We start from the raw sequence: 57,671 nt of genomic DNA, 5'->3' as shown, positions 1-57,671 counted from the left end.
TCTACGCCTGCAAGATTATATTCCTTTATCATATCTGAGATTATCTGTTCTGACTCTCTTGAAGCAGTACCATTTCCACAAGATATAAGTGTAACACCATATTTCTTAATAAGGTCTGCTACTATTTTCTTAGTCTCCTCAACCTTGTTAAATGGCTCTGTTGGATATACAACCTTAGTTGCAAGCACCTTTCCTGTGGCATCAACTATAGCAAGTTTACAGCCATTTCTAAAGCCCGGATCCCAGCCTAACACAACCCTGCCTGCTATTGGTGGCTGCAATAAAAGCTGCTCTAAGTTCTTTCCGAACACCTTGATAGCCCCGTCCTGTGCATTATCTGTCAATGTGCTTCTTATCTCTCTTTCTATTGCTGGTGCAATAAGTCTGTCGTAAGAGTCTTCTATACATGCTGTAAGATATGGTGTTGTAAATTCATTATCTGCTGTTATCTCCTGCTTAGCAAGATATCTTAATATTCTGTCCTTAGGTGCTTCGACCTTTACTGTTAAGAACTTCTCGCTCTCTCCTCTGTTGATAGCAAGTATTCTGTGTCCTGGAATAGAGGCTATAGCTTCATTGTAATCATAGTAATTCTCATATACCGAGTCTGCATTTTCGTCCTTGGCAGTTACTACAAGCTTGCCCTCTTTAAATGTTATATCTCTTATATATGTCCTGTAATCAGCGACATCTGATATCTGCTCTGCAATTATATCAAGTGCTCCTGCAACAGCTTCATCTGCCGAATTTACTTCCTTACCTTCTTCATCAGATATATACTTAGCAGCTTCTGTTAATATATCTTTAACAGCATTCTGTTCTTTAATATAAGCTGCTAATGGCTCAAGACCTTTTTCCTTGGCAATAGTTGCTCTTGTTCTTCTCTTCTGCTTATATGGTCTATATAAATCCTCGACTAAAACCATAGTTTCAGCCTTTATAATCTGTTCCTTTAACTCCTCCGTGAGCTTTCCTTGCTCCTCTATACTTGCTATAACCTGTGTCTTTCTATCCTCAAGATTACGAAGATATTTAAGTCTGTCATCAAGAGCACGGAGCTGTTCATCGTTCAATGCACCCGTAACTTCCTTTCGGTATCTTGCAATAAATGGTATTGTGCAGCCCTCATCAATAAGCTTGACTGCTGCATCTACCTGTGATGTCTTAACTTCAAGTTCTTCCGCAATTTTCTTAATAATATCCATTATTAAACTCCATTCAACTATATATTTATAATAATTATCTAACGATTAATTATACCAATTGAGCAATCTATTATCAAGCCACATTAAATTGTAAGCCTTAAATGAAAAAGCACCATATAAGCAATATCTTATTATACCGTGTATACAGTATGATTTAAGATACAGCTTATATGGTGCTGTTTTATGCCGTTTGAGGCATTTTTTATTGTAAATATATTATCCCTTAATAAATATTTATCATTCCACCAATATTGGTTGTGAGCCTGTATTTACTTTATGTTCTTTTTTAACTGCTCAAGCTCATCATCAATATTCTTTACGCTTGATGAAACATCATCAGCTTTCTTATTTCCGCCTTTTCTGCCTTTGTCATCTGAGAAATTGCCAGCAAAAAGCACTTTTCCAACAAGTCCGGCACCGCCGAATATAAGAACAAGTATAAGTATCCAGTCATAGAGTGTCATTGCACTTAAATGTATATTAGTTGTCATAACAACTGATGCAATTATTATAATCGCCGCTAATACTGTAAATACCTTTGAGGCGAAATTCGCACCGCTGACAAACATCCATACTATGCCTATTATCAATGGCACAACTATTAAACCGGAAGAAAATCTTCCTCCACCGAATGAGAAAAAGCCTGAAAATACAATTACCTTCTGAGAGAATATATACAAGCCTACAACAAGCATTATTATGCCTGCAACAAACTGCATTAATTCATTCTTTGCTTCCTTCATATGTAAAACCCCCTTATATTATGTTTTATTTATTATTTGTTATTAGGAACAAATACATCATAAATAGTCTTAATAGCATCTTCAAAGTATCTGTTTCTTACACCAATAATAATATTAAGTTCACTAGAACCCTGATCAATCATCTTAATGTTAATCTTTGCCTTTGCAAGAGCCGAGAATATATTAGCTGCAAGACCTGAGTTATTTCTCATACCACGTCCAACAACAGCAATAAGTGAAAGATCTGATTCAAGTTCAATGCTATCTGGATTAACTGCTCTGTGTAGCTGTGCAAGAACCTTCTGTTCCTTCTCAACAAATTCATCCTGATGTACAAATACAGTCATTGTATCAATTCCTGATGGCATATGCTCAAATGATATTCCATTGTCCTCGAACACCTGAAGCACCTTACGTCCAAATCCTATCTCCGAGTTCATCATATCCTTATCAATTGTGATTGATACAAAACCTTTCTTACCTGCAATACCTGTAATTATGCAGTCTGGCTTGTTACAAGTTGTCTCAACAATCATTGTACCCTTATCCTGTGGTGCATTAGTATTACGGATATTGATTGGAATTCCTTCCTTTCTTACCGGGAATATTGCTGATTCGTGAAGAACTGTAGCACCCATATAAGAAAGTTCTCTTAATTCCTTGTATGTAATAACTTCAATTGATCTTGGATTGTCCACTATTCTTGGGTCTGCTGCAAGAAATCCTGATACATCTGTCCAGTTCTCGTATACATCAGCCTTTATTGCCCTTGCAACAATAGAACCTGTAACATCTGAACCACCTCTTGAGAATGTCTTAACTTCTCCGTTAGGCATAGCACCATAGAAGCCTGGAATTACAGCTTTCTCAACATTAGCTAATCTGTCAGCCATAACTTTGTTAGTCTTCTCACCATCAAATTCTCCTTCTGGGTCAAAGCAGATAACACTTGCTGCATCTATAAACTCATAACCAAGATAATTAGCCATTATTATACCATTGAGGTATTCACCCCTTGAAGCCGCATAGTCCTTGCCCGCCTTACTTTCAAAGTTCTTCTTGATAGTTTCAAACTGTTCCTTTAATGAAAGTTTTAAGCCAAGTCCTTTAATAATCTCATTGTATCTTTCTTCAATAGCCTTTAACTGCTTGTCAAAATTCTTTCCGGCTTCTGCCTCTGCATAACACTTATAGAGCATATCTGTTACTTTGGTGTCCTCTGAAAATCTCTTTCCTGGTGCAGATGGAACTACATATCTTCTGCTTTCCTCAGCTCTTATTATGTTACCAACCTTCTTAAACTGATCTGCACTTGCAAGTGAACTTCCACCGAATTTAACTACTTTAACCATTACTAATTCTCCCTTATAATTATATCTTAATTGTTTAGTATTTATACTCTAAATATCTCGGCATTCTTATATATTCAGCACTCTCATACTTTTAGCACTCTTATATATTCAGCACTTTCATATATCTATCATCTGACTATATTAACACCCATTGATATCACTGAAGCTTTGTATCGTCTATTCTTATTCTTGAAATCATATCTACATTAGCTGCTGCTTTATCAAATGCTTCTTCTGTCATCTTGTCGGTTATAAAGCCGAATTCATTATCAAGACCATCAACTGTGATAATCTCTACATCACCGAACTGTTCTTTAACCATAGCTGTATCAGAAGCATTACCTTTAACTCTTACAAAGAAGCTTCTGACTTCATCTCTGGTAGGTGCAAGTTCGAGCTTTTCATCATCCCAGATTACACAGACATTAGTTCCCTTATGTTTAACACAATCTATTATATCTCCAACTACAGCACTTGCTGTTGGAAGCTTTCCTGCACCAGCACCAAAGAACATAACATCGCCTACCATATTACCATTAACATATATTCCGTTAAGAACTCCATTTACATTGTAGAGCGGATGTGTTGTATCAATAAGGAATGGTGCTGTAATAGCATATACCTTTCCGTCTTTTCTGTAACTTGTTGCCAAAAGCTTTATAACGCTATTAAGTTTTCTGGCATATGCAAAATCTTCATTGGAAATCTTAGTAATTCCCTCTGTTGTTATCTCCTCAAAATTAACCGTCCTGCCATCTGCTAAAGAAGTAAGAATAGCTATCTTTCTACAGGCATCATATCCTTCAACGTCTGCCTCCGGATTTCTTTCAGCATAACCTAATGCCTGTGCTTCCTTTAACACTTCTTCATAAGAACTTCCATCATTACTCATCTTTGTAAGAATGTAATTAGTTGTTCCATTCATAATACCTGTAATCTTAGTTATCTCATCTGCTGTAAGTGCCTGATTAAGTGGTCTGATAATAGGAATTCCACCGCCTACTGATGCCTCGAACATAAAGTTAAGGCTGCGTTCCTTAGCCATAGCAAGAAGCTCTGCTCCGTGTGCCGCAACAAGCGCCTTGTTAGATGTACAGACACTCTTCCCAGCTTCAAGTGCTCTCTTAACAAATGTAAATGCCGGTTCAACACCACCCATAACTTCTACTACTACATCTATCTCATCATCATTAATAACAAGGTCTATATCGTGTACAATCTTTTCCTGAATTGGATCACCAGGGAAATCTCTTAAATCTAATACACTCTTTACCTCAATAGGCTGGCCTGCCTTTTTTGATATCGACTCTGCGTTCGCATCAAGTATCTCTACAACACCTGATCCAACAGTACCATAACCTAAAACTGCTATCTTCGCCATATTATCCTCCATTTAATCTTATTGTTCTTCATTATGCAGGTTCAAGAAACTAATATGTTCACTAATATATCAGTTCCCCACCAATATATTAAAGTGACGCATCACTGCTTAATATCTTTAAATATCTTACTCCGTTAAGCTGTTCAATCTCTTCTATCATCATAGAAGCATCACCTGTCGTTGGAAGTATCTCAACACTAAGCGTAAGAGAAGCAATGCCATTAACAGGAATCGTCTGGTGAATTGTAAGTATATTTGCCTTAAATTCTGCAACTTTCTTAAGCACAACTGATAAAAGCCCCGGTTCATCTTCCATTGATAATACAAATGTTATTGTCTTACCTTTAGAATTGTCCCTGAATGGAAATATATCATCTTTATACTTATAATAAGAGCTTCTGCTTATTCCCACTTTTTCTGTCGCATCTGCTATGGAGATATTCTGATTTTCTATAAGTCTGTTAGCTTCTGCTACCTTCAACAGTACCTCTGGAAGAGCTTTCTGCTTAACAACATAATACTTAATATTCTCTTTCATACTTCTCCTTATATATATAGTCCTGCTGCAGCAAATTGTTCATCTCAGAAAGACAATTGTGCTACGCACAAAGAATGGTATCATAAATTACACTTAATTGCAAGAGATTTTCTATTACAAAAAAGAATGTGCTTTGCACATTCCCGCGCCGAGCGTGGTCGCTTGCGCCAAATTGCATCTTCACGCGAGTGTGCATCACCAGCACATAGTGCCTTTATTGTAACAGGAAATTCTATAAGAATTTCCTGTTACAATAAAAATAACCCTCGCACAACGGGAGAGGAATGCGAGGGTTAGTATATAAAAATAATGCTTATGCATCATCTTTACCAGATATTAAACGCAAAACAAAAAGCACCCGTTACCGGATGCTTTAAATGTATACTTCATAATATATCAAACAGACCTTACTAACATCAGCCACGCTAATAATATTACAGGCAAATGTTAATTAAACCATTATAATAACTCAATGAATAAACAGTGCAACCGGCTGTCTTTCCTTAACATAAGCAATATTAATATTCCTGCTGGTGTTACCAGGCTGCCATATAAATACTGCTATAAAGGTGAGGACCCTTTGGCTTTGCGTCACAGCTTTTCAACTGCTTTGCTAAAATATTAACTTATGAAGTAGACTATATACATTTTACTTTTAATTGTAAATAGTACCTTAGTACCACATCATTTTCTTTCTCTGTCGAATACACTTGCCAGATATCTCATTGCATTAAGATGATCCCAGTTAAGCTGCCCTTTCTGCATACGCCATTTCCAGTTATTACCAAAGCTTGATGGGAAGTTCATTCTTGCTGAATTATCAAGCTTTAATATATCTTGAACAGCAAATATTGTAAGCACAGCAACACTTGAATATGCAGCTCTGAACACCATATCTACCATTCTGTACTTATCCCTTGTATCAAGATAATCAAATGCATAACCTAACTCGCCATCATTTCTGTCATTAAAAAATCCAAGAAGTGTTTCATTGTCGTGTGTTCCACCGTAGCATACACAATTATTAGTGTAATTATATGGAAGATGTGGATTCTTTCTGTCGCCACCAAATGCGAATTCAAGCACCTTCATTCCCGGATAATTATTATCCTTTAATATCTGGTCAACCTCCGGCATACATACTCCAAGATCCTCTGCTATTATCTTCTTATCGCCGATTGATTCATTAATAGCATCAAGAAGCTTCTGCCCTGGTCCCTGCTCATATGATCCCTGTCTTGCATCAGGCATTTCATATGGAATAGTATAATATTTAATAATACCAAGAAAATGGTCTATTCTTATAATATCATACAGGCGTGCAGAATTAGCCATTCTCATTCTCCACCATTCAAAATCACTGTTCTCCATCTTAGCCCAGTCATATAATGGATTGCCCCACTTCTGACCCATATCTGAAAATGCATCTGGTGGAACTCCTGCTACCTTTACCGGTGTGAGATTCTCATCAAGTTGGAATTCTGCCTGATTGGCCCATACATCAACACTGTCGTAGCCCATATATATAGGTATATCGCCAATTATCTCAATTCCGTTAGAATTAGCATATGCCTTTAACTTACCCCACTGTGTATAGAACTCATACTGGATAAAATTCCAAAATCCTATATCATCAGAAAGTTCGTCCTCATATCTTTGCATAGCCTCTGGTTCTCTGAACTTAATATCCCTGTCCCATTCTCCCCATGCTTTCTGGTTAAAATACTCTTTCAAAGACATAAACATTGCGTAATCCTTAAGCCAATATGCATTATCCTTAACAAAATTATCAAAACGCTTGTAAAGTGGAAGTCCCTTATCAAGGGTAAGCTTTGCTGAAACACATTTTCCCTTAAAACGCTCATATGCTTTTCTAAGTACATTAAATCTTTCATTATACATTTTCTCATAACTTACATATCGGTCATCACCAAGATAGCCGTCATGGTTGACTGGATATCGGTTATTGACCGCATCATCTTCTGACACCTCAACCGGTATTATTCCATCTCCCCAGTCAACTGCTATAACCTCTGATTTAAGAAGAAGTCCTTCTTCTATCAGCATATCCAGATCGACAAAATAAGGATTACCCGCAAACGCCGAATATGGCTGATAAGGACTGTCACCGTATGTTGTTGGTCCTACCGGAAGTACCTGCCAGTATTTATGATTGCTGTCCCTTACAAAATCCACAAACTCATAGGCATCTTTTCCTAATGTTCCTATTCCATAAGGTGATGGAAGCGAACTGATTGCCATAAGAATACCTGCATTTCTTTTAAATACATTGCTATTACCCATATACACTCCTTCTCGCTATACACTTAATTAACAGTTACTGTATTAGTCGTTCCTGCTCATCTGTTCAGCAAATTCCCTAACGCCCTGTGCTTCATCCTCTGATAATATCTTGTTAATATCAAGAAGAATAACTAAATCACCATCTACACTTGCAACTCTGTCAAGGTATTCTGTTTCCTCATTCTTAGCAAGTCTTGGCATATCAACAATCTTCTCTGCGTTAAGTTCACCAATTTCAAGAACCTCATCAACCTCAAGTGCTATCTTCATATCCGGAAGATTAACGATAACTGTATTATTACCCTTAGATTCAGCGGTATCATCCATAGAGAACTTCTTCTTAAGACTCATTACTGGTATTACTTCTCCTCTAAGATTAACAATTCCACTTATGTACTTCATAGCATTAGGAACTGGAACAACATCTACCTGTCTTTCAATTGACTGAACGAGGTTAATATCCACTCCAAACTTCTGACCTCCAAGTGTAAATACTACCGGTCTGATATAATCTGCCATAATTACTCCTTTCTTAATGCCACTGCATTTTATAGTTATTATAAATTAATTATCTCATTATTCTTCATCAGCTTTCTTTCCTGTCGATATCCAGTTAAGATATGCGTTAATAAATGGATCTATATTGCCATCTAACACACTTGCTGCATTACCAATATCTTTATTAGTTCTATGATCTTTTACCATTGTGTATGGCTGTAATACATAACTTCTTATCTGATTGCCAAAATTAATATCTTTAACATCACCTCTTATATCTGATGACTTCTGTGCATTTTCTTCCTGCTTCATCATATAAAGCTTTGCCTTTAACATCTGCATTGCCTTATCTTTATTCTGGTGCTGTGATCTCTCATTCTGGCACTGTACAACTATTCCTGTTGGAAGATGTGTAATTCTGATTGCTGATGATGTCTTGTTGATATGCTGTCCACCCGCTCCACTTGAACGATATGTATCAATTCTTAAATCATCATCATTAATCTGTATATCAATATCCTCATCTATATCAGGCATTACATCACACGATACGAAAGATGTCTGTCTCTTTCCGGCCGCATTAAATGGAGATATTCTTACAAGCCTGTGAACCCCATGTTCTGACTTAAGATGTCCATATGCATTATCTCCTGAAATCTCTATAGTAACAGACTTTATTCCAGCCTCATCGCCTTCAAGATAATCAATTGTCTGCGTTGAATAGCCGTGCTTTTCTGCCCATCGCGTATACATTCTAAAAAGCATCTGACACCAGTCACAGCTCTCTGTTCCGCCTGCTCCGGCATGTAATGTAAGTATTGCATTACATTTATCATATTCTCCTGAAAGAAGTGTCTCTGTCCTTATTGAGTCCATTTTCTCCTCGAATACAGTTATCTCATCTTCTATCTCAGAAATTAATGAGTCGTCCTGCATTTCATCTGCCATCTCAATAAGTGTATTAATATCCTCAAGCCCTGACTTTAAGCTGTTATAACCTTCAAATGAGTCCTTTAAAGTCTTAAGCTCTTTCATAGCCTTATTGGATTTATCTGGATCGTCCCAAAATCCGGGTGCTTCCATATCTGCTTCCAGTTCTTCTATTCTTTTCTTCTTACTGTCAAGGTCGAGCGACTGTTTTATATTCTCAATCTGTGCATCATACCCTGAAATCCTATATTTAAACTGATCTAATTCTACCACTATATACCTCTTTTATTAACTTACTTATTCTCTTATTAACGCTCTTGTTCACAGGCTCATTGCTATCCGTATATAATTACAAATCACCATTCTATATTAAGGTCCTATATTAAAAAAGGAGCTGCACACTATGTTAAACATTCCAAGTATTATGATTAAGTGTCAAAGCCTTAACTCTTTTAATATATTAACATAATATATTAACACTTACATCATATTATAATACCACAAAATGTCATATTCGCATAGTGTGACAGCCCCAATCCGTCAAATATTATAATCTATAAATTACTATATCACTTCCCGGACATTATGCCTGACGTCCACAACAATTCTTATACTTCTTCCCACTTCCACAAGGGCAGAGGTCATTAGGATAAATCTTCTTATCTGTACGTCTTACAGGTCCTTTTACAGAAGATCCTTCGTCTTTGTTAGTGCCTGTAACTTTAGCTACCTGCTCTCTTTCAACCTTTTCTTCTACCTGAATGTGCATAAGAAGTCTTACAGTATCTTCTGTAATAGCTCTTGTCATCTCATCAAACATATCATATCCCATCATCTTATACTGTACAACAGGATCTTTCTGTCCATATGCCTGAAGTCCAATTCCCTGCTTAAGCTGATCCATATCATCAATATGATCCATCCATTTTCTATCAATAACCTTAAGAAGAACAACTCGTTCAATCTCTCTTATTGTCTCTGGTTCTGGGAATAAAGCTTCCTTATCTTCATAGAATTTAACAGCTTTCTCTTTCAATGCATGAATAAGTTCATTCTTGTTCTTTATATTCTCATCATACGCAACTGGTGCTATAGGTATAGTTGGAAGTAAAAGCTCGTTAATCTCATCATAATTCCACTCATCAGCACTCTTATCTTCGCTGACACTTCTATTAACAACGCCCTCAACGAAATCAGTTATCATCTTCATAATTGAGTTACGCATACTCTCGCCATTAAGAACTCTCTTTCTCTCGGCGTACATAATCTCTCTCTGTTCATTCATTACCTGATCATATTCAAGCAAATGTAATCTTATTCCGTAGTTGTTAGTCTCAATCTTCTTCTGTGCTGTCTCAATAGCATTACTTAACAACTTATGCTCAATCTGGTCATTCTCACCAACACCTAATCTGTTAAATGTATTCATAAGAGTCTCCTGAGCGAATAATCTCATAAGATTATCTTCAAGAGATATATAAAATCTTGATTCACCTGGGTCACCCTGACGACCTGCACGACCTCTTAACTGATTATCAATTCGTCTTGACTCGTGTCTTTCTGTACCAATAATCTTAAGTCCTCCTGCCGCTCTTGCTTCCTCATCAAGCTTAATATCAGTACCACGTCCTGCCATATTAGTAGCTATTGTTACAGCTCCGTGCTTACCTGCATCGGCTACAATCTGAGCCTCAAGCTCGTGATACTTGGCATTAAGTACATTATGAGGTATTCCTCTTTTTCTAAGCATTTCACTTAAAAGTTCTGATGTATCAATTGTTATTGTACCAACAAGTACAGGCTGTCCTTTTTCGTGTGCCGCAATAACTTCTTCTACAACAGCATTGAACTTGCCCTTCATAGTCTTAAATACAGCATCATTATGGTCAATTCTTGCTATTGGCTTATTAGTAGGGACTTCTACAACGTCCATATTGTATATTCCCCTGAATTCCTTCTCTTCTGTAAGAGCAGTACCTGTCATACCGGCTTTCTTATCAAACTTATTAAAGAAATTCTGGAATGTAATAGTTGCAAGTGTCTTACTCTCTCTCTTAACCTTAACGTGTTCCTTAGCTTCAATAGCCTGATGAAGACCATCTGAATAACGGCGTCCTGGCATAATACGTCCTGTAAATTCATCTACAATAAGAACTTCATCATCTTTGACAACATAATCCTTATCCCTGAACATAAGATAATGTGCTCTTAATGCAAGTGTTACATTGTGCTGTATTTCAAGGTTCTCAATATCAGCATAGTTATCAATATGGAAGAACTGTTCAACCTTATGGACACCCTGTTCTGTAAGATTAACAACCTTATCCTTCTCATTAACGATAAAGTCACCATCTTCCTCTATCTCTTCCTGCATCATAACCTGCATCTTAGTACGTTCACCATGGTAAGTACCCTTTACAAGCTGTCTTGCAAGTACATCACAAAGTTCATATAACTTAGTTGACTTGCCGCTCTGTCCTGAAATAATAAGAGGTGTACGTGCCTCATCAATAAGTACTGAATCGACCTCATCGATAATACAGTAATGAAGGTCACGGAGTACAAGCTGCTCCTTATATATAGCCATATTATCCCTAAGATAATCAAATCCAAGTTCATTATTAGTAACATATGTAATATCACTTGCATATGCCGCTCTTCTTTCATCATCTTTCATATCGTGAAGAACTATACCTACTGAAAGTCCAAGGAAATTGTGTACCTGTCCCATCCATTCAGCATCACGCTTAGCAAGATAATCATTAACTGTAACTACTAATACTCCCTTTTCTTCAAGTGCATTAAGATATGCCGGAAGTGTACATACAAGTGTCTTACCTTCACCTGTACGCATCTCTGCAATACGTCCCTGATGAAGAATAATACCACCGATAATCTGTACTCTGTAATGTTCCATCCCAAGAACTCTCTTGGCAGCTTCTCTTACAGTTGCATATGCTTCCGGAAGCAAATCATTCAAAGTCTCGCCTTTAGATAATCTTTCCTTGAATTCTTTAGTCTTTCCTTTAAGCTGTTCATCGCTTAACTTACCATATTCTTCCCTATAGCTTTCTACTTTATCAGCAATAGGATAAATTCTCTTTAACTCATGTTGACTATGTGTTCCGAATATTTTCTGAACTAAACCCATTACATACTCTCCTTACTTTACCTTTTCCACACTACGAAAAGCTGAAATTATTGTAATTGTATCACCATTTATATAATTAGGCAAGCATCACCCATAACAAGAAAGAAGTGCAGATATACTAAGATACTGCACTTCTTTTAGATAATCTTTAATTAATTAAATTACTATAAACATATACCTTATAATTAATGTAAATTCATCAACTATATCTAATATAGTACATTACATATAATTCATTAATCACACCATAAAGACTTGAATATAATTATATAAATCAACTATAATTCATAATCAGCTGCATTATAATTAGTCAAGTTCTGGCTCTATAAGACCATATGTATTGCCTTTTCTCTTGTATACAACATTAACTTCTTCTGTCTCTGAGTTGAAGAATACATAGAAATTATGACCTAATAATTCCATCTGGACACATGCCTCTTCAGGATCCATTGGTTTGATACCAAATCTCTTAGTTCTTATAATCTTAACCTCATCTGTTGGCTCATATTCATTCTCTACATATTCCTTGGCAAATGCGGCTTCATTATGATGCTTATCTACAATCTTGTTCTTATACTTCTTTAACTGTCTCTCAATTACTTCCTCAACAAGATCTATAGACACATACATATCACTGCTTACCTGTTCACTTCTTATAATGTTACCTTTAACAGGTATTGTAACTTCTATCTTCTGCCTTTCTTTCTCAACACTTAATGTTACATTGACTTCTGTCTCTGGTGCAAAAAATCTATCCAGCTTACCTAACTTTTCCTCCACTGCTGATCTTAAACCATCTGTTACATCAATATTTCTTCCTGTAATAATAAAACGCATGATGTCCAACTCCTTCTATCACTTTATTATCGTGTTGCCTGATCAAGGAATGTTGCCAATTCAATTGTGCTTCATTGTGCTTCACGACTTTTGATAATGTTATTATAACACAATTTCACATTTAGACAAGTAAGTTCACACAATTTACAGATATTTTATTAATTTAGTAGTCAAAGAGCCGTGAACCCCCTGTAATACTGGCATTTCAAATGTCAAGCACTAATACTGGTATTTTTTTAACAATTTAAAATTTTGTATAATTGAACAAAACATTTATTCTATTATCCACGATATAATCCACAGTGTTTATCCCCATATCAAATTGTGGATAATGTGGATAACTCGGTGTATAACTATTTTTCTAAGCAATTCCACACTTTTTATCTGTGGATAACTTCTTGATTATCTGTCAATTTGTGTCGAATAACTTTCTGAGTTTTTTGTAAGCATTTACAAATTTAGTAAGTATGCACAAATCATTAAATGTCAAGCTTGCCCAATGTATTTTTTTGATATAGAATGATAAATATAGTATATGCTCACATTTGCATTATTATGTTTAAATATCAGATTATTCTGACACAATAAGTGCTGATGTGTGCAAAAATCATTCATAGAAATGAGGATTTATTATGGAAACTAATGTATCCACTGTCATAGTGGTAACCGGTGCTTCACGCGGAATTGGCAAAGCTATTGCTTTAAGCCTAGCAGCACCTGATACAGCACTTATTATCAATTGTTCCAAAAGTGCTGGCAGGCTTGAACTTGTCAAAAAAGAAATTATTAAAAAGGGAGCATTGTGTGAAACCTTTGTCGGGGACGTCAGCAATTATTCAACAGTTAATGAAATGTTTGACCTCGCCATAAGCATTTATGGAAAAGTAAATGTTCTTATTAATAATGCAGGAATTGCATCTATAGGGCTATTTCAGGATATGACACCTGATATGTGGAATAATATAATGTCTGTCAATCTAAATTCTGTATACAACTGCTGCCATTTTGCAGTGCAGGATATGTTAAGACGTCATTGCGGAAAAATCATCAACATATCATCAGTGTGGGGCTTGTATGGTGCAAGCTGTGAAGTCGCCTACTCTGCTACCAAGGGGGCAATCAATTCTTTTACCAAAGCTTTAGCTAAAGAACTTGCGCCAAGTAACATACAGGTTAATGCAATAGCCTGTGGAGCTATAGACACTGAGATGAATGGACATTTAAGCCCTGAGGAGCTTCAAGAATTAGCAGAAGAAATTCCTTGTGGAACACTTGGCTCACCTTATGGGGTTGCCAATCTTGCAAAGCTTATTTTAAACTCCGACAACTACCTTACCGGACAGATAATACAATATGATGGAGGCTGGATATAATCCCAGTCTCCATCATTAATTTCAGAACATTTTCTTATCAACCTGTATTACTGCTCTCCAGTTCTCGTGCTTATCGCGGAGTGCATCTTTTATCCTGCTAACTATCTCATCGTCTTTCATATCAAATCCAAATGGAACTAACACATCAAATATAAGATTAGTTATATGTGGTCCTTTTATTGTTCTGAAATCATGCATGCTTATATCCGGTGATATATCATCAATTATCTCCTGAACAACCGCTTTCTGTTCATTAATAACCTCATCATCTGTTATTACAGGATCCATATGTATGCTTATAAAACAACCCATTCGTTTTTCTATGCGGCGTTCTGCCATATCCACACAGTCGTGTGCCACAAGAATATCCATATCTGCCGGAACTTCTGCGTGTACTGATACGAATACTCTTCCCGGTCCATAATTATGAACGATTAAATCGTGGACACCTATGATATGTTCGTCCTCTAATATTAATCTTTCCAGCTCCTTTACAAATTCCTTTGATGGCGGCTGGCCAAGAAGTGGCGAAAGCGTTTCTTTAGCTGCTTTAAATCCTGCTATTATTACAAATAATGCGACAAACGCTCCTGCATAGCCATCGATATCTACATTGGAAAACTGTGTAATAAGCACGCCGAACAATACAACGGTAGTGCTTATGCAATCTGATAAGCTGTCTGTTGCTGTGGCTTTCATTGCCGCAGAATCTACTTTATCTCCAAGCCGTTTGTTAAATTTAGCCATCCACATTTTTAAAAGAATAGAAAAAATCAGTATTATAATTGAAATAAAGCTGAATTCCAGAGGCTGTGGATTGAATATTTTCTCAACTGAGCTTCTTAACAGCTCAACACCCATTACAATAATGAGCATTGATACAATAAAGCCTGATATATACTCTATTCTTCCGTGCCCATATGGATGTTCCGAGTCCGCCGGCTTGGATGCAAGCTTAAAGCCCGCAAGTGTTACTATTGATGAACCTGCATCTGATAAGTTATTAATTGCATCTGCCATAATTGACAATGATGATGTAAGAAATCCAGCCGTAAGCTTTGTAAGAAACAGTACAATATTACATATAATTCCAACAATTCCTGCAAATATTCCATACTCCAGCCTTACTTTGGGATTTTTCGTATCTTTATAATTCTTAACAAATATTCTGCATAATACGTTAATCAACTCTGTTCCCCCTTTTTTATAAATCCACATAATAACTTGAATAACAATTTAAACAATAATAATCCGTATACTATTACATTTTCTTAATATTACTATCCTTCCTGTGAATTTATACTACATTCTATACCTCAATAATTCCTTACATTATATATGATTTGAATACATTTTTGAAGTTTAATTTTAAAAAATTATATTATCATATAGACAGCTGATACATTTTGACACTCTCATATTTGTATTGTAATATATATTATATTAAGCTTATTAATGAACGAACACTTGTAAAATAATTAACCAACGGAGGATTTAATTATGCAGACTAAATTTAATTATGTTAAACCAAGCGAATGTAATATCGACTACCACAATCTTATTAATTATGCAAAACGTCTTGAAAATCAGGATATTCCTATGCACAGCCTTATAATTATGCGTGGAAACAATATATGTATGGAAAGCTATTACAAGCCTTACGACAACAATTCACTTCACCGTATGTTTTCTATGACAAAGTCTTTAGTATCTTTGGGCATTGGCTGTCTGTATGGCGAACACAAGTTATCATTAGATGACCATATTGTTGATTATTTTAAAGATAAACTTCCCCAAAATGGAGCTTATGATTATATGAAAATGCTTACTATAAGGGATATGCTTACTATGAGAACGTGCCACGACAGCACCACTTATAAAACTGCTGGCATAACCGACTGGGTGGGCTCATTCTTTACAGTCAAGCCTGTTCACGCACCTGGCACACAATTCTCTTATGACACTTCATCAACTCACGTTCTTGGTGCTCTTATCGAAAGACTATCTGGAATGAGACTTATTGACTATCTTAAAGAAAAGTTCCTTAATGAACTGGGATTTTCTGAAGATACATTTATTCTTCCTGACCCTTGTGGAATTCCTATGGGCGGTTCTGGAATATGTGCAAGACCTGTTGATATGCTTAAAATAATCTATCTTATATCTAAAGATGGTGTATACAACGACAAGCAGCTTATTCCAGCAGATTACATCAAAGCCGCACGAATGAAGCAGAGCGACCCTTATGGAAAGAGCGGTACATTGGAGGAAATGCAGGGTTATGGTTATCAGATATGGATCACACGCAACGGCGGATATGCCCTCTATGGTATGGCGGGACAGCTTGCGCTTTATGTTCCTGATAAGGACATCTATATGGTAACAACCGCTGATACCCTTGGACGTCAAGGCGGCGTACAGTGCATATATGATGCCTTCTGGGAAGAAATCTATAATAAAATCGATGACGAAACATCTGTTAATAACGAAACTGATGCACAGCTTGCAGAATACAATACCTTTATTAACAGCCGTGAATTGTTCTGCCTTAAGGACAGCACTGCTTCCTCATATGAGAATTTAATCAATAATGTTACATATGTATGTGATGAAAATGTATGCAAAATGACCGCTGTAAAAGTTACAATTCATAATGCAGACAATGCCTGCACGGACACTAATAACACTACCAGAAAATGGGGAACAATAACCTATACTAACGAAACAGGCACACATAGCATTGACTTTGGATTTGGTTATAACATCGTATCTGAATTTCCTATATACAATTTCAGATGTGCTGCTTCTGCTGTTTGGAAATGTGACAATAACCTTCTTATTAAAATACAGATTATAGACTCTGCAATTGGCAACCTCTATATATCTTTATCTTATAAGGATAATTATGCTTCTGTATTCTTAAAAAAATATGAAGAAACATTTTTCAATGAATTCAATGGTGTGTTTGGTGCAATTAGCAGCTTACAGCAAACTGATTGAATATTATTACAATAACATAACTAACAAATCATATAATAAAATGACATAGCGGCAGTGATTTATTAGTTCACTGCTTCTATGTCATTCTTATTACAATCTTTAATTATTATAATACCAGTGGCGGTATTTCTTTTTAACTATCACATCATATTATAATGATAATACTCACGCCTTACCGCAATCGTGATAATCACATTTTATTAATAATTTACTATATCAAGAATTGTGGCAATTCTCTGTATATAACTGTGCTTTTGTTTAACTATGTTATAGCCGTTGAGTGCAATCAGTCTGCGCTCATCTTCGTGTGCCAGATAATATTCCGCTTTACGGCAGCAGTCATTAATGTCCTCATAATACACAATATCTTTTCCATTTTCAAAATAATCCGGGAGTTCCACCTGAAAATTCGTAAGCAGAAAACCTCCTGCTCCTAATATATCCCACACTCTTAATGGTATGCCCGTCCTTATATTTCTTATTGTCATATTAAGATTAATTCTCGAATTGTTAAATACGAGAGGCATATGTGTCATATAAGCTACTGCACCCCTATAGTCAACGCCTTCCAGCTTACTGTCAATCGTGTCTGTATACAAGGCAGTATTATGACCCCTTAACGTCTTTGACAACCTGTTAAGCGTACTTACACGTTCTATATTAGCAAGCTTAAAGCCCAGAAATGTAGACTCAAACACAAGCCGTATATCAGAAAATGCCCTGTCCCCCTGCCTGAAATCTATTATCTCCGACAATTCCTTTAATATATCTACTGTCAGCAAATCGTCTATTATGTTATCCCCAAATATATTAAGCTGTGCAAGCATTGCCGCATCAAAATACCCCTTCATATATGGCGGCAGTTTATCTTTAATATCATCATAGGAATTCTTATGATACATACTTCCAACGAATGAAACATCAGCCGCAAACCTCTGCCGATCTTCTTTGCTCTGCCGACCAATCAGCTTATCAAGCCTTTCTGTATTAACAGCAAGCGGAAGATAGTATACATTTCGGACACCCATCTGCTTTAATTCATAATAAAAGAACTTATCAAATATAAATATATAATTACACGAATTAAATACAGACTGGTGATAAAGAGATATAAGTGGACTGTCTACTGTCCATGCAATATACTTCTTTCCAAGCTTTTCACATACATCTGATATATGCGGAAAGTAGTTAAGAGAAAATACTATATCATATTCTGAAATCACATCTGATATCTCTTTCATATCGTGTTCTTTATAGCCTGTGATACTGTTACTGTTGACAGGCTTTTCTTCATACATATCAACGGTATGTCCGAAATATTCAAACGCTTCAGCTACATCGCTTTGATTGTATACTTTCCATTTGTACATTAGGATTTTCAAATTGGGGGTCACCTGCTTTTCTTTTAATTTGTGGGAGTACTTTACAAAACTTTTGTGGTGGCGGTGGTGGACGGACGTTGTGCGGCATTAATATATTACCGCTGGGCACGCTCCCGCTACTTGAAGCCGCAGCGGACACTAAGCGGCTAAAGGACAGCCGCTAAGTGCCGGCGGCTTCAACAGTACCCAGCTTGCAATATATTAATGCCACACAACTGCGATTGCCAGCCGGAAGTTTTGTAAGTGCTTGCCGTAATTTATTTCGTGGAGTGGGGCTGTTGTTCTCTCGGCTAAGTAGGACTTATCAACGTGTGTAAATTAAGCAGTACCCAGATATAAGGAACGAAAAAAATCAAGGGAGGGTGGCTGGGGTGAGGAGATGGTCCTTTAAACATATTGTGATATTTCTTAGGCTTTCCCTCTACGTCCAACAGCACTCGTACAAGGATGTACGAGTGAGCGAATACGAAACACGGATGTTTCGTCTGAGCGGCTGTGTCCCTATCAACAACCTTCACGGAAAGTCTTAGAAATATCCAATCTGTTTACCTGACCATCACCTTATCCCAGCAGCCCTCCCTTTTTTCGAGCCTTATATAGTCCGGCTAATCCATAACCTCCAGCTTAACACCTTAATATCGTGCCTTATATCGTCCGAAATCCGACTAACCAAAAGCTGCCCCCTCTCGCATTACTCTCGTGTAGCCCTGTCAAGCACCTGAAAATAATCCTCAAAGGTCTTCGCACAACACTCATAATCATCAATTATAATGCCATCCACTCTGAGCCCGATAAGTGCAAATGCCATAGCCATTCTATGATCGGAGTATGTCTTTACAACGCCTGGTTTAATATGTCCTGGAAGAATTTCTATTCTGTCTCTTCCCTTCTTAATATCTATGCAGAGGCTGTTAAGTTCATTAGCAATAGCCTCTATTCTATCTGACTCCTGAAGTCTTATATGTTCAATATTTCTTATAATTGTTGGTGTCTTTGCAAATGGAGCAATTGCCGCAAGTGTCATTGTCTGGTCTGAGAAGTCATTCATATCTACGTCTACGCCATTGTATTCACCATTAGCAGGACCTGTAACACTTATTCCTTCATGCTCTTCCTCAACTTTACAGCCTAACTGCTTTAACACCTCAAGGAACTTCATATCTCCCTGCATTGAAGTATATCTTACATTCTTAACAAGGGCATAACCACCTGTAAGTGCTGCTGCCGCATAGAAATAGCAGGCTGCTGACACATCAGGTTCAATCTGATATGTACCTGCAACATAATTGTCATCAGCAGGTATCTGATATACAGCCCCTTCGTGTACAACCTCACAGCCGAACTGCTTCATCATATTAGATGTTATTCTTATATATGAGCCATCTGTCTTCTTGCTTGTAATATTAATCTTAAGACCACTGTCAAGCATTGGTGCTGTCATCATAAGTGCACTTAAGAACTGTGTACTCTCACTTATGTCAATTGATACCTCTGCCTTAGGCTTATTACCGCCAAAAGCTGCACCTGTTACCTTTACTGGAAGATGTCCGTTTTTTTCAAGGAACTCAAAATGTGCTCCCATATCTTCAAGTGCATTAAATAAAGGAAGCATTGGTCTTTTCTTCATCTGCTCAGAACTTTCTATTGTATACTGTCCATCAGAAAAAGCTAACATTGCCGTAAGAAATCTTGCTGCTGTTCCTGCACTGCCTACATTGATAACGCCCTCTTTCTTAGGAATATTGCCACCATGTCCTTCTATGATTGCATATTTGTCAACTTCATTTACCTGTATAACATAACCTAATGCTATAAGACTTGAAAGAAAATGTCTTGAATCATCGCTGAATAACACTCCATTAAGTCTGCACTCTCCATCTGATAACGCTGCCATAAGAAGTGCTCTGTTCGTAATACTCTTAGAACCCGGCACTTCAACAACACAGTTAATTGGCTTATTTAACTTTCTTACCTTATATTGTGACATTTTGATTAATACCTCTTTAATTGCTAATTATTATTTGCGTTCTTCCATCTTAGGATAATCCCTATGCCAGCCTACATACTTATAAGCAGGACGAATAATCTTTCCTGCATTGACAAGCTCTTCAAGACGATGAGCACACCAGCCTGAAATACGAGCTGTTGCGAACATAGGAGTAAACATTTCTTCTGGAATACCAAGCATTGAATATACAAATCCACTGTAGAAATCGACATTGGCACATACCGGCTTGAACATTTTTCTTTTGTTCATAATAAGCTGTCCTGCTTCTTTTTCTACTGTCTCATAAAGAGCATACTCCTTCTCCATTCCCTTTTCAACAGAAAGATTTTTCGCAAAGCTCTTAAGTATAACTTCTCTTGGGTCAGAATTAGTGTATACAGCATGACCCATACCATATATAAGACCTGCACCATCAAATGCTTGTTTATCAAGAATTTTATTAAGATATGCACAGATTTCTTCTTTATTATCCCAATCCTTGCAGTTAGCTTTTATATCAGCGAACATTTCCTGAACCTTAAGGTTAGCACCACCATGCTTAGGACCTTTAAGGGAAGCGATTGAAGCTGCCATAGCTGAATATGTATCAGTTCCTGATGATGTTACAACGTGGTTAGTAAATGTTGAGTTATTACCACCACCATGCTCTGCGTGGAGTACAAGACAGATATCAAGAACCTTAGCTTCAAGCTCTGTGAACTGTCCATCATCTCTTAACATATAAAGAATATTCTCTGCCGTTGAATATCCCTTCCTAGGATTCTTAATCATAAGCGTTCCGTCTAATTTAAAATGTCTGTATGACTGATACGCATATACTGTAAGCAAAGGCATCTTAGCTATAAGCTGTAACGACTGCCTTAATACATTAGGAATTGATATGTCATCCGGATTTTCATCATATGAATAAAGGCTTAAGATACTTTTCATAAGTGAATTCATAAGATTAGTACTTGTTGCCTTCATAATTACATCTCTGATAAATGCACCTGAAAGTTCCTGTAAATCAGCAAGTATTCTAAGGAAACTGTCAAGCTGTTTCTCTGTAGGAAGATTACCAAATAAAAGAAGGTAAGTTGCTTCTTCAAAACGGAATCTATCTCTTGTAGAGCCTTTAATAATATCCTGGACATTATATCCCTGAAAATATAACTGTCCATCGACAGGTATCTTTCTACCATGAACATTCTCATTACCGCATACATCAGATATTTCTGTAAGTCCTGTAAGAACACCATTACCATTGCTATCACGAAGACCCCTCTTAACATCATATTCGATATATAAATTCTGGTCAATGGAGCCTGATCTTGTACACTCTTTAACGAGTTCTTCAAATTCACTTTTATCAACCGTTGTTAGTTCCATCATTTCCTGATTGTTCATTGTAATCCTCTTTTCTGCGCAATCTTTAGTACCTGCCTGATAAATGCCTGATGCGCTAGACATATACCTGCCAGAATATGAATAATTATACATATTCATACGTCATATTATGCGATAACTAATCATATTTTGTCAATTAGTACACTTATTATTTTTAAGGTGTTATTACATTTTCAAAAGATTATTAACTCAATCAGAGCTTTTACTTATTATTATTAATGAAATCTTACATTCATATCCACGAATTCATCTCCGAAGAAATCTCTGTATACAGTATCTGTTATCTCATCCATATAGTCATCTTCTACTTCATCGCCTGCATACAATATTCTATATTCATTACCAAGGAAATAACAGCTTGTATTGCTTAATTTCATTCCATTCTTCTTATAAAAGCCTATTCTCTTAATCATATAATCCTTAGCTGCACCCTCATCTGCATAGTCAGGGTTTTCAACCTCAAGCATTAAGAGCCTGTCATCATTTACTGCAATATTCTTTAACTCCTGTAAAAATGTTGAACCTAAATGCTTTGAACGCTTATTCTTAACTATCGCAAGATAATCAAGAAGATATACATCTTTATTACTGCATTTTATAAAATACGCATATCCTGCAAGCTCTCCATTATCCTCAAACATTCCATATACAAAATACTGTCCTTGCTCTCTCTTTCTTAACATCTGACTAAGAGGCTTAACCTCTGATGCCGGAAAGTCTGTTACTATATGTTCATTATATATGTCTGTAATCTCGTCAGCCTCTAATATTCTTATGTAAAGACCATTTGCATTATCCTGTGTATCTGTGTTATTAATTCTAACGCTTATATTATTCATTAATATTCTCCTCATCATCCCTAAGTCCCATAACTGCTGTTGCAAGTTCGATTAAATCTTTATATGTCCCTTCAACAAAGCCTTCCTTATTAATTACAAGGCAGTCATCAGCAGACACAAAAAGATATATATTTTCCGTATCCTGATTCCATTTAATTATATCGTCCCAGCTGAATGTGTCCTTGTCGTCTTCCTCATCGGTTACAACAATATATTCTGCGTCGATATCATATGTAAATGTAATTCCAACCATTCTTGAATATATATTATGGTACTTTCTTTTATTGCTTCTGTCCATTCCAATCATTCCTATATAAAGGAATACAACCGCAGCACACGCATAAAATATTACCATAAACCAGTCGGCTTCCTCGCTCCCCATAATCTGGAATATAAGATATCTTATACAGCCCATTCCAAATAAAAGTCCGAAGATGTTGTATATCATTTTAAATATTTTGTACTTATTATTATCAAAATTGCTGGCTCTCATTGCCGCATCAATGTACTCTTGTTTAAATAAGGTTCGATTTTTCATACTTCTCTCCTATTGTTTTATGTTATAATGTTTCTATTGTAATGCAGTCCATTTAATTTTACAAGTGGAGTAATCGTGTCTGTGTGCACATGACACTAAACTGTTATTCTTTAATCTGTGCGCAGAAATGAGGTTTAATATGAATAATATTAATAATTCCAATAAATCCAGCCGTGCCGTTGCCTGCATAACTGGTGCAAGCTCTGGTATCGGCCGTGAAATGGCAAAGCTTTTAAGCAAGAAAGGCTATGACCTTATCCTTGTATCTAGAAATACTAAAGAAATGCTTCTTCTCTCACAGCAGTTATCTACAAGATGTGAAATAATAACCTGTGATCTATCTGATGAAAATGCCTGCATTAAGCTTGGCAGGACATTGGCAAAGAAGGATATATATATCTTCATTAATAACGCTGGATTTGGCGACCTTGGAAGCTTTGATAAAACAAGCCTTAATAAAGAATTATCTATGATTAATGTAAATATCAAGGCAACCCATATTCTTACCAAATATATGGTTAAGACTTTCAAGAAAAGAAACCGTGGTTACATTATGAATGTGGCTTCTAGTGCAGGACTTCTTCCGGGAGGTCCATATATGTCTACTTATTATGCTACTAAAAGCTATGTGACAAGTCTTACAAGTGCCATTAATGAGGAACTCCGTGAGGCTAAGAGCAGGGTTCACATATGTATGTTATGTCCCGGCCCTGTTAACACCAACTTTAATAATGTAGCTAATGTAACCTTTGCACTTCCGGGAATATCAGCCACTTACTGCGCTTCTTATGCATTAAGACAGATGTTTCGGGGCAAAGTCACAATTGTTCCTACTCTAATGATGAAGCTTGGCACAACTGTGGCAAAATGTGTACCTAGACAAATGGTTACTGCCATAACTGCAAGACAGCAGAAAAAGAAAATTATGTAATGTACAGGAAATGAGGAAATATGTCTAACACCAAAGTATATCTTGCCCCTATGGAGGGACTTACGGATTATATGTTCCGTAATGCCTTCGATGAATTCTTCGGAAACGGCAAAATTGACAAATATTTTATGCCATTTATATCACCTAACCAGACAGAAAAATTTCTAGCAAAGGAAATGCGTGATATTGACAGAAATAATAATTTAATCAATTCAATACCACAGATAATGACTAATAATTCAGAGGATTTCATATGGACAGCCCATATGCTTTTTGATAACTTCGGATATAATGAAATTAACCTTAATGCAGGCTGTCCCTCTGGAACAGTCGTTTCCAAATCAAAAGGCTCAGGAATGCTTGCAGATACTGACAGGCTTGAACGCATACTTTATGAAATAATGTCCGATAATTACATTCAGGACAACAATATAAAAGTATCTGTAAAGACACGTATCGGAATTGAATCACCTGATGAATGGTACAATATTCTTGAAGTATATAATAAGTTCAGCCTTGAGGAATTAATTATCCACCCAAGAGTAAGAACTGATTATTACCGTGGTGATGTTAATAAGGAAGCTTTCAGGCTGGCAATTAAAGAAAGCCGCAACCCTGTATGTTACAATGGTGACATATTTACTCGAAATGATTATATTGCATTTCTTAAAGATTATGCTTATACAGATGAAAATAGCAAATCACCACTGCCACACTGCATAATGCTTGGTCGCGGACTTGTCGCTGACCCAGGACTTATCAATGTACTTATAAGTGATAATCCTTATGAATATGCAAGAAACCTTAAAGAGGATAAAGATAATATGCGAAAGCTCCATAACTATGTGTATGAAGAACGCCTTAAGATAATGTCAGGTGATAAGCACGCTATCCACCGTATGAAAGAAATGTGGTGCTATATGGAATACGCATTTGGTGACTGCAAAAAAGAAGCCAAGGCTATTAAAAAGGCTCAGAAAATGAGCGATTATAAAGATGCTGTAAATGTATTCTTTACTAACTGCCATTTATCTGAGCCTGCACATATTCTATTTTCCAAAAAATTCTAACATTAAAATATATATTATATTCTGTATGATTAATATATATTTACATATATCAGTTATTAAACTATTAAATTACTATCTTAAAAATACGCCTGTCAGTGCCTCTATCATATAAGTTGTATCTTTCACACCTGCTGTTTCATATGCTGAGTGCATTGCAAGCTGTGCAAGCCCTATATCGACAGTATTAACTGATACGTGTGAATTAGATATATTGCCAAGTGTTGAGCCGCCGGCTATATCCGACCTGTTAGCATATGTCTGGTATGGGACATTTCTTTTGTCACATATGTCCTTGAATATGGCATAAGATACACTGTCAGTCGTATATTTCTGATTGCCATTAAATTTAATAACAATTCCTTCATTCATATATGGTCTGTTTGTCAGGTCTGCCTTATCTGTGTGGTTAGGGTGTACAGCGTGTGCATTATCAGCAGATACCATATATGATGAAGCTATTGCCATCATATACTTTTCCCTGTCCAGACCATAAGCTATGCTTATTCGTTCTAACACATCTGATAAAAATGTAGAGTCTGCTCCCTGCATAGTTGTGCTTCCGACTTCTTCATTATTAAATACACAGCATACATTTACTTTATCATAATCATCTGAAATCTCACCCAATGCCTTAATATAAGCCATTAAAGATGAATACGCACATTGTATGTCATCTAATCTTGGTGCTGATATATATTCATCGTTGCAGCCCCATATTCTGCCTTTTTCCCTGTTATATAAGAAAAGTTCTGTTGTAAGGCTTTCATCTGCAACGCTTTCTTTATCCTTGTCTTCAGATTGTATACAAGACTTTATATACTCATCAAAGTTATCCTTGGCATTAATATCACCAAATAAAGGAAGCATATCCTTCTGTGGGTTAAGACTTGTGTTATCATTGACACTACGATTCATATGTATTGCAAGGTTAGGTATTACAAGCAGGTCCTTATCTGCATTTACAAGATATTCTTTAATGCCTGACCTGCCAATTGCTACTGCATATCCTGCAACTGACAATGGTCTGTCAAGCCACGTTGACATTATCATTCCGCCGTATTTCTCTACATTAAGGCTTATGTAATGTTTATCTGTTGTTATCTCTGGATTTTCTTTTATCTTAAAAGATGGAGAATCACTGTGGCTGGCTGTTATATTATAACCCTTATAGCTTTCTGCCTTTGGCATATTAAAAGCTATAATTGAAGAACCACCTCTTATTACATAATAACGTCCTGACGGATTAATCTTCCAGGCTTTACCCTCACTTAAGCGTATAAATCCGTTTTCATTAAGAACTGCCGCTATATTATTAACAACGTGGTATGGACTTGGACTTTTATATATAAAGTCTATCAACTGTTCAGAGTCTTTCTTAAACTGTTCATCTGTAAACTGCATTTTTTACATCTCCATTCCAACTATACATTTTTATTCAGTGCCTGTTTTTTATTTATTTCTTCTGAATTTCCCTGTACTGTTTCTTTGTGCTATTTTTTTACTTCTTTAATGATATTTTTATTTCTTTCTGCCTTTCCTTATCTTTCCTGCTATATAATAATAGATACCAACCGCTGCTGCTATCATTACTACAATAACAATAACCCTTACTGGCATGCTCATATTTAATACATTGCTATGCGAAGCATTATTAGTGCTTCCTGTCTTAATAAGTCCATTATCACTGCTCTCTGTACTGTTATCCTCTGAACTGACAAGCTTCTGCTCATTCTCATATGGATTATCTACAGAATATGTCTTTCTTACATAATTGTCAGGCTTTAAATCTACTGTATAATCATACACCTCATTTCTTACAAAATTATCTGTATTAGCAGCAGAAGTTGAATAAAGATTCATTCTTTCACCGGCAACAGCCTTGCAATATGCACGTCTGTCTGTATTATCCTCAAAAAATGTTATCTTTCCATTGATTGTATTGCCTGCAATATCAGCAACATAACTTCCCGTAACTGGATATAATATATAAAGTCCTGTGATTCCGCCTGAATGAACATATCCATGTTCTGATATATAGCCGTCAATATTAACTATGCAGTCATTTACATTGATATAGCCATCGGCATATATACCACCCATAAACTGCTCATCTCTGTCAGCAGAATTCTTATCTGCATCTGTACATACAAGTGTAACATCTGCCTCACAACCACTTATATTTCCGTTACCAAAGCCTGCAATACCCGCAGTTCCCCACATAGCTGCTGTTGATTTGAGGGATACATAACCTTCCACTTTACAGCCTGTGATTGTCGTATTATCCATATAACCTGCCAATATAGCAGCTAATATGCTCTTATTACGATTACCATCCTCATTCTCGCTTATATTTACATATGCACCTTTTATATTAAGATCCTTAATAACCGCATTCTTCGTTATCCCAAAAAGTCCGGCATAATAAGTATCATATTCTTTAAGGTTGCCATCATAAGCCTTTTCTGTAACATCTGTAACAGTATTAATGTCCATATTGTAAAGTGTATGTCCATTGCCATCAAATGTTCCACTAAAATTCCAAGGCTTCCAGCCGTCCACCCCAAATACTGACATATCAATATCAGCCATAAGGACATAACTGCCATCACTATTCTTAGAGGCTTCCAACAAATCCTTTGAGGTTCTTATCTCTATAGCCGATGTGTCATTATCTGCTGCGTAACACACAGCATTTTCTGGCTGATATACTGCCAGTACGCCTATTACTGCTGCAAGAACTGTAATTAACATTTTCCAATTCTTCTTTATTGTGCCTGTTATCATATATATCCTCATTTCTACGCACATTTTGGCTTATATAACGCTTGTATCAAGTGCGCCGTGACACTTACGCCTATCATTATATTAGGCTGCCACAAAATGCAGCAGCCCAGAATACAATTTACTTATTACTTAATGTTATACTTCTTCTCAAACTCATCAACCGGTATTGGTTTAGAGAAATAATATCCCTGATACATATCACACCCCATCTCTACTAACATATAGAGCTGTTTTTTTGTTTCAACACCTTCTGTTATAACTTTCATTCCAAGCTTTCCAGCAAGTGTTATTATACTTTCAAGAATATCAAGCCCTTTCGCCTCATTTTCTGAGGCTCTTAAGAAGCCCATATCAATCTTTAATACATCTGCACTTATGTCCTTTAACATATTAAGTGATGAGTATCCACTTCCAAAATCATCAATCTCTATATTAAATCCGTAGTTCTGCAAAAGCCTGATTATACCCATATTCTTGTCAAAATCGGACATTAATGTTGTTTCTGTAATCTCTATATTAAGATTAACAGGGTCAATGTCATATTTATCAACAAGCCCGACAAATGTTTCGTATACATCCACAAGATAGAAATCCTTAGTCGATATATTAACCGATATGTGATACTGGTCTTTTCCCTCTTTCTTCCATTCTCCAAGCTTCTTAGCTGCTTTATCCCACATATATCTGTCAAGCTTATATATAAAGCCTGTCTTTTCAAGAACATCAATAAATATTGCCGGAGATAACAGTCCTCTTTCAGGGTGCTGCCAACGCACAAGTGCTTCTGCTCCGTATAAATTACCGCTAGAGTCTACCTGTGGCTGTAAGTACATTTCAAACTCATTATTACTTATTGCCCTCTCGAATTCTCCTATAATTCTTCTTTCTTCAATAGAGCTTTCAAAAAGTCTTTCTGTATAATAAGCTATATTGCTCTTATATTCATTCTTAATAGTTTCACTTGCAAGATTAGCCTTATCACACATAATACTTACAGGCTCTTCCAAATCACTTATATCATAAACACCTGTAAAAATGTGCAGATGAAATGAACTATCTTTAAAATAATCCTGCATCCTGTGAATTATAGATAATATCATATCAACACTGAAACTCTTCTTAGGAATAAGCATAGCAAAACGGTCACTGTTAATTCTTGCTGCTATGACATCATCACTGGCATATTCTTTCATTATCTCTGCCTGCTTTACAAGAACTTCGTTACCTTTTTCTATTCCAAATAATTCATTAACGAACTTAAAGTCCCTTATATTACTGCATAACATACAATATGGCACATCTGCATTTCTATGAAGGATCTTGTATGTTTCTACATAGAACTGATCCTTGTTATAAAGTCCCGTAAGCCTGTCGTGGGTTGCTTTATACTTTTCTTTCTCAAGTGACTGTATGTCTTCTGTCTTATCATTAAATATAAAATAATCGCATACAAAATTATTCTTATCATCAAATATTCTCTTATATACAACCTCATAATATTTCTTAATATCGTGAAAAGATACTGTTGTTTCAGTCTTCATCGTATCTTTTCTGTCACTTCCACGCTCATTAAGCCATTCTGAATATTTTCTCTCAACATCAATATATTCTGTTCCAATATTATAAATATTCTTTAATATGTCATTACAGTATATACATCTTCCTCTGTTATCAAAGCACACAATTCCACTATTCATATCTTTAATAATAAGGGACAGCGTATTCTCTATAAGCTCATTAGGTATATATCTTAACGTGAAATAGTATATAAGCATACACATAATTCCGTATGCCGGCATAGACACATCATATATTGACTGTGACCTTATTGTCACAATGTCAAGAATAAATCCAATCAGAAGTGCTATAAATATTATCTCGTATCTGAAACTGTAGAACTTAGACGAGTTCGCTATCATAAACATAAAGGATAAAAGCAATAATAAGATAACAAGATAATTATATATAAAATGTGCCTTATAAAAGAAATTGGTCTTCACAAATTCTGTTACAATCTCATAATCATTAATCTCTGTTATAGTAAATATCTGATGATTCCATACATTGGCAATAAGCATAACGCTGTCTATTGCTGAAAAGGCAATCATTGCCTCTTTAATAATCTTAACTCCATGAAACAATCCTGTATAATATTGTGTGTAGTACATAAGAAGAATAAGAATCCAGTCAAAGCATATCAATGTAAGGCTCTTGCAAAACGTTGTGATAGTTATTCCTGGAACATATATATACACAAGAAATACTATGCCACAAAATGCTGCAACAGCTTCATATATAAATACTATCTTTGCCAGTCTGCCTTTCTTATTCATTGCTTTATATGAACATATTCCCATAAGAATAATCTCAATAGCAATTAACAATCCATACATTATTCTCATCTGTAATCTGCACTTCCTCACCGTCAGTATAAATATACCTCTTCACTACCATTATTATACATTTATATGCTTTAATTTGTAAATATAAAATCACATAAAATTATATTTCATATAGTCATTTATATATGTGTTTCTTTTCTTCTCATCAACACATTAGTTCCTGACATTATAAGCATACCAGCAGCGTTGAACGCTAATACAAGTATTGCCGCTGTCATTCCTATTCTGTCAGCAAGGAAACCTACTATCTGTGGTGTAACAATTCCGCCTAACGCAGCAATAGCCAGGAATAATGACATTCCTGTTGTTGAACCTTTAATTATATTGCCAACACTTGATACTGTTGTTGGATATATTCCCGCAAAGAAGAAGCCAAGTCCTGCAATAGCTACAGTAATAACTGCAAGATTATGGGTTGCTGTAAGTAATATAAAGAATACTGTTGTAGCAACGCAGTATCCAGATATAAGCTTATTCTTATCAACCTTTGATGATATCTTAGCTGTGAGAAGTCTTCCAAGCATAACCATTATCCAGGTAACCGATACAAGGTTGGTTGCATATGTACTGCTCATTATATCCATACTCTTAAAATATGTTACAAACCATCCATTTACGCAATTCTCAAGTCCAAGATATAAGAATAATAAAAAGCCCATTATATAAAAAATACTATTTTTATAAAACGGCTTTGCATTGCTGTCAGAAGCATTTTCTTTAGCCTTCTTAGACTCTAGCGGCCAATTATAGTCTATTCTCATCCACACATATAATATAACTGATAATGTTGAACCTATAATTATTGTATATGCAGCTGCTCTCCAGCCCAGACCAAAGGTTGTGTAAAGCGAAGTAATGAATGGAGCAATCAATGCACCTGCCGCAAATGTCATATGTAAAAGGTTAAGTGCGGCTGGTCTGCCGTTAGAATTATCATTAACAACTGCATTATTGATTATGCTTACTGAGCCTCTGCCTATTCCAATAAGTATAAATGCTGCATATATAACCGGCACTGGTGGAAGAAATGTTATAACAAGCAGCATTACTGGTATAAATGCTGAAAATATAACAATTGTTGCTTTTCTTCCTATTCGTGAAGCCATCGGCGGATTGACAAAGCTCGCAAGAAGATTGCCTATTGCAAATGCCGATAAAAAACCTCCTGCTACGCTGTAATTAATTCCTGCTTCTTCTATAATATATGGAAGTATTGCTCCAACTAACAATACCATTGCTCCATTTACAAAAAATGAGAAGTAGCACGGAAATAATAATCTGAATTGTGATTTTGCTTTAGTATCCATATTTTCTCCATTCTATTTTGTATTAAACTTCTTTTAACCACTATTAGCTGCTATGAGTCTTTCTTATTTCTAGTAAACTATCTGATTCATCCTAATTCTATCTAACTTTTCTTAAGCAGCTTTCTATAGGTCATATCAATGGCAAATGCACCAAGCGGTGCTGTTATTATTATTGCTAATACTGCTACTGTAAGCACTGTATTGCCACACGCAAGTCCCATTGATAATGGAACTCCGCCTATCGCCGCCTGAACGGTTGCCTTAGGTGTGTATGCAAGCATACAGAATGCCCTTTCTTTCAGCTTCAACTTAGTTCCTGCCATACACAAAGCGACTCCTGCCATTCTGAAAATTAACGGTCCTAATATAATACCTGTAAATAACATTCCAAGCAGTCCCGGCAGCTTTACCTTGCGGCATACCCAGCCTGCAGACATTCCAATTAACATTATCAGCGCTATACTTTTTAACATAACAATCCTCTTTTCTAAATAAATATTAGCGCAAAAAGAGCTGATAGCTCCTGCACTTTGCAGAAGTCATCAGCTTTATAATCAAGCGGTTATGAACGAAAAATTTGGCTATTTCTATCTCGTTCCTGGGAGAACCTCATTCCCAGTAATATTTCATCAACTTGTTAAGTATACAATATTGTTGGAATACTGTCAATATTCGTAGTAATATATAGGCTTTGAAAGGTAAATTTATTCTATAGTCTGCCCATTTTTTAAAACTGGCAGATGAAAATTGTAAATATTTATTATATGATGATGTCGGGGGCAAAAGCCCACGACTTTGATACCTACGAATTGTTCCGTGCTACGCACTCCCACAATTCTCCCCAATATTCAAAATCAGAACTTTGCAAATATGTTAGTACTATTCTTAAGATTCTGGGCAATACCCTTGTTTTCTATCATTTTATTGCTGATATTGACTATATCCTCAACAAGATCCTGTGTGCTTATAGCCGCATTATTAACTCCAGCAGCACCATCATCAACTACTGTTGTTATCGTATTGATGGAATGAGCTATTTCATCCATATTTTTCTTCAGGACATCTGTTTTCTCAACGAATTCATCCATTGCATTCTCTATATATGAAGCATTTTCTTTATATTTCACGCCGCCATCAACAAATGTCTGAAATTCAGGAAGAATAGTCTGCTGAAGATACGAAACCAGATTATTAGCATTATCCGATAGATTATTAACAGCAGCAACAACAACCGAGTTAATACTTTGTATCTTGTTGGCAGTTTCACGGCTTGAATCTGCTAACTGACGAATCTCATCTGCCACTACTGCAAAGCCCTTACCCGCTTCACCTGCTCTGGCAGCTTCTATTGAAGCATTGAGTGCTAACAGATTCGTCTGGCTTGATATATTAAGAATATCATTCGTAAGGTTATTTACCTGGTCAACGCTCTTACTATCTTCTATTGCCTTATTAAGAACATCTAATATATTCCCAACCTTTTCACCTGTCTGAACCATATTATATCTTGCATCACTCTCTATTTTTTCTGCATTTGCCTTCATTTCCTTTGAGAACTGATTAATATCATCTGACTTTATCGCTATAATCTCGACATCTTTTAGTATATTATCAGCATTATCATTAATAGTATTAACAGAAAGCCCTACATCCTGCATAGTTGCAGATAATTCCTCTGTCATAGCAGATAAATCAGAAGCACTGTCATTGGATTTGACAACACTGCCATCAACCTCAGCAACAACATTTTCCATATAGTTAGTATTCTCTATAATCAGCTTTAGTATTTCCTGCAGCTTATCCATAAAAAGATTGATACCGTTACCAAGGTCTGCTATCTCGTCATTAGATATGACTCTTACGCGCTTTGTCAGATCTCCTTCTCCATTATCGATTCCATCAATAATATCCCTGATATCTTTATTGGTTGCAATAATTGGTTTGATAACATACTTCATAACACAGTATATTGCTACAATAATTAATATAACGCTTATAATAATAACTATACCATTACTGACAAGTGAGCTTATATACACACTTGCAAGCCTTTCCCTTGCCTCAGAAGCTGTATCATTGGCATGTGTGCTTAGCACCTCAATATCCTTCTGGATTGCTGTGCTGCTATCACTTACGACTCCGTTAGCAATAGCATATGCTTCCTCATTCTTGCCTAAAGCACTGTATGCCATAATGTTTCCAAGTTCATATTTCATATTATTATAATTACTTACTAATGAATTATATGTATCCATATCATCATTCTGGACATATTTCTTATATTCGTCCAGCTTTTTCTCTAATTCTTCCTGATTATCATTAATCTCACCTACCACTGATATCATAGTATTAAGATCTGTTGCAATAATATGTGATAATCCAAGTGTATGAATAACCTGTATATCATTCTTTATTTCACCAAGATCTGAAACACTCATCATACAATTATCTGTTATATCAGCGGCATTAGAGTTAACAGTTCTTATATTGTTTATAGCCATAACATTACATATTATTGTTAAAGCACCTAGTATAAATACCGGCAATAATATCAGTGTCTTCAGGCTCGTCCTTTTTTTATTATTCATGCTTGTCCTCCAATCTTTTTCACATACAGTAAATCAACTTTGATCATCTTACTGCTACTTAACAGCAGAAGCTGTAATTTCATTAACTAATGTATCCATAACTTCCTGATCTGATAAACCACCGTTATTACCACTAAGTACGGTATTAGCAAACTTCTTACAGGCATCCCAGTAGCTGTTTCCTACTCTTTGCAATGTTCCATACTGGGACTGTGCAATGATTGCCTGTATTGCAGCCACTTTTTTGATTTCTTCTGATTCTGCTGCCTTACTGTTAGATGGTCCCTGATTTTTCTCTTTAAACCTAAGTTCCTGATTCTGCTGATTAGTCAGCCAGTCAGCAAGCCTGCATGCCCATTCTTTATTCTTTGAATAAGAATTCACTCCCATCATCTTATAGCCTGTAAATGAAGACATCTGAACTTCCTTTCCCGCAACTGTATATGTTGGCAGCTTACAGGCACCATAATTCTCTCCCCAGGCTTCCTTTACATTCATAACATCCCATACACCACTTATTCCTGCTATAACATCACCACTTTTAATGTGTTCAGCTATATCTCCGTTAGGCATACTTACAAACCCTGGATTAGCTGCTATACTATTGAGAGCCTGTTTTATAGCTGCTCCAGTTATATCACCTGTCTGCGAATTCCAGTTACATTCATTAGTTATACCATCTGGTTTAATAGAAAGACTAAGTCCTGTATTTCCGAAAAATGTATAAAGATACCATCCTGAATCAAACTCCATAGCAACTTTTTTATTGTTAGCTGCTGCAATTGACAACATTTTATCTAATGACTTAACATCGTCTTCTGAAAAATATTCTTTATTATAATACATAAAATATCCATTATCTGCTGTCATAGGATAGCCGTATAATGTATCATTCAGAGTCGCTGCTTCGACTGACTCCTTTACATTAGCTGCTGCTATTTCATCTGCATTGGGTACCTCTGTCAGAACTCCGCCAGCCGTTAATGATATAATCTGATCATCTGGAAATGAAAACACATCTGCACCATTGTGTACATCTGTAAGCATAACATCACGAACCTGTGAATCTGCCTGGATTTCAACCGTTATATCAAACTCTGCTTCATCTTTATATTGTTCCTTAAAGCTGTCTAGCATTTTGTTCATGACATCCAGACCATCCTTTTCTGTCCACACCTTTAAAGAGACAACTTTATCTGTACCACCTGATAACTCCTCTCTGTTGCCACCTGTTATACCTGCATTACCACATCCAGATAAGACAATAGAAGATATCAAGCCAACAATGCACAATTTCCTTGTTATTCTTTTGTTCATATTAATATACCCCTTTTGTATAAATTTACGTTCTTAATATACCGATTAGAATCTAATAATAAATGTAAAATCGAAATCACAATCCAATTTCCTTTAGATTACTTCACACGAATTTGACAAATCATAATAGAAATTTAATTAACGTACTAATATATTATATATGTTTTAGTATTTATAACAGTATTTGTCAATCATTTTACCTGTTGACAAGCTTATCCTGTACTGTCTTTTCAGTACTTTTGAAAATAGCAGGAATTGAAATAATTATAAACTATTTATAAATTATTAGCACTCGCCTATTGACAGTGCTAATAATTAGGTATATAACATAACCAGAACAAAGGAAAGGGAGTTAAGAAATAGTAATTAAGATAACACCATTCCAGATGTTCCAAAGAAACAAGGTAATAGTTCAGATGAATATGTAATCCTGGGGATTGGTTATTTATATATCCAATCTGAATGAACGAAAGGTTCAGCCGAACAAATAGTTTATTAAAAAAGGAGCGATGACTTATGTTAATGCCTAGTATTTTTGGAGAGAATTTATTTAATGATGATTGGATGAACTTCGGATTTCCTGAAGTTGAAAAAGCTTTGTATGGTAAACACGCCAGCCACGAAATGAAGACTGATGTCAGAGAAACCGATTCCGGCTATGAAGTTGATATTGATTTACCTGGCTTTAAGAAAGACGAAATCAATATACAGCTTGATAATGGATACCTTTCAATCAGTGCCGCTAAGGGTCTTGATAAGGACGAGCAGGACAAGGAAGGCAAGTATATCAGAAAGGAACGTTATGCCGGCTCTATGAGCAGAAGCTTCTACGTTGGTAATGCAATTACTCAGGACGACATAAAGGCTAAATATGAAAGTGGTATTTTAAGACTTTCTGTACCAAAGAAAGCTGCTGAGGAAATTGAAAGTGCTAAGAGGATTGCTATTGAGGGATAATCCGTACAGAAATGTGTGAATTGGACTAATTGATAGTGCACTTAGCATCTGTGACTGCTGTTGCTAATGTAGTCCTTAGCCAAGATATGAGTTGTAATTGAATAATTAAGAAATGCCAGTAACTAAGGTTGAACTTAGAGACTGGCATTTTTTATATTTTGCCATAACAAGATATCCATTATCCCACTCAACTACTTTCGTATATCTCTCCAATTTATCAGAAATGATAAAACGAACTCTTTGATTATTAAATTCAAAAATTGTACACACAGAACACCTAAAACGGAATATAATGGTGTGAACACGCTATTTTATAGGAGTTTGAGATGTTCGAGAATTGCGGGAATTGCATAGCAATGAAGCAATCCGGTTACATCAGCGAGTAGCAAAATTTACTTTTGACACTCTCATCATTTATATTGTATCATTAGATTTAATGATGCCGGTGTCAAAAATCCACGGCTTTAACGCCTACGGATTGTTCCGTGCTACGCACTATTATATTTAATTTTAGCAGAATCAGTATTGTGAAAATGGAGGGCAGTATGGCTATTGTTGTTGCTGAAAAAATAATTGAAATGGTTTTTATAATGCTTTGCGGAATAGTTCTATATAAAACTGGTCTGATTGATTATAAGACTGTTCCAAGGCTGTCAAACATTCTTCTTATGCTGGTTTCACCTCTTATGATATTCCAATCTTACCAGATGGACTTTGATGGACATCTTATGTGGGGGCTTGGTCTTACACTCATTGCAGCTTTAACAACATTTACAGTTATTATAATATTAACAAATATACTAACCAGAAATACTGAATATAGCAAAAACGGTATAAGTATAAGTTCTGATTATAACCTGCAAAAAAACAGAATTCCAGTTGAGAAAATTGCCCTTATATATTCAAATAGTGGTTTTATAGGACTACCTCTTATCAATGGCGTCATTGGCCAGGAAGGGGTTTTCTATATGACAGCTTACCTTACTGTATTCAATCTGTTATTATGGACACACGGCGTTATAGTCATGGGTGGAGCAGGTGACTTAAAAACTATATGCAGGAATCTTTGCACACCAACCATTATAGCCATATTCGCTGGTGTTATATGCTTCGTTACTGGCATAAAAATACCTGCTGTTATAGATAATCCTATTCAATACATAGCCAATATGAATACGCCACTTGCTATGCTTATAGCTGGTTCTAATCTTGCACAGAGCAATATTGTAAGCAGCCTCAAGAGCCTGCGTATGTACTATCTTTGTGCTCTTAAGCTCATCATATTTCCTGTAATCGGTATGATTATTCTTTATATTTTCAACTTCCAGAGCTTTGATTTTAATGTACCGTTTACCGTATTCATAGGAATGGCCTGCCCTGCCGGAGCATCTGCTATTATGTTTGCAGAAAGATATAACAAGGATTCACTTTACGCGACAGAAATATTCGTGCTTACAACTATATTGTCACTCATTACAATACCTTTGTTGTCAATATTTGCGATAAAGCTGTTTGGTCTGTAAGTGAATTATGAAGCCTGTCTGTAAAGTCTATCTATGAAGCACGTCTGTAAAGCCTGTCTATAAGGTATGTCTGTGAAGTCTTTTTATGAAGTCTTAGAACTACTTACTGGAATAATGATTTTGGCAAATACTTATGTATGCAGCACTTGCTCTTGACTGTCTCCTTGCAGTATCAGACTTTGACTTAACCTGTTTTAAACTTGGATATACACCCTTTTCCACTCTCTCAGATTTAACACCTATTTTCTTATAAATACATGCTCTAATAGTTTCTTGTGGATTATCAGGATGATATTAATGCAGATATTATCTGTAAAAAATTTGGCTTTTCCCAGTCTCACTTTTCAAGATTGTTCAAGCAGAATACAGGGGAATTATCTCTTTGAGAACTAGAATTATCGTTTTGATATCCTAAAAAGCCCATAAATAGGGGATTTATATCTGGTAGTGTTACATATCTGTTGTATGCGTAGCACTACCCACAGATTTCCAGAACTGCTCATTACTTTATTGAAGAAAGAATATTATTCCATCTCAATGCCAATGTTATTAAATGTGTCGACTTCTAAATCCGCAAGTATCATATTAACTCTAATATATCAACCATCCGCAACAAATGCTTACACCGCCGTAATACTAGCATTTTTAATTTTAGTCTCTGATAGGTTTTCATTCCACCTGACTGTACATTCTGTTTCATAATGATATTTTATAAAATCAATTTGAGCTTTGACCCGCACTTTTGCCCCTTCCTTATTAAGGCTTAGAAGCTCAGATGATATCCATTTAAACTTTGCCTCTTCATCAGATGGCCACTCATAGCCAGCGATAAAATCACAGCTATATAAGCACTTATCCTCGTGCTCAGCTTATATTTTTTCATCTGTTAAATCTCCCTTTATATTTCTACACTGTAAACGATATCCATGAATCCTGACAATACTTACTATAAGCAGTGCCAATACTACAATATAAATAATCAGGCTCATCATTACCGTGTCAGGAACTTTAAAATTAACAAATGCTATAATCAAGGCAAACACAATGTCGGCAGCAGCTATAAAATACCATTTATGTATATTCCGTTTATAATCTTTAATAAGTTCATTACTATTCATTCCCTTATCATTATAACCAGCATCAAGTTTATAAATGTTAATTGGCATTCTCTCATCATTCATTACTAATCCCTCCGCAAAAAACAACTGCTTAGTTACATATGTATTATACATTATTAATTTGTCGCTTTCTTTATAAAAAATATCACTTTACAATTAGAATTTAAGATATTATGCTATTTTATATTTAATATCATTAGATGGAAGTAAAATGTATGCCAAGACCTATAAAAGATTGTAATAATTTTGAAATAAACAGAAGTATCGTTTATAACGGAAAAGATATTAATTTTCATATGCCATCAATGAGTGCATGTATAAAACATTATGAGATTGGTTTTCAGATATCTGGCAGTCATCATGTATACTCAACTGATGGAGAGTGGGATATTCTCAGAGGATATGTTGGAACAATGCCTCTTGGATTACATCACCAGACCTTTTACTGATGTGTGATAAAGAAGTAATAGAAGTGTAAAAAATTTTGCCGTTCCTATCCGACACTTGCGCAGGGTGTCGGATAGGTCGGGCTTTATTCTTCGGGCAAGTCAATCTTGCCTACAAAGCTGTAATAAATATCAATGCGCTGGCGGCGTACTTCGTTCTCGTCATACTCACATTCATAAACAACGATTTTCTCCACCATTTCACGCAAAAGAGTGTGTGTCAGTTCTTCGATAGAAAGGTACTTGCGGACAACGCTCATAAACTTTTCAGCGTTTACCGTGGCTTCCTGTGCCTTGTCCAGCTCGCCCTGCAAAGCGGCGGCTCTGTCTTTCAGTTCCCGCTGCTCGGCTTCGTAGTCTGCGGACATTTCCATGAAACGCTCATCACTGATTTTCCCGTTTACATTGTCCTCATACAGACGCTTGATGTAGCGGGAAAGTTCTGCAATGCGGCTCTGCACCTGTTCAAGCTGCTTGGCTGCCGCCGCCAGCTTCCGCTTGCCGCCCATTTCATTCTGCTGGATAAGCAGCTTCACGAACCGAGCTTCGTGCTTCTGTGCATAGGCGGTCACTTTCCGCAGATTGTCCAGCACACCCGCCGTCAAAAGGTCGGTGCGAATGAAGTGCGCCGTACAGTCGGCGGTGCGCTTCTTATAGCTGCCGCAGATGTAGCAATCCTGCTTTCTCTTGTCGGTCTGATACCGCTGCTGGTACATCACATGACCGCAGTCGGCGCAGAACAGCAAGCCGGAGAACAAGCCCACATCATCGTAGCGGTTGGGGCGTTTGCGCTGCTTGCGTAACTCCTGCACCCGTTCCCATGTCTGCAAGTCGATGATTGGCTCATGGTGGTTCTCGAAAATCGCCTGTTTCTCAATGGGATTGTCTATGCTGTGCTTCATCTTGTAGGACGGTTTTTCCGTCTTGAAGTTCACAAGACAGCCTGTGTACTCCCGGTTTTCCAGAAGATGAACAACAGTATTGGTCGCCCACTTACATTCATAGCCGGGGTGGTAGCGGCGTGTGCTGCCTGTGCGCTGGTATTCCAGCGTCCCCGGCGTGGGGATTTGCTGCTCGGTCAGCATACGGGCTATCTTGGTAGGCCCGTTTCCGGCAAGGCAAAGCTGGTAAATCTGCTTGACTACCGGGGCGGCTTCCTCGTCAATGATGAAATTCTCGTCATCGTCCATGAGGTAGCCGTACACGGGCTTGCTGGTAACAGGCTTTCCGCTTAGACCTTTTGCTTTCTTAACTGCCTTGATTTTTTTGCTCGTATCTCTCACCATCCATTCGTTGAAAAGATTACGCAGCGGGGTAAAATCGTTGTCGCCCATTGCGCTGTCCACTCCGTCATTGATAGCGATAAAGCGGACGCCTTTCTGTGGGAAAAGCATTTCTGTGTACATTCCCACTTGGAGATAATTTCGCCCTAAACGTGACATATCCTTGACTATGACTGTGCCGACTTTTCCGGCTTCAATGTCTGCAAGCATGGCTTGAAACCCGGGTCTTTGGAAGTTCGCACCACTATAACCATCGTCCGTGTACCAGCAGAGATTGGTAAAGCCGTTCTGCTTGGCGTAGGTTTCTAAAATGCGCTTTTGGTTGGATATAGAGTTGCTCTCCCCCTGCAATTCATCTTCATGGGATAATCTCGGATAAAGGGCGGTAATAAGGTTTTGGGTTGTCTGTCTTAACATGGTTTCCTCCGTTTCTGACAGCCAGCCCCACTATTCCGTACTTCGATTGTACCACATGGCGGGGCGGCGTGTATAGCGGCAAAATGTGAAAAATGCTTCTTTACCGCCCGTCATATTGCCGATTTTTGTGTAGCAGCTTCCGCTTCCAGCACCTTAGCCATTTTGTCGGCTGCGGTTTCCGTGGCACTCTGCTTGAAAAAGCCGGACACCACAAGAACAGAGTTCCCTATGCGGATTTCCGTCACGCAGTCGGCGGGTGCGGTGCTTTTCATGCTGTGTTTGATATGCTCTTTTTTATCGGTCATAGGCAAACTCCTTTCAATCGTTCATCAGCTTTTTCAGCCGTTCCATTTTCTCCTGTGCCTTTTCCCTGCGGAAATTCACGCCGGAGCAGCAGACAGGGGTACACATCTCTGTTACCCGGTCATAAATCCGCTTGTGGGCTGTGTCCAGGGGATTGTTCAGCTCGTCAAGGCTTAGATTGGTCGTGACGATCAGCGGCTTTTCGCTTCGGTAACGACTGTCAATCACATTGTAGACCTGCTCTAAGCCGTACTCTGTTCCACGCTCCATTCCAAAATCATCAAGAATAAGCAGCGGATAGCGGCAGAGCTTGGAAATATATTCGTTCCTGCCCTCAAAGGTGGCGGCAAGGTCATTGAGGACAGCGGCGAAGTTCGTCATTTTTACGGAGATTTCCTGCTCCATGAGGGCGTTTGCAATGCACCCGGCAAGGTAGCTTTTGCCTGTGCCGACGCTGCCCCAGAGCAGATAGCCGATGTTCCCGGCTTTCATGTCCTCCCAATGCTCCACATAGAAACGGGCGGTTTTCATCTGCGGGTTTCTGCCGTTGTCATTGGCAAAAGTCCATTCCCGCATAGCCGGGTCGGTAAAGCCCAGGCGTTTCAGTTCTTCTACCTTGTCCCGGTGCTTTCTCTGCTGTTCGGCGGCTTCACGCTCCATGCGCTGCGCCCGCTGGCAGTCACACTCTGCCGGGTGTCGGTCACGCCCGAACAGGGCAACCTTATCAGCCGGAAAATAGGCTTCTTTCGGTGTCCGGCACTTGCCGCAGTAGAGTAGACCGTCCTCACCTGTGTAGTCCTCCGGCTCGGCGGTGGCTGCTGGTATCTGTAAACTCATATCTTCAAAAGCTGGTTTCATAGACTTTCTCCCTCCTTGTAGCTGTAATCGGGTATGCCCTTTTTCGGGGCAGCTTTAGCGGTATCGTCAGCCGCCCATCTGCGGATAGTGGCGGCATGGTTCTTGTATTTCCTCCCGGTAGAAGCGATATAGCCGGATAGCCGGTCAATGTAATACTCCCATTTGTCGGGCAGTTCTGCTTTCAGTTCAGAAAGCTCTGTATCTGTCAAAATCACATTTTTATATCTGCCGTAAGCTGCGGGGGCGGCTCGTCCCGGTTTTAACTCTCTCTCTTTTTCTATCTCTATATCTATCTCTTTCTTTATCTCTATCTCTGGTGGACAAATGTCCGCTTTTGCTTCGGACACTTGTCCACTAAGCCGTTTTTGCTCTGAAATCTTCATTCTTGCCCTGCGCTTACGCTCCCCCTCGGTAGAGGACTGACCGATGAAAAGCTCGATATTGCTCATATACAAAGCCCCGTTGTCCAGCGGTTCAACAAGCCCCAGTTTCATAAAGATTTGCAAAGCCCTCTCGACTGTGCCGACCTGCTGGCGGGTAATGGTGGCTATCATTTGGGCGGTGTAGGGGATATTTTCGTCAAGCTGCAAAGTGCCGCCGTATTTCAGCGATTTTAAGTACAGCTTCAAGAGGATATTGGAATACAGCATACCGTCCTGCATACTTTCCAGCAGCACGATAGCGTCATCGTCAAAATAGCTTTCTTTCAGTTTGAGGTAATAATATTTGCGGTTATCTGACATAATCTTGGTTCTCCTTATCTGTGGGGCGGGCTTTCCATCTCTTTGAATAATACCGGGGGCAGAGTACCACGATAGCCCTAAAACTCTGCTTGCAGTCATGGGTACAGCCCCGGCAAAGGGCATTGAAAGTAATGCGGTTTCGCTCATTGAGGAAGAACGCCCATTCCAGCCGCCGCTTCTTGCTCATTCTCGGCATGAAAAAACGCTCCTTTCTTCGGTTTGGTCGGGTATGAGGGGACAGGGGCAAAATCTGTATGTTCCCGGTGCCATTTTCGGGAAAAATCTGCCCTGTAAGCCCCGTTGGAAAGGTCAGGGGTATTGCGGATAGGGTATGGCATACCCCCCTGCCTTTTGTATGGTTTCGGTATCATTTCGGGGCGGTTTTTAACGCTCCTGTTCATGCTTTTTCTGTCGGCTCGGTGTGCCGTGTAGTATCTGCTCTGCGTTCCGTTTGGCGGTGGCAAGCTGCTCATACTCGGCTTTTGCGGTGCGGTAGGTGTTGTAAGCTGCGTTTTTCTCGGAAATGAGGGCTTCAATCTCCGTATTCAGCTTGGAAGTGGCGGGCAGCTTCTTTCCCGGTGCAAGCACCTTTAGCTGGCGCAGGGCAGCTTCATAGATGATAAATTCCGCTTCGTGGGACTGGCGGTAGTTCTCCGCTTTTCTGCCGGACAGCTTTTTATGAGCGTCAATGGTGGGGCGGGTGCGGCGGTAATCGTTGACAACCTTTCGCAGACTTTTCTTGTCGGAAATGCTCTGCTCAATGCCCCGCAGACTTTCCCTTGCTTCGGAAAGAGCTTTCCGGCTGCTCTCCACGGCTGCGTCCAGCTTGTCAAGGTCAAGCAGTTCGTTCTCCATGAGGAAGTTGTGGGTAGCCGCCATCTGTTTGAGGTTGTGCAGGGAAGCCCAACGGTCATAGCCCACGCCCTTGCCCTCAGCTCGCTTGGCTTCCCGGTCAACCATGCGCTGCAAGGTGTTGTCTGCCGGGGCGGTTTTTGCGGTTTTTTCCTCTCGCAAGCGTTCCTTTTGGGTGTGGGGGTATTCGGGTATGGCTGTGGTCTGTTCGGCGGCTCTGTGTGCGTTCTGCGTGAGCAGGGCAAGGACAGCAGCCTTGTCAAAATCGTCCCCCAGCTTCCGGGCTGTGATAGGCTTTGTCCTGTCCGGCGTGAGGTAGGAAAGCCGCCCCCGGCTCTCCTTGACAGTTACGCCCTCCCGCAAAAGCAGGGAAGCAAACTCGTCAAAGCTGCCAGCTTGGGAAAGTGCCTGCCGTATCGTCCGGCGCAGCTTCGCCTTGTCCGTTTCAAACTTGGTGGGCTTGGTCGGCTGTCCGGTGGCTTCTCTGGCGGCGTTCTCTTTATCAAGGGCAAGCTGCCCTTTCTTCTGCGCCCAGTATTCACGCTCGGTCACTCGGTTCTTGCTGCCATGCAAAAGGTCAATCTGATACAGATTTTCCCGGTGGCACATCTCCATGACTTCGGACTTGAAATATTCCATAGCTGCGTCTGTGCAGCGGTGCTTGCAGCCGTCCTTCGTGTCCGCTGGTCTGTCCATGTAGGGCAGAAGCGGGACGGCTTCAATCCGCAAGCTGTTTATGACGATATGCACATGAATGTTGCCAGAGTGATTGTGCCCGTCCGGGTGGGTGCAGACAATGGCTTGGTGTCCGGGGAAATGCTCGTTGCAAAATTCCTCGCCCAGCGACTGCGCCTTATCAACGGTCAGACCGTTGTCCGTTCCGTCCCGTGGGTCAAAGCTGATGATATAGTGGTGGGATTTCACATCTTCCCGTTTTTGGTTCTTGCCATAGCGGAGATTGGAGCGCAGACAGGCAACAGCAAAATCTTCTTCGCCGCAGTTCAGCGTGGCAAGGCGGTAGCCCTCACGGGGAACAAGCCGCCCGTTTTCATCAAGGGTGGGTTTCATGGTAAACTCGTCATGCTCAAAAGTGAGGTAGGCTTCCGCTGCTCCGTAGTCGGCATTTTTAGAGCTGATATGTTTGAATGTTGCCAACAGCTTCACCCACTTTCTGCAAGACTTCAAACTTCAAGGCTGCAAGGTCGGAAATGGCGGCTCGGACTTCGCCGGACAGGGCGTTATACGGTACGCCGTATTCGTTCAGATACCGGGCAATCTGATTGAGGTTGCCGCCGATCCTGCCGTATTCGGCGGTCAGCTTCCCGACAGCGGCAAGCAATTCATCATTGACCGGGGAAACGGTAACAATGGGGCGTATGGTTGCCCGTGTAATGGCTTGCCGGATAAATTCGGACTGGCTCATACCATAAGGGGCAAGCCGGGCGGTAAAGTCGGCGTATTCTTCATCGGTCAGCCGGGTCTTGACTACCCTGCTGCGGTGGGGCATGTTATATCGTTTCATAGGTGGTTGACCTCCTTTCTGTGCGTGGTGTCCTCTCACTAATAGGAGAAAAACGGGGTGTGTAGCGGAACTGTTTTTGAAATAATCCGAAAAGAATTTGCGGGAATTTTTCAAGCGGCGTAAGCCGCATAAGCAGGGTTTGGGGAAGGCACTCCCCAACAAGATTCCCGCAAGGACAAAATGAGCGATAAGCGAAATTTGGTACTGCGGTAGAATCTTGCTCTAAAAAACTACCGCTTTCCTCGGCGGCTCTGGTTTGCGGATATACTGGCTTGCTCCACCAATATAGCGATTGCGGCGGCGTGTTCTGCCCGCTGTTCACCACTACAACGGTGAAAAGGGGGCGTTTTGGCAAACGCAGCGAAAATTTTTTTATTTTCCCTGTCTGCTCCCTACAACAATCCGGCGGTGTGGTTTGCCAAAGATTTTTGAAAATGGGCGCAAAAAAAGCAGTAAACCTTTTCAAGATTTACTGCTTATCTTCCGCTGTGATGGGCGGCGGTATTAAATTGTCAGCCGTTTTTCAAATGGAATTTATCTGCAATCGCTTTCTTTCCGCTTTCCAATTCCTTTTCTGTAATCTTCCATAATCCTAACGCAATGATCTGCTATCTTTTGCATTCCGAATTCTTCAAAAAAGGCAATTTGTATTTTCATCAGTTCTTCACAAACAGTCAACTTCTGCTCATCCATATTGCTAATAGCAAGCCATGGGAACGCTTTATATTTCTTAGTGTCCCCAATGAGAAAATTGTACCCTATCAACTCATTTTCACGAAAAACGAAATAGAATTGTGGGCCTGAACCTGGAACTGACTTTTCCATAATTTGCTGCATTGTTCTCACGCCGCCGTATGCCGGAAAAAAACCTATTCGCTCAAGAGCATTTAATATGTCAATCCTTTTATCTGTGGGTATGTCTCTATAATTGATAATCTGTTCCATTTGCTCTACCCTCATTGAAGTTTAATTTGTCAGGCTCTAATTATACAACTTTTCTGTTTAGCGGTCAAAGCGGAACTTCAACAGGCTTTCTATCAGTTGCCTGACGATATGCTCCTGCATATCCGTGTTAATCTGTCCGTCCATTTTCGCACAAGAGCGGACATATCCCGCATAATGGGATAGGACGGCGGCAACAGCTTCCGGGTCGCCCTCGCTTGCCTTAACGATTGTCTCATAGGGAAGTAGCTGGCTCATAGGACAAACCCTCCAACTCTGCCCGTAGCCGCCGTAAAATCATCTGAATACGCCGCCCGGTTGTGTTGCCAGCCCGTCCATATCTCCGTCCAATCTCCCTATGCGTCAATCGTTGGAAGTAGTACAAGAAAATGATTTCCTGTTCCATCTGTGATAGTGCGGACAGGGCTGCGGCAAGCTCTGGACTTTCCAAAAGCACCATCTGACCACAGACGAAAAGCGGATAGCTGGTCATGCCGGATTGCTCCGCAAAGTATTTATCTGTGGTACTGAATGGATAGTGTTTTTCTTCTATCAGATATTCAAGCGAGATTTCCCGCTTGCGGCGGCTCCGTATGCTCCGGGCTGCGTCTATGGCAGCGTGGCGAATAACAGTCTTGCAAAAGGCATCGTGTGTATGCCGGATATGTTCTTGATACTTTTCGTGTTCGGTCATGGAAAATCCCCCTTTCTGAATAATGGCAGAGGGCGGCAGCATCTTGTGCTGTCGCCCTCTTGATTACCGAACAGCAAAGACGGGCGGGGCTGTCAACGGCGGCGCATTTGCGCCGTTCATCTTGACCGTTGACAGGCTCGGCTGGGTTTGCTATCTGCTCACGGCAATTCACTCTCATTGATAGGAATTGCCTCAAGTTCCGTATTCAAATTGTTCCAATAAGAGCCGATATCCGCACTTGTGAAATACTTAAAACCGCCTGCTGCTGACTTCAATTCGCCGTTTTTAACCCCATAGCAGGCGTAAATCAAATCGTAGCTTGTTCCATCTGAGAGGTTAAATCTAAAGCTGGTCACATCTGCTCCGGCAGTTTCCTCAGTCGTTTTGTCTTTTAGGGATAAGCCCTTGAACTTATCATACAGGGTCTTTATATCATTTTCAGCAACAACTACTTTCTTTTCTGCTGATTCAGGCACTCCGTCATAGTGGTACATTTCAACGTTTTCGACATCTTCAACCTCAAATGGGAAGTCGATTTTGACAGGCTCATAAGCAATGTTTATAGGTAACAGAAAGAGAGCTGTAAAAATTGCAATGATACAAAGAGCGATGGAAACGAGAACAGCAATCGTTATCTTTTTTCTGCCTCTCTGCTTTTCTTTTGCCTCATGGCGCATAATAACGCTTTCGCTTTCTTCGTGAAGAACATCTTCGCTCGTGTGAGAAAGCAATTTCTGATAAATTGCGTTACAGTCAGCACAGGCGTTCAAATGCTCTTTTACCATCTCTGCGCTTGCTTCGCTGCAAGCACCGTCAACATACAGCGGAAGAATATCTCGAACAATATCGCATTGTTTACTCATGCTTTTCATCCATCCTTTCTTGAATTTTTAGCTTTGCACGATGATAAGTAACTCTCGCCCATGATTCTGTTTTTCCAAAAATTGCAGCGATTTGTGAAAAAGATAGTTCCCCGAATACGCGAAGCTGAAAGACTTCTTTGTATGGTTCTTCCAAACGGTGAAGAACGAGGTGTATGCGGAACGCCATGTCAGAATCTGCAACTGAGTTCTCAACATTTTCATTTGATGGCAAGTCATTGATTTCACTCACATCAGCTACTCGCTGACGGCTTCGCATTTCATCATGGTAAAGGTTTTTTGCTATGGAGCAGAGCCATGTCAATTCATCTGACTTACCTTTGAATTGTGATGTTGTAGAAACAGCCTTATAGAATGTGTTCTGCGTGATTTCCTCTGCTATCTCACGATTTTTGGCAAGAGAAATAGTATACGAGTATACCTGTAAATAGTAGGCTTTATAGAGCTTTTCATAGTCCATACTTGTCATCACCTCCTTCAGCTTCATAGGTTAGACGGAGAAATCGGAATTTCGTTACAAAGAAGTTTGAAATTTTTATACCTTTACGCTACTCTTGCTTTCTGCGGACTATTGGTAGACGCGCATTAACGGCAAGCAAAGAGATTGCTGTGTCAGCTTGATATGTTCAAATGCTAATTAAGTATAGCATACAGCTATGAATTTTTCTATTGCGTTCCCCTGACTTCGGAATAGTGGCAGGACTGGCTGTCTTTGTTTTGCTTTGTGCTTCTCTACCGTACATGAGCATTTATACCAGCAATGAAACGCATAACAGCATACTTATTAAATATTCATTTGATATAGCTGATTATATAAAGTCAGAAATATCTGCTGTTTCATTTAACAGATTCTACGCTGAAAAATACCACATTCTGAATCAGGAAGACCAGCAAGTTGTCCGGAATATTTTTGAAAAGATGCTGACTGAGTATAATATTAATTCACCATACTCAGATTCTAAATTAAAGGCATTGCTTACATACTTAATTATATTTATTATTGAGCATGAGTTATCTCATGATATAAACGGCAGCCATGGCAAGAAAATAAACAAAAATATCAATGATGTTATGAGATATATAGACTCTAATTATATGACTGATATAAATGTGGATAATATTTGTAAATTATTTAGCTTTTCCAGCTCTCATTTTTCAAGGCTATTCAAACAAAATACAGGAGAAGCTTTTTCAAGATATTTATCTAAGGTAAGATTAGAACATGCTATAGTTTTACTGTCAAATACTGACAAACAAATAGATCAAATTGCATATGAATGCGGATTTAAAAGTACCAGCTACTTTAGTTATTCATTTAAAAAAGAATTCCTTGTTTCACCGCTTAAGTATAGGATGCAGATGAAGGGTTAATGTAATTAATGTCAAAAAACACACCAGAACCGAAATTCTGGTGTGTAATAAATTGTATTGGTATTCCAAGATAAGATAACAACAACATTATTCCATCAATCCTAATATATCCTGTTCACTCCAATATTCATTTGGATATATTGATAGTTCTTCTTTATGCTTACGAATAATTCTTTCTGGTGATTTGGTATTATCATAAACATGCATAATATCGCATATATCAAGTAACTCTTTTATGTTATTAATTGATTTATAATATCTTTCAATAACTTTACTGCTATCAACATTATGTCCACCTGCTGCCACACGAGATTCTATTCTGGCAATATTAATTTGTGGGTCAACTGTCAACACAAATACACATTTTATAAAATATCCCTCTTCTTTTGCTTTTCTTAAAATGTTTAACTTATATTCAGATGACAAGACTGTTTCAAATGTAAAATCTTCTTTCTTGGCAATTGATTCATATCTCATCCTGTCAACCAAAACAGCAGCTTCCATATTATTCATTCCTGTAGTCGCAACAACATCATCAGCATTAGTATACTTACCAACTTTATCAAAAAAAGTGGTTATTGTACTTTTCCCCGAGCCATTTGGTCCTGCTAATACAAGAATCATCGGTTTTCTATTCTGCATACTTTCTTTCCCCATTCGCATACTCTACATAAGCCCGCTTTTTTTCTTTATCATAACCTGCTATAGGTTTTTTACAAATCTTAGCTTTATTTATCGCTGCCTTAACAGCTTCAACCGCTCTTTCGTCCATTTCACTGTCTGATTCAGTCAATGTACTCTTCTCTTCTTCTCTGGATACAACTTTTATAATTCTACCACTCTTTGTGCTTACAGTTGTCATATAAATATCTCTCCATTCTAATTAATACGAAAATAGCTTTTTAATTACACTTAATACTTAACTATTATAATATATTCTATCATATTTTATATAAAAAAACACCCCAGAACCGAAATTCTGAGGTGTAACATACTTTTCTGAAGCGCCATAAAAACGCTTTGAATTGTAAATCCTATCTCTTTGAGTACTAATCACATCATTTTTTATCATTTTCTATCGTCCTCTAAAGTCTTATATATCAAGGCTTTCAGCCATTTTAAAGTAACATATCTTTTTGTAATTTTCAACATTAATAAACATCATTAAACATCAAACAAACATCATTTTAAATTCAATGCTACTAAATCCGCCATTTTCTTCTTGCTACTCTCTAATACTTCTGAATATATATTAGCTGTCACTGAAACATCACTGTGTCCCAAATTTTCTGATACAAGTTTTAAATCTACTCCTGCATTTATTAATAGTGTTGCATTTGCATGGCGAAGTTTATGAAGAGATATATTACAAAAATCTGTATCCTTTATAAATCTTTTAAATTGCAAATTTAACCTACTTCTATCCTTATAATCTCCAGTTGTTGAAGTAAAAACCATATTAGGATATTTATATGTTTTCCCAACATTCTTAATTTTTTCTTTCTGTTCTTCTCTGTGATTTTGCAATATTGCTTTTAATGTATCACTCATTCCTATTGTTCTAATAGAATTTTTTGTCTTTGGAGTATCAAGCCAATGTTTGCCTCCTACATCAGCAAGATTATGTCTTATATGTATAAGCCCATTGTCAAAATCCAAATCATTCCATTGCAATGCAAGACACTCTCCTGCTCTCATTCCTGTATATAACAATGTTTTAATGATAACTGCAAACTCTGAATATCCTGCTTCATCTAACATATTTAATAGTTCTTTAGCTTGACTATCAGAAAGAAATGGTTTTCTTTGTTCCGCATTATATTTTTGTTTTGGAAGAATTACACCTGCACAACACGGACTTTCTTTTATCAATCTACTTTCTAAAGCATAGCTAAATACACTTTGAAGAATTGTATATATTTTCTTGCAAGTTGATGGCTGTACTTCCATTTTCGCAAACATATTTGTTATTGTAGTAGGAGTTATAACTTTAAGTTTCATACTTCCCAAATATGGCAATATGTGAAGTTCTGATTGCTTTTTATAATTATATGCTGTAACCTCTTTTAATTTGTTCGGGGCATAGTTTTTAAAATATAACTCTGACAATTCAGAATATTTCATATTTTCGTCTAAATCTATCATTCCCTTACATTTCTTCTCAAACTCCATAGCATATTCTTTGACAAGTTTTTCTGCTTTCTTTGGAGTTGTTCCCTCTGGGATTCGATAAGTTGTAGTCTTTCTTATCTGTTTTCCTGCTTCATCATATCCAAGAGATACAATAATTTGATATGCACCCTTTCTTTTGCTTATCGTAGCCATTTAATATCTTCCTTTCCATTTTTCTAAAGCAATCTTTTATGTGTGTCTCTTTCTTTATTTTGTATACAACATTTTAAACTTGTAAATTTCTCTTGAATCTCCAACATATCCATTGCAGATTCCCTACTATTAATATTATTAGAGCTTACATATTTTTCTATACTGCTAAATAGATTCTCCATTTGTATCTCACTTAAATATGGTAACCATCCTTTTGTAATATAATTAACTATATGAGCAAAACTAGGTAGCTTTTCCAACTTATCAACAGTATCTTCAGTTAACTTTGTAACTGAACAAATATATTTCATATCGTGACTTGTTTCATTCTCTACACCAAGCAAATAATCTAATGACACATTATAAAAATTTGCTAACATTATAAAATTTTCTATTTTCATTCCTTTCTGATTTCCAAATTTACTATGATTGTTATCAGATACTTCATACGCTTTTAAACTATCAATAGATATTGGTTTTTTAGTTTGACCATTTCCATATTTAGCCATTAATTCATCTGCTAATTTTTCATGTGATAACCCTCTTTTCTCTCTTAATTCCTTTAATCTTACTCCTATAACATCTGGTTTTAATTCAATCATTGTTCAATCTCCTTTTGTTGAAAATAATAATTTTTTTGAGACACATATGATTTATTTATTATTTTAATCAACTTGTATCTTTTAGTAGATTATATTACACTATATTATACAAATCAAGATTATTTTCAACCTTTTTGAAAATAACAGAAAGGAGCTACACATTATGAACGAAAAAATATTTATGACAATTCGAGAAGTTGCTAAAACTGGCATTCTTCCTGAACACACAATCAGAGTAATGGTTAAAGCTGGAGAAGTTCCGCACATTATGGCAGGAAACAGAGTTTTAATAAACTATCCCAAGTTCATCGAACAGTTGCAAATTACAGCTTAGAAAGGACATAGAAAATGAAAAAAGTTTATATTGCAGGTGTTGATTGTTCCATTAGTGATGCTATTAAGTATGCAATAGAAGGCAATGGAATTATTGTTCCAGAGGAGAAAAACGGAAATCCTTCACTTGAGCTAATCAATTTTACCAAGAAAGAAGCAAAAGAAATTTATAAGGAAATATTTAATGGTACAAATACAAAAGCCAGACTTGTATTTAACCGATAACGGAGGTTAGATATGCAAGATATATCAAAAACCGTACCAAGTTATAGCATTGAATTTGAAAGAAAAACTGACTATGACGAATTACTATTGCAGTTCAATCGTATAAGAAGAACTGCATATTATCAACACAATAAGCATTATAACGAAACTGCTATTGTAATGTGCCTTAGTCACAATAAAGGTGATATGTGTAAGAAAATCACTGTAAAAACAGAAAAGGGGGGATATAAAAAGGTTTTTGTTCGTGATGAGGATAACTTGCTTTATAAGTTTGCAATACCTCATGAAGTGGATTGGCATATTCATTTTTTATCTGTCGGGAAAGGTTCAAGGTCATTGTGTGAAAAGATAACACACAACGAGAACAGACGAGCCAAAAAATGTGTAGCCAAGTTATATAGCAATAAAGGATTTATCCCTTATAACTACATCAAAGAACAGGCGAGCGTTATTCGAGAAATAGGTAATATGAGCAAATATCTTTAGAATTTGTCACAAAATTTTAGTGCTAAACAGTTTGCACCCCTTGTATTTAATAGGGTTTGCAAGGATTTACAAAGTGTAATGTAATAATAATTATATTATATATAACTATTATCTTATGGTTATATAGCAGATAGGAGTTGATATGATGAAGAATTATGAAAATAGACTAAAGGCAATCAAGAAGATTGCAGACGGAAAAACCGCAAAAGTTGTTATTGTCGATTATAAGGACGGGAAGTATTTCTTAGACGGGAAACCAGTTGATATTGATAGTATTAAGGCGGATGCCGTTATCATTGATAATATTCCCGACACCCCGCCAGAATCGTTGAAAGGAAGTGATATAGATTGGCAGGAAAAAGAGTAGCAGACGAACAAATGATACTTGCACTCATTACTTGCAAGGATATAGCAACCGCAAGTAATGAGTTAGGGGTTACAAGGCAAGCAATTTATAATCGCCTGCAACAACCAGCGTTTAGACAAAGATTACAGAACGAACGACAAGGCAAGTTTCAAATTGCAAATAGCAAGTTGACGGATAAAATGAGTGAAGCAATAGAAACTTTGTCGTCTATTATGAATGATAAAGAAGTTTGCGCAGGAACTCGAATCAAATCAGCACAGATACTTTTAGATATTTGTTTGCGGACAAGTGAGCAAATGGACATTTTAGAAAGAATCGTTGCTATTGAAGAATCACTTGCGGAATGTAAATAACTTTACACATTTATTTTAAATTTGAGGAAAGGAAGTGATTATATGAAAAATAGTTTAGCAAGCGATATTTTAAGAGCAGAGAAGAAAAAAGCTACTTTTTGGAAGATTGCAACTATAGCTGTGATTATTGTAGCAATAGCAGAATTTTTAATTATTATGAATTAATGCAAAAAGGAGATTATTTATTATGACAAAAAAGGAACGAGAGGAATTGACAATGACATTAGGAACTATCGGAGATTGTATGAGTTTGATTAACAAGTACAAGGCAGATTATAAGCAGGCAGTAGATAAGATACTAGCTGATAAAACAAGGACATCTGAATTTAAGAATGAGCAGATTGCATATTGCAAGAAAGAACTGAATAAAAATGTACTTTCTGCAAAGTCCAAGATAAAAGAATCTATAACAGAGATTAGACAGTTTGTTGGAAAGCCTTTTGACTTATCACAGAATTATAGTGCCGCCATTGATTATATTAGCACTATGCACAGAGCAAAAGCACTGAATCCTACAATGATAGAGAACATTATTGAGGAATACCGAGGAAATGAATCTGTATTGTTATATTTACGCACAAAGCTGTCAGAAATGGGTATACAGACATATCAGTTTGACGAGAATATGTTTTCCACATATGAAAGAGATATAAATGGAAATGAGACATTTATAAGTCCAACAGAATTTTTTGATGATTTAGAAAAAACTATTGACAAAGGTAATAACAACCTTATAGCATTTGCACTAGGTAAAACAGAAAAGGTTCTTGGAATCAATAGTGTAGGTATCAGCAACTATATATCTTCAATAAGCGAAGAAAAGGAATATCCTGCTGTTATGTAATATATAGCTTGGAAACAATGATAATCTTGCTATATTTGCGATTTTAGCTATTAATGTGTGTATTTATATCCTATGCTTTTAAATCGCAAATGCAGTAAAATTACAACTCATATTTTATAAACATTCTTTCGTCTTTGTAATAAAAAAACAGGTAGATTCATTAAAAATCTACCTGTTAAACATCAAATAAACATCATTTTCAAGATGCAATTCTTTGAAACCCTTGTAAAATAAGGCTTTCCAAGAAAAAGATATTATCTCTTTGAGAACTGAGGAGCACGACGAGCTGCCTTTAAACCGTACTTCTTTCTTTCCTTCATTCTTGGATCTCTTGTTAAGAAACCAGCCTTCTTAAGTGATGGACGGTATTCTTCTGAATCAACCTGAAGAAGAGCTCTTGAGATACCGTGTCTGATAGCACCAGCCTGACCTGTGTATCCGCCACCGTGTACGTTAACGATTACATCATACTTGTCAGCTGTCTCTGTAAGAACTAATGGCTGCTTAACTACAACCTTAAGTGTTTCAAGACCGAAATATTCATCAAGTGATCTCTTATTTATTGTAATATTACCATTACCTGGTACTAAATATACTCTAGCAATACTGCTTTTTCTTCTACCTGTTCCGTAGAACTTTCCGTTTGCTTTCTTAGCCACTGTTAATTCCTCCTTATGATATGTCCTTTAATTAAAACTTTAAAACTTCTGGCTTCTGAGCTGCCTGTTCATGATCTGGACCTGCATATACGTGAAGCTTTGTGTACATCTGTCTTCCTAAAGGTCCCTTTGGAAGCATACCCTTAACAGCAAGTTCGATAACTCTTTCTGGATGCTTTTCCATCATCTCCTTAAGAGTTGTTTCTTTCATACCACCTACATAATCTGAGTGATTGTAGTAAATCTTCTGATCTAACTTCTTACCTGTAACCTTAATCTTTTCAGCGTTGATTACGATAACGTTGTCACCACAGTCAAGGAATGGTGTATAAGTAGGCTTATTCTTACCTCTTAATACAGCAGCAACCTGTGATGCTAAACGACCTAATGTATAATCTGCAGCATCTACAACATACCATTTTCTTTCGATGTTAGATGCACTAGCCATATAAGTACTCATTAGTTTTCCTCCTAAATATTGCTTAAATGCATAATTAATTGTTCTAATTAAATAAATGTTAATATATATTAAATGCTTCTCCGGGGCATATGGTGAAACACCTAATTCTGATTAACTTATGTCAAGGCGCACTTGTCACGCCACATTAAAGAATTATATAACACACAGCCTTGTGTGTCAATCAGAAAATGTATTTTTACCATATAATTTTCAGGAAATTATCCACAAAGATTTTATTCTGCAATATATTTATCAACAGCCTAAATTAAAAATATTAACTATGTATTAGATTATCACAATTACAAATATCAAGAATTACAGATACTCTATTCTCATAAGCGTAAGTCCCTGCGGTGGTGCTGTCTGACCTGCCTGTGTCCTGTCCTTTGCATCAAGCATTTCCTTTACATACTCTGGATTAAATTTCCCTTTTCCTACCTGTATAAGCGTTCCTGCTATTATTCTTACCATATTATATAAGAAGCCATTACCTGTAACAGTTATTAATATTTCATCACCTTTTCTATCTACATCAAGCGAATATATTGTCCTTACGGTTGTTTCTGTCTGTGTACGCACACAACAGAAGCTTTTAAAATCGTGTTCTCCTACAAGATACGCTGCCGCCTCCTGCATTTTAGCAATATCAATATTCCCTGGTACATTCCATGTATAGTTACGTTTCTTAGGAAGTCCGAACTCCGTATTTAGTATCCTGTAGCAGTATGTCTTTCTTGTATCACAGTGTCTTGGATGAAAATCAGATTCTACCTCATCTGACTGCTGTATTATTATATCTTCAGGAAGGTACCTGTTAAGTGCATATGTGAACTTGTCTGCCGGTATGTTTGAAGCTGTATCAAATACAGCGACATTTCCTAATGCGTGAACTCCTGCATCGGTTCTGCTTGCACCTGTTACATGGACATTTTCACCTGTAAGCGCGTATATAGCTTCATCGAGCTTTTTCTCAATTGTCGGTGCGTTAGGCTGTATCTGCCAACCCGAATAATTCGTACCATCATATGCAACCCTTAATCTTATTCTTTTCATTCACTCCTCCTTAATTTTTTTCACACTTATTATTAATCGATACATACACTTCCTATTAATATCTTCATATACTCGTCATTAATCTTTCCGCGTACTTCTCTCTAATCTCTTTGCATACTTGTCATTAATCTTTCTGCACACTTCTCTCTAATCTCTTTACATACTTGTCATTAATCTTTCTGCACACTTC

The 57,671-nt window shown here is 37.5% G+C and carries 58 protein-coding genes, 1 pseudogene and 2 riboswitches (1 of these 61 running past the window's edge); of the genes and pseudogenes, 15 read left to right on the top strand and 44 right to left on the bottom strand.

Going from position 1 to position 57,671, the window contains the following annotated elements:
* From WMO42_RS13175 to raiA, 10 genes are all read right to left on the bottom strand, one after another.
* Positions 1 to 1,205, bottom strand: partial view of a Tex family protein gene (locus WMO42_RS13175; protein WP_349192510.1) — the 5' portion only. 1,114 nt of this gene lie to the left of the window's left edge; only the first 1,205 of its 2,319 coding nucleotides appear in the window; it begins with the start codon at positions 1,203 to 1,205; the stop codon falls past the left edge of the window.
* A gap of 269 nt (positions 1,206 to 1,474) precedes the next feature.
* Positions 1,475 to 1,948 carry a hypothetical protein gene (locus WMO42_RS13170; protein ID WP_022503042.1) on the bottom strand — a complete coding sequence of 158 codons (474 nt, stop codon included), beginning with the start codon at positions 1,946 to 1,948 and terminating at the stop codon, positions 1,475 to 1,477.
* A gap of 32 nt (positions 1,949 to 1,980) precedes the next feature.
* On the bottom strand, positions 1,981 to 3,300 hold the full coding sequence (locus tag WMO42_RS13165; RefSeq protein WP_055177283.1) for an aspartate kinase: 1,320 nt from the start codon (positions 3,298 to 3,300) through the stop codon (positions 1,981 to 1,983).
* A 157-nt stretch (positions 3,301 to 3,457) separates the two neighbouring features.
* Positions 3,458 to 4,681 (bottom strand): homoserine dehydrogenase, encoded by a 1,224-nt coding sequence (locus tag WMO42_RS13160; protein ID WP_055177280.1) that lies wholly within the window; start codon positions 4,679 to 4,681, stop codon positions 3,458 to 3,460.
* 88 nt (positions 4,682 to 4,769) lie between these two features.
* On the bottom strand, positions 4,770 to 5,219 hold the full coding sequence (locus tag WMO42_RS13155; protein WP_055177278.1) for an ACT domain-containing protein: 450 nt from the start codon (positions 5,217 to 5,219) through the stop codon (positions 4,770 to 4,772).
* 481 nt (positions 5,220 to 5,700) lie between these two features.
* A riboswitch (cyclic di-GMP riboswitch) is annotated at positions 5,701 to 5,844 on the bottom strand.
* Between the two features lie 59 nt (positions 5,845 to 5,903).
* Entirely contained in the window at positions 5,904 to 7,523 is a 1,620-nt protein-coding gene (malQ, locus tag WMO42_RS13150) for a 4-alpha-glucanotransferase (protein WP_349192509.1), read from the bottom strand.
* Between the two features lie 42 nt (positions 7,524 to 7,565).
* On the bottom strand, positions 7,566 to 8,042 hold the full coding sequence (locus WMO42_RS13145; RefSeq protein WP_022503047.1) for a chemotaxis protein CheW: 477 nt from the start codon (positions 8,040 to 8,042) through the stop codon (positions 7,566 to 7,568).
* A gap of 57 nt (positions 8,043 to 8,099) precedes the next feature.
* Complete coding sequence (gene prfB / locus WMO42_RS13140; protein WP_022503048.1) at positions 8,100 to 9,224, bottom strand: peptide chain release factor 2; 1,125 nt, start codon at positions 9,222 to 9,224, stop codon at positions 8,100 to 8,102.
* 310 nt (positions 9,225 to 9,534) lie between these two features.
* Entirely contained in the window at positions 9,535 to 12,102 is a 2,568-nt protein-coding gene (gene secA, locus WMO42_RS13135; protein ID WP_055306820.1) for a preprotein translocase subunit SecA, read from the bottom strand.
* 306 nt (positions 12,103 to 12,408) lie between these two features.
* Entirely contained in the window at positions 12,409 to 12,939 is a 531-nt protein-coding gene (gene raiA / locus WMO42_RS13130) for a ribosome-associated translation inhibitor RaiA (RefSeq protein ID WP_022503050.1), read from the bottom strand.
* A 632-nt stretch (positions 12,940 to 13,571) separates the two neighbouring features.
* Between raiA and WMO42_RS13125 the strand changes: the two genes are divergently transcribed.
* A complete protein-coding gene (locus tag WMO42_RS13125; protein WP_055306821.1) occupies positions 13,572 to 14,312 on the top strand; it encodes an SDR family NAD(P)-dependent oxidoreductase in 741 nt (246 codons plus the stop codon).
* Positions 14,313 to 14,333: 21 nt separating this feature from the next.
* On the opposite strand, the gene WMO42_RS13120 is transcribed toward WMO42_RS13125, so the two are convergent.
* On the bottom strand, positions 14,334 to 15,500 hold the full coding sequence (locus WMO42_RS13120; RefSeq protein ID WP_022503052.1) for a cation diffusion facilitator family transporter: 1,167 nt from the start codon (positions 15,498 to 15,500) through the stop codon (positions 14,334 to 14,336).
* Between the two features lie 312 nt (positions 15,501 to 15,812).
* On the opposite strand from WMO42_RS13120, the gene WMO42_RS13115 reads away from it, so the two are divergent.
* On the top strand, positions 15,813 to 17,312 hold the full coding sequence (locus tag WMO42_RS13115; protein WP_055306822.1) for a serine hydrolase: 1,500 nt from the start codon (positions 15,813 to 15,815) through the stop codon (positions 17,310 to 17,312).
* 200 nt (positions 17,313 to 17,512) lie between these two features.
* Here WMO42_RS13115 and WMO42_RS13110 read toward each other — a convergent pair whose 3' ends face one another.
* From WMO42_RS13110 to WMO42_RS13090, 5 genes are all read right to left on the bottom strand, one after another.
* Entirely contained in the window at positions 17,513 to 18,682 is a 1,170-nt protein-coding gene (locus WMO42_RS13110; protein ID WP_070101497.1) for a DUF3880 domain-containing protein, read from the bottom strand.
* 703 nt (positions 18,683 to 19,385) lie between these two features.
* On the bottom strand, positions 19,386 to 20,681 hold the full coding sequence (gene aroA, locus WMO42_RS13105; protein ID WP_055306824.1) for a 3-phosphoshikimate 1-carboxyvinyltransferase: 1,296 nt from the start codon (positions 20,679 to 20,681) through the stop codon (positions 19,386 to 19,388).
* A gap of 30 nt (positions 20,682 to 20,711) precedes the next feature.
* Positions 20,712 to 22,088: a citrate/2-methylcitrate synthase gene (locus WMO42_RS13100; RefSeq protein ID WP_022503056.1), complete on the bottom strand. Its 1,377-nt coding sequence runs from the start codon at positions 22,086 to 22,088 to the stop codon at positions 20,712 to 20,714.
* 215 nt (positions 22,089 to 22,303) lie between these two features.
* Positions 22,304 to 22,927, bottom strand: coding sequence for a GNAT family N-acetyltransferase (locus WMO42_RS13095; protein ID WP_055306825.1), 624 nt, complete (start codon positions 22,925 to 22,927; stop codon positions 22,304 to 22,306).
* A complete protein-coding gene (locus tag WMO42_RS13090; RefSeq protein ID WP_349192507.1) occupies positions 22,920 to 23,465 on the bottom strand; it encodes a YcxB family protein in 546 nt (181 codons plus the stop codon). Before WMO42_RS13090 ends, WMO42_RS13095 begins: the two co-directional genes overlap by 8 nt.
* A gap of 139 nt (positions 23,466 to 23,604) precedes the next feature.
* Here WMO42_RS13090 and WMO42_RS13085 point away from each other — a divergent pair, with 139 nt between their 5' ends.
* A complete protein-coding gene (locus WMO42_RS13085) occupies positions 23,605 to 24,396 on the top strand; it encodes an SDR family NAD(P)-dependent oxidoreductase (RefSeq protein WP_349172153.1) in 792 nt (263 codons plus the stop codon).
* A 20-nt stretch (positions 24,397 to 24,416) separates the two neighbouring features.
* On the top strand, positions 24,417 to 25,466 hold the full coding sequence (locus WMO42_RS13080) for a tRNA-dihydrouridine synthase family protein (RefSeq protein ID WP_055177234.1): 1,050 nt from the start codon (positions 24,417 to 24,419) through the stop codon (positions 25,464 to 25,466).
* Positions 25,467 to 25,538: 72 nt separating this feature from the next.
* On the opposite strand, the gene WMO42_RS13075 is transcribed toward WMO42_RS13080, so the two are convergent.
* The 7 genes and pseudogenes from WMO42_RS13075 to WMO42_RS13045 all read right to left on the bottom strand — a co-directional run bounded on the left by WMO42_RS13075 (position 25,539) and on the right by WMO42_RS13045 (position 35,864).
* Positions 25,539 to 26,867 carry a M18 family aminopeptidase gene (locus WMO42_RS13075; protein WP_055177225.1) on the bottom strand — a complete coding sequence of 443 codons (1,329 nt, stop codon included), beginning with the start codon at positions 26,865 to 26,867 and terminating at the stop codon, positions 25,539 to 25,541.
* A gap of 117 nt (positions 26,868 to 26,984) precedes the next feature.
* A complete protein-coding gene (locus WMO42_RS13070; protein WP_055306829.1) occupies positions 26,985 to 28,250 on the bottom strand; it encodes a hypothetical protein in 1,266 nt (421 codons plus the stop codon).
* Between the two features lie 125 nt (positions 28,251 to 28,375).
* Positions 28,376 to 30,652 (bottom strand): EAL domain-containing protein, encoded by a 2,277-nt coding sequence (locus WMO42_RS13065; protein ID WP_349192503.1) that lies wholly within the window; start codon positions 30,650 to 30,652, stop codon positions 28,376 to 28,378.
* 119 nt (positions 30,653 to 30,771) lie between these two features.
* Positions 30,772 to 31,959 (bottom strand): MFS transporter, encoded by a 1,188-nt coding sequence (locus WMO42_RS13060; protein WP_349192501.1) that lies wholly within the window; start codon positions 31,957 to 31,959, stop codon positions 30,772 to 30,774.
* A 101-nt stretch (positions 31,960 to 32,060) separates the two neighbouring features.
* A pseudogene (locus WMO42_RS13055) lies at positions 32,061 to 32,330 on the bottom strand (sodium:proton antiporter); the annotation flags it as partial.
* A gap of 155 nt (positions 32,331 to 32,485) precedes the next feature.
* Positions 32,486 to 32,585: riboswitch (Fluoride riboswitch) on the bottom strand.
* A 228-nt stretch (positions 32,586 to 32,813) separates the two neighbouring features.
* A complete protein-coding gene (locus tag WMO42_RS13050) occupies positions 32,814 to 34,547 on the bottom strand; it encodes a methyl-accepting chemotaxis protein (protein ID WP_349192499.1) in 1,734 nt (577 codons plus the stop codon).
* Positions 34,548 to 34,601: 54 nt separating this feature from the next.
* Positions 34,602 to 35,864 carry an extracellular solute-binding protein gene (locus tag WMO42_RS13045; RefSeq protein ID WP_022503067.1) on the bottom strand — a complete coding sequence of 421 codons (1,263 nt, stop codon included), beginning with the start codon at positions 35,862 to 35,864 and terminating at the stop codon, positions 34,602 to 34,604.
* 516 nt (positions 35,865 to 36,380) lie between these two features.
* On the opposite strand from WMO42_RS13045, the gene WMO42_RS13040 reads away from it, so the two are divergent.
* Together WMO42_RS13040 and WMO42_RS13035 are read left to right on the top strand one after the other, a co-directional pair.
* Entirely contained in the window at positions 36,381 to 36,821 is a 441-nt protein-coding gene (locus WMO42_RS13040; RefSeq protein ID WP_055177205.1) for an Hsp20/alpha crystallin family protein, read from the top strand.
* Positions 36,822 to 37,366: 545 nt separating this feature from the next.
* Positions 37,367 to 38,344 (top strand): AEC family transporter, encoded by a 978-nt coding sequence (locus WMO42_RS13035; protein ID WP_349192495.1) that lies wholly within the window; start codon positions 37,367 to 37,369, stop codon positions 38,342 to 38,344.
* An 869-nt stretch (positions 38,345 to 39,213) separates the two neighbouring features.
* Here WMO42_RS13035 and WMO42_RS13030 read toward each other — a convergent pair.
* Positions 39,214 to 39,525: a hypothetical protein gene (locus WMO42_RS13030; RefSeq protein ID WP_090140439.1), complete on the bottom strand. Its 312-nt coding sequence runs from the start codon at positions 39,523 to 39,525 to the stop codon at positions 39,214 to 39,216.
* Between the two features lie 152 nt (positions 39,526 to 39,677).
* Between WMO42_RS13030 and WMO42_RS13025 the strand changes: the two genes are divergently transcribed.
* Positions 39,678 to 39,911: a hypothetical protein gene (locus WMO42_RS13025; protein WP_349192493.1), complete on the top strand. Its 234-nt coding sequence runs from the start codon at positions 39,678 to 39,680 to the stop codon at positions 39,909 to 39,911.
* An 83-nt stretch (positions 39,912 to 39,994) separates the two neighbouring features.
* Here WMO42_RS13025 and WMO42_RS13020 read toward each other — a convergent pair whose 3' ends face one another.
* The 13 genes from WMO42_RS13020 to WMO42_RS12960 form a co-directional block, all read right to left on the bottom strand.
* Positions 39,995 to 41,608: a recombinase family protein gene (locus tag WMO42_RS13020; RefSeq protein ID WP_009255332.1), complete on the bottom strand. Its 1,614-nt coding sequence runs from the start codon at positions 41,606 to 41,608 to the stop codon at positions 39,995 to 39,997.
* A 110-nt stretch (positions 41,609 to 41,718) separates the two neighbouring features.
* Positions 41,719 to 41,913 (bottom strand): transposon-encoded TnpW family protein, encoded by a 195-nt coding sequence (locus tag WMO42_RS13015; protein WP_009255333.1) that lies wholly within the window; start codon positions 41,911 to 41,913, stop codon positions 41,719 to 41,721.
* Between the two features lie 13 nt (positions 41,914 to 41,926).
* The gene (locus WMO42_RS13010; RefSeq protein ID WP_055247163.1) at positions 41,927 to 42,769 is read right to left on the bottom strand and encodes an ATP-binding protein; all 843 of its coding nucleotides are present in this window, start codon (positions 42,767 to 42,769) and stop codon (positions 41,927 to 41,929) included.
* Complete coding sequence (locus WMO42_RS13005) at positions 42,766 to 43,512, bottom strand: phage replisome organizer N-terminal domain-containing protein (protein ID WP_009255335.1); 747 nt, start codon at positions 43,510 to 43,512, stop codon at positions 42,766 to 42,768. Before WMO42_RS13005 ends, WMO42_RS13010 begins: the two co-directional genes overlap by 4 nt.
* Positions 43,502 to 43,708 (bottom strand): hypothetical protein, encoded by a 207-nt coding sequence (locus tag WMO42_RS13000; RefSeq protein WP_009255336.1) that lies wholly within the window; start codon positions 43,706 to 43,708, stop codon positions 43,502 to 43,504. The genes WMO42_RS13005 and WMO42_RS13000 overlap by 11 nt, the downstream gene beginning before the upstream one ends.
* A 188-nt stretch (positions 43,709 to 43,896) precedes the next feature.
* Positions 43,897 to 45,519, bottom strand: coding sequence for a relaxase/mobilization nuclease domain-containing protein (locus tag WMO42_RS12995; protein WP_044983951.1), 1,623 nt, complete (start codon positions 45,517 to 45,519; stop codon positions 43,897 to 43,899).
* The gene (gene mobC / locus WMO42_RS12990; RefSeq protein WP_009255338.1) at positions 45,491 to 45,886 is read right to left on the bottom strand and encodes a plasmid mobilization relaxosome protein MobC; all 396 of its coding nucleotides are present in this window, start codon (positions 45,884 to 45,886) and stop codon (positions 45,491 to 45,493) included. The genes WMO42_RS12995 and mobC overlap by 29 nt, the downstream gene beginning before the upstream one ends.
* Entirely contained in the window at positions 45,873 to 46,352 is a 480-nt protein-coding gene (locus WMO42_RS12985; protein WP_173011514.1) for a hypothetical protein, read from the bottom strand. Before WMO42_RS12985 ends, mobC begins: the two co-directional genes overlap by 14 nt.
* Before the next feature lie 68 nt (positions 46,353 to 46,420).
* Positions 46,421 to 46,846: a hypothetical protein gene (locus tag WMO42_RS12980; protein WP_349192490.1), complete on the bottom strand. Its 426-nt coding sequence runs from the start codon at positions 46,844 to 46,846 to the stop codon at positions 46,421 to 46,423.
* Positions 46,847 to 46,888: 42 nt separating this feature from the next.
* Positions 46,889 to 47,086 (bottom strand): helix-turn-helix domain-containing protein, encoded by a 198-nt coding sequence (locus WMO42_RS12975; RefSeq protein WP_005921293.1) that lies wholly within the window; start codon positions 47,084 to 47,086, stop codon positions 46,889 to 46,891.
* Positions 47,064 to 47,564, bottom strand: coding sequence for a sigma factor-like helix-turn-helix DNA-binding protein (locus tag WMO42_RS12970; protein WP_004853592.1), 501 nt, complete (start codon positions 47,562 to 47,564; stop codon positions 47,064 to 47,066). Before WMO42_RS12970 ends, WMO42_RS12975 begins: the two co-directional genes overlap by 23 nt.
* A 116-nt stretch (positions 47,565 to 47,680) precedes the next feature.
* The gene (locus WMO42_RS12965; protein WP_005921297.1) at positions 47,681 to 48,385 is read right to left on the bottom strand and encodes a zf-HC2 domain-containing protein; all 705 of its coding nucleotides are present in this window, start codon (positions 48,383 to 48,385) and stop codon (positions 47,681 to 47,683) included.
* Positions 48,378 to 48,890, bottom strand: coding sequence for an RNA polymerase sigma factor (locus WMO42_RS12960; RefSeq protein WP_003533443.1), 513 nt, complete (start codon positions 48,888 to 48,890; stop codon positions 48,378 to 48,380). Before WMO42_RS12960 ends, WMO42_RS12965 begins: the two co-directional genes overlap by 8 nt.
* Before the next feature lie 206 nt (positions 48,891 to 49,096).
* Between WMO42_RS12960 and WMO42_RS12955 the strand changes: the two genes are divergently transcribed.
* Entirely contained in the window at positions 49,097 to 49,774 is a 678-nt protein-coding gene (locus WMO42_RS12955) for an AraC family transcriptional regulator (RefSeq protein ID WP_349192487.1), read from the top strand.
* 87 nt (positions 49,775 to 49,861) lie between these two features.
* On the opposite strand, the gene WMO42_RS12950 is transcribed toward WMO42_RS12955, so the two are convergent.
* The 4 genes from WMO42_RS12950 to WMO42_RS12935 form a co-directional block, all read right to left on the bottom strand.
* Complete coding sequence (locus WMO42_RS12950) at positions 49,862 to 50,416, bottom strand: zeta toxin family protein (RefSeq protein WP_116444196.1); 555 nt, start codon at positions 50,414 to 50,416, stop codon at positions 49,862 to 49,864.
* On the bottom strand, positions 50,406 to 50,636 hold the full coding sequence (locus tag WMO42_RS12945) for a hypothetical protein (protein ID WP_055287312.1): 231 nt from the start codon (positions 50,634 to 50,636) through the stop codon (positions 50,406 to 50,408). The genes WMO42_RS12950 and WMO42_RS12945 overlap by 11 nt, the downstream gene beginning before the upstream one ends.
* A 320-nt stretch (positions 50,637 to 50,956) precedes the next feature.
* Entirely contained in the window at positions 50,957 to 52,099 is a 1,143-nt protein-coding gene (locus WMO42_RS12940; RefSeq protein ID WP_349192484.1) for a site-specific integrase, read from the bottom strand.
* Positions 52,100 to 52,122: 23 nt separating this feature from the next.
* The gene (locus WMO42_RS12935) at positions 52,123 to 52,701 is read right to left on the bottom strand and encodes a helix-turn-helix transcriptional regulator (protein WP_178570445.1); all 579 of its coding nucleotides are present in this window, start codon (positions 52,699 to 52,701) and stop codon (positions 52,123 to 52,125) included.
* Between the two features lie 163 nt (positions 52,702 to 52,864).
* Here WMO42_RS12935 and WMO42_RS12930 point away from each other — a divergent pair, with 163 nt between their 5' ends.
* The 7 genes from WMO42_RS12930 (at position 52,865) to WMO42_RS12900 (ending at position 55,309) form a co-directional block, all read left to right on the top strand.
* Positions 52,865 to 53,035: a hypothetical protein gene (locus WMO42_RS12930; protein WP_178570448.1), complete on the top strand. Its 171-nt coding sequence runs from the start codon at positions 52,865 to 52,867 to the stop codon at positions 53,033 to 53,035.
* 14 nt (positions 53,036 to 53,049) lie between these two features.
* Positions 53,050 to 53,259 (top strand): hypothetical protein, encoded by a 210-nt coding sequence (locus WMO42_RS12925; protein WP_178570451.1) that lies wholly within the window; start codon positions 53,050 to 53,052, stop codon positions 53,257 to 53,259.
* A 12-nt stretch (positions 53,260 to 53,271) separates the two neighbouring features.
* Complete coding sequence (locus WMO42_RS12920) at positions 53,272 to 53,745, top strand: hypothetical protein (RefSeq protein ID WP_178570453.1); 474 nt, start codon at positions 53,272 to 53,274, stop codon at positions 53,743 to 53,745.
* 142 nt (positions 53,746 to 53,887) lie between these two features.
* Positions 53,888 to 54,112 (top strand): hypothetical protein, encoded by a 225-nt coding sequence (locus WMO42_RS12915; protein ID WP_349192481.1) that lies wholly within the window; start codon positions 53,888 to 53,890, stop codon positions 54,110 to 54,112.
* Positions 54,094 to 54,465: a hypothetical protein gene (locus WMO42_RS12910; RefSeq protein ID WP_349192479.1), complete on the top strand. Its 372-nt coding sequence runs from the start codon at positions 54,094 to 54,096 to the stop codon at positions 54,463 to 54,465. Before WMO42_RS12915 ends, WMO42_RS12910 begins: the two co-directional genes overlap by 19 nt.
* A 42-nt stretch (positions 54,466 to 54,507) precedes the next feature.
* Positions 54,508 to 54,630: a hypothetical protein gene (locus WMO42_RS12905; RefSeq protein ID WP_349192477.1), complete on the top strand. Its 123-nt coding sequence runs from the start codon at positions 54,508 to 54,510 to the stop codon at positions 54,628 to 54,630.
* A gap of 22 nt (positions 54,631 to 54,652) precedes the next feature.
* Entirely contained in the window at positions 54,653 to 55,309 is a 657-nt protein-coding gene (locus WMO42_RS12900) for a hypothetical protein (protein ID WP_178570461.1), read from the top strand.
* A gap of 254 nt (positions 55,310 to 55,563) precedes the next feature.
* Here WMO42_RS12900 and rpsI read toward each other — a convergent pair whose 3' ends face one another.
* From rpsI to truA, 3 genes are all read right to left on the bottom strand, one after another.
* Positions 55,564 to 55,968: a 30S ribosomal protein S9 gene (gene rpsI / locus WMO42_RS12895; RefSeq protein WP_022501116.1), complete on the bottom strand. Its 405-nt coding sequence runs from the start codon at positions 55,966 to 55,968 to the stop codon at positions 55,564 to 55,566.
* A gap of 31 nt (positions 55,969 to 55,999) precedes the next feature.
* On the bottom strand, positions 56,000 to 56,428 hold the full coding sequence (gene rplM / locus WMO42_RS12890) for a 50S ribosomal protein L13 (RefSeq protein ID WP_022501117.1): 429 nt from the start codon (positions 56,426 to 56,428) through the stop codon (positions 56,000 to 56,002).
* A 315-nt stretch (positions 56,429 to 56,743) separates the two neighbouring features.
* Positions 56,744 to 57,481: a tRNA pseudouridine(38-40) synthase TruA gene (gene truA / locus WMO42_RS12885; RefSeq protein WP_055306846.1), complete on the bottom strand. Its 738-nt coding sequence runs from the start codon at positions 57,479 to 57,481 to the stop codon at positions 56,744 to 56,746.
* Between the last annotated feature and the right edge of the window lie 190 nt (positions 57,482 to 57,671).

Source organism: Lachnospira sp. CLA-JM-H23 (assembly GCF_040096425.1).
GTDB classification, from domain to species: Bacteria; Bacillota; Clostridia; order Lachnospirales; family Lachnospiraceae; genus Lachnospira; species Lachnospira rogosae.
Note: the sequence above shows the minus strand (reverse complement) of the source record. Positions and strands in the feature narration are given on the sequence as shown.

Coding starts and splice junctions, on each gene's coding strand:
- WMO42_RS13170 (WP_022503042.1), bottom strand. CDS start 1,948: ATGAAGGAAGCAAAGAATGAATTAATGCAGTTTGTTGCAGGCATAATA.
- WMO42_RS13165 (WP_055177283.1), bottom strand. CDS start 3,300: ATGGTTAAAGTAGTTAAATTCGGTGGAAGTTCACTTGCAAGTGCAGAT.
- WMO42_RS13160 (WP_055177280.1), bottom strand. CDS start 4,681: ATGGCGAAGATAGCAGTTTTAGGTTATGGTACTGTTGGATCAGGTGTT.
- WMO42_RS13155 (WP_055177278.1), bottom strand. CDS start 5,219: ATGAAAGAGAATATTAAGTATTATGTTGTTAAGCAGAAAGCTCTTCCA.
- malQ (WP_349192509.1), bottom strand. CDS start 7,523: ATGGGTAATAGCAATGTATTTAAAAGAAATGCAGGTATTCTTATGGCA.
- WMO42_RS13145 (WP_022503047.1), bottom strand. CDS start 8,042: ATGGCAGATTATATCAGACCGGTAGTATTTACACTTGGAGGTCAGAAG.
- secA (WP_055306820.1), bottom strand. CDS start 12,102: ATGGGTTTAGTTCAGAAAATATTCGGAACACATAGTCAACATGAGTTA.
- raiA (WP_022503050.1), bottom strand. CDS start 12,939: ATGCGTTTTATTATTACAGGAAGAAATATTGATGTAACAGATGGTTTA.
- WMO42_RS13125 (WP_055306821.1), top strand. CDS start 13,572: ATGGAAACTAATGTATCCACTGTCATAGTGGTAACCGGTGCTTCACGC.
- WMO42_RS13115 (WP_055306822.1), top strand. CDS start 15,813: ATGCAGACTAAATTTAATTATGTTAAACCAAGCGAATGTAATATCGAC.
- WMO42_RS13110 (WP_070101497.1), bottom strand. CDS start 18,682: ATGTACAAATGGAAAGTATACAATCAAAGCGATGTAGCTGAAGCGTTT.
- aroA (WP_055306824.1), bottom strand. CDS start 20,681: ATGTCACAATATAAGGTAAGAAAGTTAAATAAGCCAATTAACTGTGTT.
- WMO42_RS13100 (WP_022503056.1), bottom strand. CDS start 22,088: ATGAACAATCAGGAAATGATGGAACTAACAACGGTTGATAAAAGTGAA.
- WMO42_RS13095 (WP_055306825.1), bottom strand. CDS start 22,927: ATGAATAATATAAGCGTTAGAATTAATAACACAGATACACAGGATAAT.
- WMO42_RS13090 (WP_349192507.1), bottom strand. CDS start 23,465: ATGAAAAATCGAACCTTATTTAAACAAGAGTACATTGATGCGGCAATG.
- WMO42_RS13085 (WP_349172153.1), top strand. CDS start 23,605: ATGAATAATATTAATAATTCCAATAAATCCAGCCGTGCCGTTGCCTGC.
- WMO42_RS13080 (WP_055177234.1), top strand. CDS start 24,417: ATGTCTAACACCAAAGTATATCTTGCCCCTATGGAGGGACTTACGGAT.
- WMO42_RS13075 (WP_055177225.1), bottom strand. CDS start 26,867: ATGCAGTTTACAGATGAACAGTTTAAGAAAGACTCTGAACAGTTGATA.
- WMO42_RS13070 (WP_055306829.1), bottom strand. CDS start 28,250: ATGATAACAGGCACAATAAAGAAGAATTGGAAAATGTTAATTACAGTT.
- WMO42_RS13065 (WP_349192503.1), bottom strand. CDS start 30,652: ATGAGAATAATGTATGGATTGTTAATTGCTATTGAGATTATTCTTATG.
- WMO42_RS13060 (WP_349192501.1), bottom strand. CDS start 31,959: ATGGATACTAAAGCAAAATCACAATTCAGATTATTATTTCCGTGCTAC.
- WMO42_RS13050 (WP_349192499.1), bottom strand. CDS start 34,547: ATGAATAATAAAAAAAGGACGAGCCTGAAGACACTGATATTATTGCCG.
- WMO42_RS13045 (WP_022503067.1), bottom strand. CDS start 35,864: ATGAACAAAAGAATAACAAGGAAATTGTGCATTGTTGGCTTGATATCT.
- WMO42_RS13040 (WP_055177205.1), top strand. CDS start 36,381: ATGTTAATGCCTAGTATTTTTGGAGAGAATTTATTTAATGATGATTGG.
- WMO42_RS13035 (WP_349192495.1), top strand. CDS start 37,367: ATGGCTATTGTTGTTGCTGAAAAAATAATTGAAATGGTTTTTATAATG.
- WMO42_RS13030 (WP_090140439.1), bottom strand. CDS start 39,525: ATGAATGATGAGAGAATGCCAATTAACATTTATAAACTTGATGCTGGT.
- WMO42_RS13025 (WP_349192493.1), top strand. CDS start 39,678: ATGCCAAGACCTATAAAAGATTGTAATAATTTTGAAATAAACAGAAGT.
- WMO42_RS13020 (WP_009255332.1), bottom strand. CDS start 41,608: ATGTTAAGACAGACAACCCAAAACCTTATTACCGCCCTTTATCCGAGA.
- WMO42_RS13015 (WP_009255333.1), bottom strand. CDS start 41,913: ATGACCGATAAAAAAGAGCATATCAAACACAGCATGAAAAGCACCGCA.
- WMO42_RS13010 (WP_055247163.1), bottom strand. CDS start 42,769: ATGAAACCAGCTTTTGAAGATATGAGTTTACAGATACCAGCAGCCACC.
- WMO42_RS13005 (WP_009255335.1), bottom strand. CDS start 43,512: ATGTCAGATAACCGCAAATATTATTACCTCAAACTGAAAGAAAGCTAT.
- WMO42_RS13000 (WP_009255336.1), bottom strand. CDS start 43,708: ATGCCGAGAATGAGCAAGAAGCGGCGGCTGGAATGGGCGTTCTTCCTC.
- mobC (WP_009255338.1), bottom strand. CDS start 45,886: ATGAAACGATATAACATGCCCCACCGCAGCAGGGTAGTCAAGACCCGG.
- WMO42_RS12980 (WP_349192490.1), bottom strand. CDS start 46,846: ATGAGGGTAGAGCAAATGGAACAGATTATCAATTATAGAGACATACCC.
- WMO42_RS12975 (WP_005921293.1), bottom strand. CDS start 47,086: ATGAGCCAGCTACTTCCCTATGAGACAATCGTTAAGGCAAGCGAGGGC.
- WMO42_RS12970 (WP_004853592.1), bottom strand. CDS start 47,564: ATGCTGCCGCCCTCTGCCATTATTCAGAAAGGGGGATTTTCCATGACC.
- WMO42_RS12965 (WP_005921297.1), bottom strand. CDS start 48,385: ATGAGTAAACAATGCGATATTGTTCGAGATATTCTTCCGCTGTATGTT.
- WMO42_RS12960 (WP_003533443.1), bottom strand. CDS start 48,890: ATGAAGCTGAAGGAGGTGATGACAAGTATGGACTATGAAAAGCTCTAT.
- WMO42_RS12950 (WP_116444196.1), bottom strand. CDS start 50,416: ATGCAGAATAGAAAACCGATGATTCTTGTATTAGCAGGACCAAATGGC.
- WMO42_RS12945 (WP_055287312.1), bottom strand. CDS start 50,636: ATGACAACTGTAAGCACAAAGAGTGGTAGAATTATAAAAGTTGTATCC.
- WMO42_RS12940 (WP_349192484.1), bottom strand. CDS start 52,099: ATGGCTACGATAAGCAAAAGAAAGGGTGCATATCAAATTATTGTATCT.
- WMO42_RS12935 (WP_178570445.1), bottom strand. CDS start 52,701: ATGATTGAATTAAAACCAGATGTTATAGGAGTAAGATTAAAGGAATTA.
- WMO42_RS12930 (WP_178570448.1), top strand. CDS start 52,865: ATGAACGAAAAAATATTTATGACAATTCGAGAAGTTGCTAAAACTGGC.
- WMO42_RS12925 (WP_178570451.1), top strand. CDS start 53,050: ATGAAAAAAGTTTATATTGCAGGTGTTGATTGTTCCATTAGTGATGCT.
- WMO42_RS12920 (WP_178570453.1), top strand. CDS start 53,272: ATGCAAGATATATCAAAAACCGTACCAAGTTATAGCATTGAATTTGAA.
- WMO42_RS12915 (WP_349192481.1), top strand. CDS start 53,888: ATGATGAAGAATTATGAAAATAGACTAAAGGCAATCAAGAAGATTGCA.
- WMO42_RS12905 (WP_349192477.1), top strand. CDS start 54,508: ATGAAAAATAGTTTAGCAAGCGATATTTTAAGAGCAGAGAAGAAAAAA.
- WMO42_RS12900 (WP_178570461.1), top strand. CDS start 54,653: ATGACAAAAAAGGAACGAGAGGAATTGACAATGACATTAGGAACTATC.
- rplM (WP_022501117.1), bottom strand. CDS start 56,428: ATGAGTACTTATATGGCTAGTGCATCTAACATCGAAAGAAAATGGTAT.
- truA (WP_055306846.1), bottom strand. CDS start 57,481: ATGAAAAGAATAAGATTAAGGGTTGCATATGATGGTACGAATTATTCG.